This window comes from Mesorhizobium sp. ES1-1, from assembly GCF_020164785.1.
Taxonomy (GTDB): Bacteria; Pseudomonadota; Alphaproteobacteria; order Rhizobiales; family Rhizobiaceae; genus Mesorhizobium.
The window spans coordinates 1-53,181 of record NZ_JAIUGX010000019.1 but is presented as its reverse complement, the minus strand read 5'-3'; the positions used below and the strand labels follow the sequence as shown (position 1 = coordinate 53,181).

The following is a 53,181-nucleotide window of genomic DNA, read 5'->3' as shown; positions in this document are numbered from 1 at the left end:
GCAACAGGCCAACCGCCACGGCTGCCACGACTAGCACGCCAACCCGCGCCAATGGCGACAGGTCGAGGCGTGTCAGCACATCCGCCAGCAGGAGCGTGAAGGCGAAGATGAGAATCCAGAAGCCGGAGGCCGGCGAGATGCGTGCGAAGGTGTTGCCGGCCGGCGTCAGGAATGTGCCGGCGACGCCGATCATCAGGGCAAGGCTTGCCAGGGCCACGACGCCGGCGGCGAGGCGAAGCAGCAACGGTGTCTTGAAGAGCGCGATGATCGTTGCCCCGACGATGATCGCCAGCAGCAACGGGCCCAGAGCCGCGGGCAAAGCTTCGAGAATCGAGCGCGCCGATCCCGGAACGATGCGGTTGGCGCGGAAAGTCGCAAACGGAGCCAAGAGCACGGCATAGGCCGTGATGATGGCTATGACCACGCCGAGCTTGTCGAAGCGCAGGGTCATGAGGAGCGTTTGCGCGAGGCGCCCCCCTCTGTCCTGCCGGACATCTCCCCCACAAGGGGGAAGATCGGACATTGCGAGGGCCTTCGCCAATCTCCAGCGTTTATTAAAGGAGCGACGCGCATGAACTGCGAATCTCCCCCCTTGTGGGGGAGATGTCCGGCAGGACAGAGGGGGGCGCCTCGCACCGGCGTCACTTTTTGAAGGTGGTTACTTCAAGAACCCGTTCTTCTTCAGGAAGTCTTCAGCAACGCCCTTGACCGGCTCGCCGCCGACCTGAACGCGGCCGTTCAGTTCCTGCAGCGTGACAAGGTCGAGCTTGGCGAAGACCGGCTTCAGCAGCGTCTCGATCTCAGGATGTTGCTTGAGCACGGTTTCGCGGATGACCGGCGCCGGCTGATAGACCGGCTGCACGCCCTTGTCGTCATCGAGCACGACCAGGCCGGAAGGCGCGATCCCGCCGTCGGTGCCGTAGACCATGGCGGCGTTGGCGCCGCTGGTCTGATTGGCAGCCGCCGCAATGGTCGCCGCCGTGTCGCCGCCAGAGAGCGTGATCAGCTGTTCCGGCTTCAACTTGAATCCATAGGTGGTCTGGAAGGCCGGCAATGCCGCGGCCGAATTGACAAACTCGGCCGAAGCCGCCAGCACCACCTGGCCGCCGCCAGAGACGTACTTGCCGAAATCGCTCAGCGTGACGAGCTTGTTGGTGTCGGCAACTTCCTTGCGCAGTGCGATCGCCCAGGTGTTGTTGGCCGGCGACGGCGATAGCCAGACGATCTTGTTGGCGTCATAGTCCAGCTTCTTGGCTGCCTCATAGGCCTTGGTCGCATCCTTCCACACGGGATCGTCGGCCTTTTCGAAGAAGAAGGCGGCGTTGCCGGTGTATTCGGGATAGATGTCGATCTCACCAGCGGTGATCGCCTTGCGCACCACCGGCGTGCCGCCGAGCTGAATTCGATCGGTGGTCTTGATGTTGTTGGCGTTGAGAACCAGCTGGATGATGTTGCCCAGCACGCCGCCTTCGGTGTCGATCTTGGAGGAGACAACCACCTGTGCACTGGCGGAAACCGCCGTGATGCCGAGCGCCAATGCGGCGCCGGCCAGAACCTTGACTGAAAACATTTTGAAAACCCCTTGCTTTGAACCGAAATGCGGTGGCCGCATATGAGCACGGCTTCAACGGCCAGTCGGGGCACACGGTTTCATAAGAATGGGGACCAGCGCAATAATTTTGTTCTGAGGCGTCGATTTCGCCCCAAACTGTCCTGACACCGTGATGCCAGTTCGACCGGGTTTCAGACGTCGGCCTTGCGCGCGGACGTCAGTTTCAGCGCGCCAAGGGCCACGAAACACAAGGCGACGACCGGGAAGATGAGCCAATTGAGCATCTCCCAGCCCCAGGCATTGTAGACCATGCCCGACATGAGGGAGGCGAAGGCTACTGACCCGAACAGGACAAAGTCATGGAAGCCCTGCACCTTGCCTTTTTCCGATGGCCGGTAGCTGGCGGCGACCATGGCGGTCGCACCGATAAAGCCGAAATTCCAGCCAAGACCGAGCAGGATCAACGAGGTCCAGAATCGCCATAGCTCCAGGCCCGACAACGCGATGGCAGCACAGCCCATGAGCAGGACCATTCCGACCGCCACGATGCGTTCGGCGCCGAAGCGGTGGATAAGCGAACCGGTGAAAAAGCTGGGCGCGAACATGGCCATGACGTGCCAGGAGATGCCTAGCGTTGCGTCGTCCTCCGACAGCCCGCATCCAACCATGGCGAGAGGGGCTCCGGTCATGACGAAGCTCATCAGCGCGTAAGTGCCCACGGCGCAGAACAGCGCGGCCACGAAACGCGGCCTGGTAATGATTTCAGCCAATGGTCTGGCATGATTGTCGGCGACTTCCATCTTGCGGCCGGCGGCCTTCGCCGGCAGACGCAGGAATGACAGGATAATGGCGCCAGTCAGGGCCAGCGGCAGGATGGAAACAAACGAGCCGGCGAACATTACCGGTGCGAACAATTCACGTGTGAAGATTACGATCTGCGGTCCCAGGATTGCGGTGACGATGCCGCCGGCCAGAACGAAAGAAATGGCGCGGGCCTTGAACTCGGGCGGCGCGTTGTCGGCGGCGGCGAAGCGGAACTGCTGGACGAAGGCACCGCCAACGCCGATGAGGAGCAAGCCGAAGGCAAACAGCCAGAAACTGCCTTGGAAAAGCGCTAATGTCGCAACCAGCCCGCCGGATGCGGTGACGACGGTTCCAGTCATGAAACCGCCACGCTGGCCCATGCGGCGGATGATGGCCGCCGCAGGCAGCGCACCGAGCGCCACGCCGACATTGAAACCTGTGACCGGCGCCGTCGCCAGCGATTTATCCGCGCCAAGCAGATAGTGTCCGGCGAGAGCCCCCATCGAGATGGCGATCGGCGCGGCCGAGCCGATGATCGCCTGCGACGCGGCGAGGATCAGCGCGGTTCGCCGCGACTCCCTAGCCGCTTCGGCGGCTGTCATAATGCGTCTTTGCCGCGCCCCTCGCCACGCACGCGGCGCGCCACGCGATCGAGTACGGCATTGACCAGTTTGGGCTCGTCTTCCTCGTAAAATGCCTTGGCGATGTCGACATATTCCGACACGATGACCGCCACCGGCACGTCCTCACGCTTCATCAGTTCGTAGACGCCGGCGCGCAGAATGGCCCGGAGCGTCGAATCAAGCCGCGAAAGCGGCCAGTCCTCCGTCAGCGCCTGGCGGATGATCGGGTCGACGGTCGTCTGGTTCTCGACCACCCCGGCGAGAATGGCGCGAAACCATTGCGCGTCGGCCTCCCGATAGAGGGCGCCGTCGACCTCCTTGCCGAGGCGAAAGGCTTCGTATTCGGCGGTGATCTCGAAGACGCCGCTGCCGGCGACATCCATCTGATAGAGTGCCTGGACGGCGGCCAGTCGGGCAGCGCCGCGCTTGTTGGCCTGGCGGATCGCCGGCTGGCCGGGCGCGGTGGGTTCGCTCACGATCGCGCTCCGAGTTGTTCCTTGAGGGCAATCATGGTCAGCGCGGCGCGCGCGGCAAAGCCGCCCTTATCGCCTTCGGAGCGCCTGGCCCGGATCCATGCCTGCGCGTCGTTCTCGGTGGTCAGGATGCCGTTTCCGATGCAGGCCGCCTCCTGCACCGAAAGGTCCATCAACGCGCGGCTGGACTCATTGGCGACGATGTCGAAATGATAGGTGTCGCCCCGGATGACGGTGCCGAGAGCTACGAAACCGTCGTAATGGGTGCCGCCTTCGGCCGCGCCATCCAGCGCAAAGGTGATCACCGCTGGAATCTCAAGCGAACCCGGAACAGTGACAACGTCATATGTCGCGCCTGCTTCATCAAGCGCGTTGGTCGCGCCGTCAAGCAAAGCGTCGGCGAGGTCGTCGTGGAAGCGCGCCTCGACGATCAGCAGATGGGCCTTCGCCTTCGGACGAATGAAGGCTTTGCCATGTTGGGAAGTACCAGCCATAAAAGTCTCCGGGGGGTTGCCGGTGACTTAGGCCGAAGCTGCGGAGTCCGCAAGCGTTGTCGGCGGGTCGGGTCCGATTTCGCGACGGCGGCTTTGCCTTGCAACCTTGACGGCTCATCGCCGTGCCAAGCGTCAAAGACACGGAACATGCCTTCGAAAGAACGATGAAGGTGTCCGGCTTAGCGCCGGCAAGTCAGAAAGCTGCCTTCGGGGCGGCCCCAGCATGCTGACCATTTGAGGCCTACAGACCTTCTTTGGCGGCCTCGACCAGCCGCGCGGCGTAGCGGGCCATTGTGTCAACCTCGAGATTGACGCGATCGCCGACCTTGCGCTCGCCCCAGGTGGTCACCGTCAGCGAATGGTGGATCAAGAGCACGTCGAAGCGGGTGCCTTCCACCTTGTTGACGGTGAGCGAGGTGCCGTCGAGCGCGATCGAGCCCTTCGGCGCAATGAACTTCGCCAGATCGCGTGGCGCCTCCAGCGTGAAGCGCACAGCGTCGCCTTCATCCTTGCGCTCGACGATCTTGGCGGTGCCGTCGACATGGCCCGAAACGATGTGGCCACCGAGTTCGTCGCCGATCTTCAAGGCCCGCTCGAGATTGATACGCGTGCCAGCCGTCCAGCTGTTGGCCGTCGTCAGCCTGAGTGCTTCTTCCCAGGCCTCGACCTCGAACCACCGTGCATTCGAACCACCTTCGGGCAAGGCCGTCACGGTCAAGCAGACTCCGCCGCAGGAGATCGAAGCGCCGATGGCTATGGTCTGGGGGTCATAGGCCGTGTCAATGCGCAGCCCCACCCCTTCCCTGAGCGGCTTGATGGCCGCGACAGCGCCGATGTCGGTGACAATTCCGGTAAACATCGCGATGATCCCTAAATGTCTCTCAGCCATTCGGCGTAGCTGTCCTCGCCGAAACGCATATCGCGCAATTTGTGAAAGCCCGGCGGGATATGGTTGGCATCGACTGGCGATGCAATGCCGTCGTCGCCGATCGCTTCTGGCCCCTGAAACAGAACGATCCGGTCGACCAGCCCATCTGCCAGGAAAGCGCTTGCGACCTTTGCCCCACCCTCGACCAGCACGCTTGCCATTCCGAGGGCCGCCAGATCCTCAAGAAGCTCCGGCAGCGCCACGCCGCCCTCGTGTGTTTCGGTGCCGATGAAGCGCGCTCCGGCGCGTTCCAGCGCGTTGCGCCGCTGCGGGTCGGCCTCGAGGCAAGCGGCGATATAGAGTGGAACGCGGTCCACGCCCGAAACCAGCTTGGACGTGACCGGCAATCTGAGCTGCCGGTCCAGCACGATGCGGGCCGGTGAACGATTTTCCAGTCCTGGCAAGCGCACCGTCAGCGCAGGATCGTCCTCCAGCGCGGTACCGATGCCGACCAGAATGCCGTCCGCCTCGGCCCGCATGAGATACACCTCGCGGCGCGCGATCTCGCCGGTGATCGACACCTGCCCCTGACCTTCCCGGCCGATCTTTCCGTCACTGGAAAGCGCAAGTTTGAGAATCACTTCGGGCCGCTTCTTCAATGATCGAATCAGATAGCCGGCCATCTGTTCGGTCGCTTCCGCGGCCAGCACCCTTTCGAGAACCTCGATCCCCGCTGCGCGCAAGATCGCATAGCCCCTGCCGGACACACGAGGGTCGGGATCGCTCGCAGCGCCGACAACGCGCGCGATGCCGGCGGTGACCAGCGCATTGGCGCAAGGCGGGGTGCGGCCGTGATGGGCGCAGGGCTCCAGGGTGACGTAGGCCGTGGCGCCGCGCGCCAGCGCACCGGCCTCGGCCAGGGCCTCCGTCTCGGCGTGCGGCCGGCCACCGACAGCGGTGACGCCCGTGCCGACGATCATCGGGCCGTTGCCGTCATCGCGAACGATCAGGGTGCCGACCGACGGGTTGGTTGCGGTGCGCCCCGCATTCTTCCGCGACAGCCTGAGCGCTGCCGCCATGAAGCGGCGATCGATGGCTGCCTGGCCGGTCTTGTCAGCCGCACTCATGCTCAGCCGGCGTCCTCTTCGTCCTTGTGCCCATCGCCTTTAGGCTCGTCACCCTTCAGTTCGCCCAGCAATTCGTGGAAATCCTTGGCTTCGCGAAAATTGCGGTAGACCGAGGCGAAGCGCACATAGGCGACATCGTCGAGCGACTTCAGCGCTTCCATGACCAGTCGGCCGACTTCCCCTGAAACAACTTCCGTTTCGCCGGAGCTTTCGAGCTGGCGCACGATTCCGGTCACCGCGCGGTCGATCCGCTCTGGGTCGACATTGCGCTTGCGGACGGCGATTTCCACCGAGCGCAGCAACTTGTCGCGGTCGAACGGCACTTTCCGGCCGGATTTCTTGACCACGACGAGGTCGCGCAATTGCACACGCTCGAAAGTGGTGAAACGGCCACCGCAATCGGGGCAGACACGTCGTCTTCGGATCGCCGCGCCGTCCTCGGCAGGGCGGGAATCCTTCACCTGCGTATCTTCCGACTGGCAATAGGGACAGCGCATAGAGAAGCCTTTGGTTGGCGAATCTGATGAAGCGAAAGGCTTAGAGATTTTTGAGGCGATGGCAAACTGTCGGTGACAGCCGAGGGCCCCTCAGATGTAGCGAGGCGCGGAGCGGATTGCCAGTGTCGCACGCGCGTCGCCGCGTAGCCGTCAGGGCGCCACGTCGGCGGTGGGAAAGCCGCACGATGCGCCAAGGCTGCGATAGGCCTTGGTGAAACCGTCCATGGATATGCTTGCCACCGGCATGTCGCCGAAAGCGACATCCAGCGTCGACGCACGGCGCATTGCGCGCAACAGCGCCAGGCTGGTCTTGGCCTGGTTGTCCGCGGTCCAGCTTAGCCGGCCGTTGACCGGAGCGTCGGAATGGACCTTGACGGCGACACGGCCCTTGTCATCGCCGAATGTGGCGGCGACGGACTTGCCGATCGGCAGGCCCTTGTTGTCGACGGCGATGGTCAGGGATGGATAGGCGTCCGGTGGCAGGGCATCGCCGTCGGAAATGATGAGCGTCAGGGTGCCGCTCTCGCCGCCAGTGCCGACAAAAGCGGTCGAGGCTGCGCAGGTCTTACGAAGGTCCTGTCCTGTGTCGACCTCGTCGACCAATGTCGTCCAGCGGCCGAACGTTTCGAGCTTCGGTTCAGCCTGGGCAGGCGCCGCGGGGGCGACCACCGTGGATGCGGTCTGCGCCAGCGCCACAGCCGTGAACGGACACGCTATCGAAACAACCAGGGCGCCGACGACGCCAAGGCCGGCGAGACGAGATATCCGCATCATCAAGCCTCCCTGTCGACCCGCCTGGGCCCTGCCGCAAAGGCTTTGTCGCCGCGGCAAGGACTTCGGAGCGAGATCCTAGCCGAGATAGGGGTAGAGTGGAAAGCGATCCGTCAGTGCCACAACCTTGGCCTTCACCGCGGCTTCGACACTGGCATTGCCCTCATCCGAATTGGCGACCTTGAGCCCATCCAGAACCTCGGAAATCAGCTGGCCGATTTCCCGGAATTCCGCCTGGCCGAAGCCGCGCGTGGTGCCCGCCGGCGTGCCAAGACGCACGCCCGACGTGACGAACGGCTTCTCCGGGTCGAAGGGAATGCCGTTCTTGTTGCAGGTGATGTTGGCGCGGCCGAGCGCCGCTTCGGCGCGCTTGCCGGTAGCGTTCTTGGGCCGCAGGTCGACCAGCATCAGATGGTTGTCGGTGCCGCCCGAGACGATGTCGAGGCCGGTTTCTTGAAGGCTTGCGGCCAGCGCCTTGGCATTGGCGGCAACGCTTTCGGCGTAAAGCTTGAAGCTGGGCTTCAGCGCCTCGCCGAAGGCCACCGCCTTGGCGGCTATGACGTGCATCAACGGTCCGCCCTGCAGGCCAGGGAAGACGGCGGAGTTCATCTTCTTGGCGATGTCCTCGTCATTGCAAAGGATCATGCCGCCGCGCGGGCCGCGCAGCGACTTGTGCGTGGTCGTGGTCACGACATGGGCGTGCGGCAGAGGCGACGGGTGCACGCCGCCCGCCACGAGGCCCGCAATATGCGCCATGTCGACCATCAGATAAGCGCCGACCGCGTCCGCGATCTGGCGGAAACGCTTCCAGTCCCAGACCCGCGAATAGGCAGTGCCACCGGCCAGGATCAGCTTCGGCCTGGTCTCGTGGGCGCTCTTCTCGATCGCGTCCATGTCGAGCAGGTGGTCTTCCTTGCGGACTCCGTAGGAGACGACCTTGAACCATTTGCCGCTCATGTTGACCGGGGAACCATGGGTCAGGTGCCCGCCGGAATTGAGGTCGAGGCCCATGAATGTATCGCCGGGCTGCAACAGCGCCAGGAACACCGCCTGGTTCATCTGGCTGCCGGAATTCGGCTGGACATTGGCAAAGTTGCAGCCGAACAGTTTCTTGGCCCGCTCGATGGCCAGTTCCTCGGCCACGTCAACGAATTGGCAGCCGCCATAGTAGCGCTTGCCCGGATAGCCCTCGGCATATTTGTTGGTCATGATCGACCCCTGCGCTTCCAGAACGGCGCGCGAGACGATGTTCTCCGAGGCGATCAGCTCGATCTCATGGCGCTGGCGGCCGAGCTCGTTACGGATGGCGCCGAAGATTTCCGGATCGGCGTCTTCCAGCGTCGTTTCGAAGAAGGATTCGAATTTGTTCGACACTGCCGCTGCTGTTGCCATGGCTTAAATTCCCTAAGGGCCGGAGGTCGGTTTTTGTTCGAGCACGTCGTCGTCGCAGAACCACCAAACGTTCTGGCGGCATGCATCGCGTTCGCCGCGCCATTAACACAGTTGCTTTGTCCTCGCCACGTTTGCGGCGCGAAATTTGCTGGCCGGTTTGCGGCAGGAGTGCAAATCCACGCCGACCCGGAATGATGATCGCTATTTCCGCGTCTGCCTGCCCTTCAGAAGAGCTTCGCTGAGCGTGACCTCGGTAAACAGTTCTCGCGCCGTATGATCGTTGATCCGGCCATCCCGCAACATGGATCGCACCGCAGCGCGTTCGGCTTCGATGCCGGCGAGCCTCAGCTCCAGCTCCAGCCGGCCGGCCTCCCTGGCCTCGGCGCGCGCCTCGTCGGCTTCGTCGGAGGCGGCGATGCGACGCCGATACGCAGCGACAATACCGTCGGCCGCGGCAAGCCGGGCACCGGGCACCTCACCGTCAGCGTCGGTCGCGGCGATGCGCTCGATATGGGCAATGGCCGCCTTGGCGGCACCGACACGGGCAAACCGCTCCTCTGCGGCGCCCGCATCCTCGCCGGGTTCGACAAGTCCGCGCGCGATCGCTGGCAGAGCAAGACTGGCAAAGACAAGCGAGCAGATGATAACGCCTGCGGCAAGGAAAATGACCAGGTCACGCGCCGGGAATGGCGAGCCGTCCCGCATGACCAGCGGCAGCGACAATATGCCGGCCAAGGTTATTGCGCCGCGCACGCCCGCCACCGATCCGGCCAGCCGCACCCGCAGCCCGAACGGTTCGACCTGACGCTTGCCCAGCCGCGCCAAGACGGCAGCCGCGATGTCGCCGACCCAGATCCACAGGAAGCGCAGTGCGATCAGGCAAAGGGTCAGCGCCACCACGGTCAGCACCGGCTGGAGAACAGGATAATGCCCTGTAAGTTCGGGCGGCACCTTGCGGATGATGTCTGGAAGCTGCACGCCGAGCACGATGAAGAGCGCGCCATTGAAGACGAAGGAAAGCGTCGCCCAGAGCGACATCGTCTGGATGCGAGCCGAGACGCCGAGATGGCGAAAGATCCCGGTGCCGCCAGTCAGCAGGCCGGCGGTGACCGCCGCCAGGATGCCGGAGGCCCCGAAGTGCTCCGCGCCGAGATAGGCGACGAAAGGCAACAGGATCATGACCAGCACCTGCGCCTCGGCCGGCACGCCGCCGATACGGTTGAGCAATTGCAGCGCCTTGGCGGCGGCGAACAGCGCGGCGGCACCGCACAGCACGCCCACCGCCACGGCGTAGAGGAAACTCAGGGTGGCGGAGGTCAACGAAAAGCCGCCGGTCAGCGCCGCAGCCACCGCGAAGCGGAACATGACGAGGCCAGAGGCGTCGTTGAGCAGAGCCTCGCCTTCCAGGATGTGCATCAGCCGCGCCGGAACGACAGTCTTGTCGACGATCGACGAGACGGCCACCGCGTCGGTCGGCGACAGCACCGCGGCCAGCGCGAACGCCACAACCAGCGGAATGCTCGGCACCAGCCAATGCAGGGCATAGCCAAAACCAACAATGGTGAAGAAGACGAGCCCGATAGCAAGATCGAGGATCGGCCGGCGAAGGGCGATCAGCTCGCGCTTGGGCGCCGCAAAGGCATCGCCGAACAACAGTGGCGGAATGAATGCCAGGAGGAACAGTTCCGGGTCGATCTCGACATGCATGCCACGCACCGGCCAGGCGAGTGCTGCGCCGATCGCGATCTGAAGCACCGGCAGCGGCACCCGCACAAGTCGCGCCAGAGCGCCTGATACCGCCACGAAGACGAGCACGACGAGGATGAAGACGGCGACCTGCATGAGACCATCCCGGATGTTTTCCGGACGATGCGCAAACCGCTCCAATCCGTCCACAAAAGAAAAAGGCCGCCCGAAGGCGGCCTTTGCGAAACCATTGGACCTGTCAGAGAGAAGACGTGATCTGCAACTCGTTGGCGCCGTCGAGGGCATAGACGTCGTCGCGGAACTGCACGACGCCCGGGCCTGTCGACCAGGCCGAAAGATAGAGGAAGTGCACCGGCACCGGATTGGTGACCTGGACCGGCGTGTTTTCGCCGGTCTTGATCGCCGCCTCGAAGTGCTGGCGGTCCCAGCCGGGCGTATCGCGCAGGATCCATGTGACGAGGTCGCGCACGTTCTGGACCCGCACGCAGCCGGAGGAATCGAAACGCATCATCTTGCCGAAGAGGCTCTGCTGCGGCGTGTCGTGCATGTAGACGCCATCCGGGCTCGGGAAGTTGATCTTCACCGACGCCATGGCGTTTTCATTGCCTGGATCCTGGCGGAACCTGTACTTGGCGGCATCGTCGGTTGACCAGTCCACAGTCATCGGATCCACCTCGCTGCCATCGGGCGCGAAGAGGCGGATATGGCTGTTCTTCAGATAGTCAGGATTCTTCCGCATCAGCGGAATGATGTCTTTGCGCACGATCGAAACCGGCGCGTTCCAGTATGGATTGACGATGATCTCGTTGATCTTGGAGTTGACGATGGGCGTCTGGCGATCGATCTTGCCCACGATAGCCGTATGGCGAAGCACGACGCGGTCGTTCTCGACGGCTTCGACCTGAGCCGCGGGAATGTCGACCAGCACGTATCGGCTACCCAGCGTGCCCGCCTTCTCCCTCAGCCGCTGCAGATTGGTCTGCAACTGGCCAAGCCTAATCTGCGCCGAAACATTCATCGCCGCATAGGTGTATTTGCCCATCGAACCGTCGGCCGGCAGGCCATGGCGCAACTGGAAGCGCTTCACGGCGGAGTCGACATAGGAATCGAAGGACGTCGAAACGCCGGCACTCTGCGACAGGTCGCCGGAAACCATCAGGCGCTTGCGCAGCGGCACGACATCGGGGTCATTGTCGCCGAGTTCCAGTTTCTTGGTCGCGGGGACCTCGACCCAGCCGCCCTGCGCGACGATATTCTGATACTGCGCGACCGCCTGCTCGGTAAAGGCAACGGTCTGCAGGCTGAAGATCGGCAGCGTCGACGCCACCTTGCCGCCCTCGCTGGCGCGGGCATCGAACTGGTCGTCCCAATTGCCGCGCGCCGAGGATTTCAGGATATCCCCGATCACATCCTGCGCACTGGCTCTCCCGGCCACCGCAGCGGCGGCGAGCAGCGAGGCTCCGGAAAGGAAGAAACGGCGGCTGGTTTTCATGGACGTTCCAGACATTCTTGTAGCGTTCGATCAGGGCCGATCTCGCCCGCACTCTAAAGTTGGCAATCTTAACAATTAGCCAACCATATCCGCATCAGGACAGCCACGAACGCGCGAGGCACGATACGGGTTCCGGGAAGACGGCGTCACCAGCCTTCTCGTTTTCATTTGAATATGGCGGCAACGTGGCCTTGGCCCGCAATTTGCATCGGTGGACAGTTGATGGGAACGGGCCGGTGCTTTTCGGCAACCGGTCCTGACCAAATTTGCTGTCTGGCTGCGGTTCTACGGCACAACTCCGATCCGATGCGACAGGAGCGTCTTACATCCGATAGGCGATGGTGTCGTTCCAGAAGCGGTCGAGGCGCTGCAGGGCGCGGTTCATCTGCTTGAATTCGTCGGTGTTGATGCCGCCGACCTGCTCGATGGAGCCGACATGGCGCTCATAGAGGCCGGCGACGACCTCCGCCACCTCGTTGCCCTTCGGCGTGAGGCTGACGCGGACCGAACGGCGGTCGATGCGCGAGCGCTGGTGGTTGATGAAACCGAGATCGACCAGCTTCTTCAGGTTGTATGAGACGTTCGAGCCGAGATAGTAGCCCCGCGAACGCAGCTCGCCGGCTGTCAGCTCCGAATTGCCGATGTTGAACAGCAGCAGCGCCTGGATGGCATTGATGTCGGAACGGCCGTTGCGGTCGAATTCGTCCTTGATCACGTCAAGCAGACGGCGATGCAACCTTTCCACAAGCTGCAGTGATTCCATGTACAGCGAACGGATTGCCTCGCGGCGATCATCGGATACGTTGGCGGTGTTTGTCGCCGGACGCGAATTGATCATTGTCTTTGCCTCTCGTTTGTCGCCCTGGTGATTTTTTGTTTCTCACCTTGATCGCGACACTATCGAATACTCATAAAATTCGACTTAAACGCTAGGGCTAACAAGAGCTTACCGGTAAGAGGTTTCGCAAGAGACTTAACGAACGGTCACCCGAGCAAGGATAATTAACCTAAAGATTTAGACAACGGCTCAGGTCTCCAGACCGAGCGCAGGCCGGCCGACATCATGCCCGCGCCGGGCGCTTCTGCAGGTAGATGACGACGCGAAAGACGATATAAAGCAGCGCCACCCCCGCATGCGAGGCAACGATCAGCAGGCGGTGGCCGAACAGCTCGGGGAAGCCCGCATACATGACGATCTCGGTCACGGCGCAAATGAACCAGATCACCGGTCCCCAGGACGCCAGCATCCAGAGACCCGCGGCCGCGAACGGGAAGAACACGGCCAGCATCACCGCAGCCACTTGCCAGTGCACGGGCATCAGATCGAAACGCCAGAGCGAGCCGGGGTAAAAGCCGACCAGCTTGATCCAGTACAGGACGCCAAAAAACAGGCAATAGCCGGCGACCAGGCGCTGGAACCAGGCGAAGATCACTTCAACCCCGGAGGGCTGGAGCACCACGCGTCTGGAGCTGACTTCGCTCATAAGTCGAGTTCCCCTTCGCCTAGAGGGGCGAAATAGGCGGCGATATCCGCCTCATTGACTTCACCCAGGCTCGCCGGCTTCCATTGCGGCGTCGAGCCCTTGTCGATGATGGCGGCGCGGATGCCTTCATAGAAATCATGGCCGTCCAGCATCCGGTTCAGAATACGGAACTCCATCTTCATGCACGCGTCCATCGACAATGTCAGTCCGGCACTGATCGCGCGCCATGCAATGTGAAGACTGGTCGGCGAGCGCGTGCGGATCGTCTCAAGCGTCCGTGCCGCGAACGCGTCGGTCGCCGACTCGCGCTCCAGACTGTCGATGACGCGCTTCAGCGATGGTTGCGAAAAATGGCGAACGATCGATTCCAGCGTTGCCCTGTCGGTCTCCCGCCGTGCTTGGACGAAGAACGCGCGCAGCACGGATTCCGGGTCGCCCGTCATCGTCAGCCGGTCAAGGAAACCGGCCTGATCCTGCGCCTGGATGGTGTGTGTTGCGAGGCCCGACCACAGCGCGTCGCCGTAGCCGATGCGGTTACCGGTCAATGCCAGGTACATGCCGAAGGAGCCGCCAAGATCGGGCAACAAACGGCTGGCGCCGACATCCGGGAAAAAGCCGATCCCGACTTCCGGCATGGCGAACTGGGCATTCTCGGTCATCACCCGGTGCGAGCCATGGAAGGAAATGCCGACCCCTCCCCCCATGACGATGCCGTCGATCAGCGCGACATAGGGTTTCCCAAAACTGTTGATGCGCGCGTTGAGCCGATATTCATCGGCGAAGAACTCGACCGGCGGCTTCCCCGCCCGGCCTGCCTCATAGACATGAAGGATATCGCCACCAGCCGAAAACGCCCGGCCCTCGGCCTTGATGAGGACGACATCGATGGCGGGATCGTTCTCCCAAGCGGACAGCGCGGCGGCAAGCGCCCGCACCATCCGATGCGTCACGGCATTGAGCGCGCGCGGCCGCGTCAGCGTGACGACGCCGGCCCGGCCGAGATGTTCGAAGCGGATTTCGTCGCCTCCGCCAAAATCCATCGTGAAAGAATCCCTCCCCCGCGCCGCCGGGATTGAAGTGCTAGAGCGTGGCGCATGGGTGCGTCAATGCCGGCCAAGGCCCCCGCGCCCTTTGCCCGAACCGGCGACCGGTGTTAGAAATCGCGCCGCAATGCCGACAATGCCGTAAAACCGGATGGCTGCTTCGTATAGCGCCGCGCTGACAGTGATTCCGACGGAGCAGTTTCATGAGTCGATTTTGGCGCCTTGCGATGGTGCTTGTCGTGGTGACCGGCACCGCCCCCCGTCCCGCCGCTGCAGCCAGCCTCGACGACCTCTATCAATCGCAGACCATTGTCACCGGGCAGGGAGAGGTCAACCGCGAGACCGGCTTCAAGGCCTGTCTCGACGCTGTGCTTCTCAGGGTGTCCGGCGATCAGCGCCTGCTGGCCAAGCCGGAGATGGCGGCGCTGCGCGCCAAGGCCGGAGAGTTCGTTGCCGGCTTCCGGTACCACGACCGCATGGAGGGCATTCCCGTTCATGACGAGCAAGGAACACATGACCGCCCGCACGACCTGTATTGCCGTTATGCGCCGCCGATAATCGACAGGCTGTTAATTTCGCTCGGCGGCAAGTCCTGGCTGGCGGAGCGCCCCCGGCTTGCGGTGTTCCTGTCGACTCGACAGGGCGTCCGGCATTTTACGCTTGATGCCGATGACGAGCGCGGTGAACTGATGCGCCAATCCTTTGGCAATGCGGCCACGCCGCTGGCCATGCAGGTGGTGTTCCCAAGGGCGGCCTTACTCTCACGGTCAGGGCTGGATGAGAGGACGGTGGCCGACGCTGCGCTGGCGGTGCTGGATGCCGCAGCGAAGGAGGCCGGTGCGGACAAAGCGCTCGCCGGCAGCATCGTGTGGAACGACAAGGAATTGGGCTGGATTGCCGACTGGCGGCTGGCGATGGCAGGCAAGACCTATAGCTGGCAGGTGCGCGGCGTCAGTTTCGACGAAGCCTTTCGCGTCGCCATGCGCGGCACGGCGCAAATCCTGTCGGGCAACCTGTAATGCGCAAGATCGGATGGCACTAGAAGGGTTCTGCCGGGATTAGGCGGGATTAGCCGGGAAAGAGCGACAGAAGCCCGGAAAACCAAGGCGTTGGCAGGAAATCGCGAGGCCGGAAAGGCCGAAAGCCAGAATCCGGCCGCGCAACTTCATTTGGCATCAACCGTGGCGGCGGGAACCGGGCGCGCAAGATCGTTTGGCACCGCCGTGTTGGCCATTACGGTGATCGAGCCGCCCACGTGACCGCATTCAAGGCACACGAACTTGCGACCGATTTCAGGATCGTTGATGTAGACGTGGTCTTCGCCAAATAGGCGGATGAGCTTGTCCAGATCGAGCAGCCGGCCGTGCCCAGCATAAAGCGCGCCGCAATGCCCAAAGAGAGCCATGCCATGGCTGCGCAGGTCGCCAAGAGTCTCGATCGTGCTCCGATAGGCCATTCTTCAATTGACCGGCAAACCGGCGGGTCGAAAGAGCTTAAGCGCGGCATCTATGGCCTGCAGGAGCCCGTCCGAGGCGGCGTTGAGCATCCTGATCGAATCGGGCTCGTCGCCGGCCACGCCGACGATCGGCACAAGCTTGTAGTCGCCATCGAAGGCCGGAATGTCGCCGTGGGCATAGAAACCGATGCCAGGAAATCGATCGGCCATGAAGTCTTCCACGGCCCGCAGCGCCCCGTCCGCGCGATAAGGCCCGGAGGGCGGCAGTATAACGAAACTGTCGACGTCAGTGGCGTCGGGCCGACTTGCGATGTCGATGGCTGAATGCACGAGAACCTCCTAATTTGATGTGGATGTTCTCATTTTGTTCAGGGCGGTCGCCTAAGAGTCAATGCCCCCGCCTATTCCGCGTTGTGCGCAAGTCATGATCACGGCTTGGGCGGAATATCTTGGACCAGCTATCCCATTGACTACAAACACTTTATTTCCAGCGCCGCTGGTGGCGAGAACCCCCAAATAGGGCTGTAGCCCGGTGTAGGCGCCGTAGCTGTTTTTCGCATTGACGGTTCCGCAAACCTGCACAACGCCTTTGTCAGAAATCGAGGCGGCCATATTGCCGAAAATGGGTGACCCTGGATCCTTCAGGCTCGTGGCGACCCCAAACTTCACGATCTTCTGCTCGACCTCCGAAAGTGCGTATGGTCGATTGAAATCAGTCGGCTGCTTCGTCACGCAAGCAGCTAGGCACAAGGCAGCGCCTACCAAACCCGAAACGCTAGTCAAACGCATAAACACCCCCTTGTGCTCCTAAATCGCGCCGCCAGCCCAGCGCACCCGGCCGCCAATGATAAGCTCCGGCTGCTCCGCCAGCGGCACTTCCTCGGTCTGGTACATTGGGTTGTCACTCTTCAGCAAAAGAAGCCCAGTACGCAGCATTTGCAAGCGTTTGAGCCTGACTAGCCCGCCATAAACCAGCACATAGATTGCTTCGTCGATGAACTCTCGTATCGAGACATCAACGATCATCAAATCCCCGTCGTTGATCGTCTCCCGCATGGAGTCACCCTTTGCCACCATGAGGCGGGCGAACTTGGGGCTGACACCAATCCGCCGCAGCCATTCTTCCCGAAAAGCGAAAATATCCGGTTCACTTTCTTGGTAGAGATCGAGACTGCCCGCCCCGGCACTGGGCCGGATCTCAATCTTCGGAACCGAAATGAAGCCTACGGGCATCCCCGCGTCGTCAACCGGCAAATAGTGCGGCTGCATCTCGCCGGGTCGCATCGATCCTTGTTCAGCGGCAAGCCAGTCCAGGTTGACGTTTAAAGCCCGTGCTAGTTCAGCTGCTTTGTCGACGAGCGGGATCGTCCCCTGCAGGTATTTCCTGATGGTCGAATCGCCAATGCCGACCCGGCTGGCGAACGTGCCCGGCTTTTCGCCGTCCAGCGCGATTTTTAGGCGTTCGGCGAAAGTAGTTTCGGGCATCTGTGAACTCTGACCCCGCGTCAGAGTTTGAGCTCGCGGTCAGTTATCCCAAATAACTGCGCAAAAACAAACCCTTACACTAAAACCACACTACTTTACGGTCAGCCGAACTCTGACGCGCTTAAAATTGCGCTTCTAGCTTGCCAAAATCGCCGAGTAGTGCGACATTAGTCGCGACTAGTGTTGTTTAAACATTTAACCATCCGGACCTCTGCAAAGGGCCGGACGATCGGTGGAGCCGCCATGAACACGCCTCAGGTGTGGGACCGTCACGCCATTAACGCCGAACTTCGGCGCCGTGGCATGACCCTGACCGGGATCGCCCGTAGCGCTGGCCTTTATCCCAGCTGCTGCAGACAGGGGATCATCGGAATGAGCCGCCCAGGCGCAGAGGCAATCGCCGCCGCCTTGGACATTCCATTCCGCACCCTGTTCCCGACTCTCTACACGAGAGGCCGACATGACGAGGTCGAGACTACCAGCACCCCCATCCGGAGCGGAAGTGCAAAAGTTGCACTCATTTTAGACGCCGCATCCGGTGCGCCCTGAGCCCGCTGTCTAGCGCGAAGCCATTCGCGGACAGCCAAACGCCACTCAGGGGACTGCCGACGTGACCACAACGACCAAGATCAAGATTGCCGACCTCAGGGTGCCCCGTAACCGGCGCCGCACCGATCCCGCATGGGTCGCGACCCTCATGGCTGACATGCAGGCCGGCAATGGCCACATGGTACCGATCGAGGTCGTGCCCGAGACCACCGAAGGCTATCAATACCGGTTGATCCTCGGCGCCCATCGCCTGGAAGCGGTCGCCGGCCTTGGCCATGTCGACATAGACGCCTTCATCCGCGACCCGAAAGAGGTCGCGAACGAAGCGCAGATGCGCAAGCGCGAGATCGCCGAAAACCTGATCCGGCGGCAGCTGTCGGTCCTTGACCGGTCGAGGGACATCGCCGACTGGCGCGACATCTACGATGCCGAAAATGGGACTGGCAAAGCGGGTCGCAGGAAAGCCCGCGAGGTCGTCGAGGATGACGAATTGAGTGCAAAGTTTGCACTCAATTTTTCGGAAGCCGCACAGTCAGTCCTCGGCATCTCACGCCGCAGCGTGTTCCACGCCCTCAAGATCGCAACAATTCCATCCGCAATCAGGGAGAGCATTTCCCTTCACCCGGTCGCCGACAGCCAAGCCGATCTTCTGGTGCTTGCGGCAGAGCCGGCGGAGCGCCAGGCGGCAATTGCAAAGCTGTTGCTGGCGGACCCGGCCGAAGCATTCACGGTCGCCGACGCGATCGCGCTGCTCGACAAGGTTCCGGCGCCCATCAAAGAGCCGACCTGGCAGAAGGTCGCCACCGCCTTCTCAAAAATGAAGGAAGGCGACCAGGACCGCTTTTTCGCCCTTCATGAAGCCGCCATCCAGCGGTGGCTGAAAGGCCGGCAACCCTGATGGTCAAGCGCCGCGACACCGCTACTTCGGATCTGTTCCGCGACTATCAGCCGGCCCCCGTGGTCGAGCGGTTTGACGCAGGCGCGGTCCAAGCGTGGTCGCTCGCCGGCCGGCTGTCCAAGGCCGTCAGTCTCACCCTCAACGAAGCCGACATGAGCCGGGCCGAGATCGCTAAGGCGATGTCCGAGCACCTGAAAGACGAAGTGTCCAAGGCGACACTCGACGCCTACGCGAGCCAGGCGAAGGAGCACTCGATCTCTGCCCTGCGGCTCGCAGCCCTCGCGGCAGTCACCAGGGACGTCCGCGCGCTCAACACCCTTCTGGAAGATGCCGGGATGATCGTCGTCCCCAAAAAATACGAGGCGCTGATCATGCGCGAAATGGCGGACGAAGCCATCGAGCGGGCGACCCGAGACAGGCAGGCGTTCGACGCACAGTGGAAAGCAAAACGATGAAAGGCTTTCACATGAAACGCGCATTTTTAGACCTCGCACAAGACGTTGCGAGCCTCCTCGCCATGGCCGCTTTTTTGGCCTTCTCAGTCTATGGCTCTGCCGGCCTGTCAGCAGCGCTGATCATGGTGAGGGCCGGCCAATGAACCCGGTCCTGGTCCTCGGCATCAGTGCGGTCGTGGTCTACGCCGGCGTCTTGTACGGCGTCCACCGCCTCTACACGGCGCACTTCCAGCGCCGATCGGCCGCCGGCGCCGCCTTCGGCCGCCGCGTCGACAAACACGTCATGCGTCGAGGCCTGTGATGACCGTGCACCGTTGCGCCATGCCTGAGTGCCCGAGGGAAGCGACCGGCATCTTCTGCCCTGACCACTACGTTCAGTTGGAGCCCTCACAGGCCAAATGGCTGGTGCGGTGGGAGATCAAGCTGGCGCGGTGCGAGGACGAAGGCACCAAGCAGCACATGCGCGAGCAGCTGCACGGCTACACCCAGGAAGCCGTCCGCGCGATCAAATCGGCAGAAGCGACGGCACTAATGGAGGGGATGCGGCGATGATTGCTCGCGCTACCCGTTCACAGAAATCCACATTGCTAAGTGTTCTGAGTTTGATTGAGTTCAGCAAACTTTTTGTAGTTGTAGCCATCGTAGGAAAAAAAGCTTGCGGTCAGTCGCTGATACAGCGGGATGTAAAGGTGCTGCCCGTGGTTATAACTGTCCAGGGCATCGAGTGCGTCGTTGTAGGCTTTCGCATCGACAGCCCTGAGGACCGGAGGCTCGTCGCCGGCAATCCGCGTCATCTTGCCTGCCCAATTCGCGCATTCGACGTCGCCGGGCTCAAGGCACTCCTCGATCTCCGCCAAGAGGTTGTAATAATCCCTTTGAAGAGACTGATGATCTCTTGCCTGGCGACCAAAATCAAAAACAAGCTGTGCGGCCGCGACTGTGGAAACAGCCGCCCCCAACCATATGCCGTCAAAACCGAAACGGCGCATCACATCGCCCATCGCGGCCGCACCAAGCAAAATAACCAGGAAGTTGCAGAAACGACTCCAGCGCTCGGCAGCTCGTCGCCTGCTGGTGTGATACAGCGCGTTCCGCAAAACATTGAAACGGAGATTTTCCACGTCAGTCACAGTTACTTCTCCTTTTTCCCGCCCTTAGTCTCACGGTCTTGGCGGGGCTGCCTAACGCCCGAATGTGGGCGCGACGCAGGTGAAGATTTTGCTTTTGAAGCGTTGCTCGCAGTTTTTTTTGAAGGCGCATTCTTCTTATCTTTAGCCACAACAGAAACCTATTTCTTTGATGGTTTGCTGGGAGCAGGAGAAGGCTTGGGAGGCGCAGGAGTCGGTTGTCTGGGGCCAGCTCCGTTGGTCCGGGTCGGCTGTCTGACACCACTCGATTCGTTTAAATCACTGCTCATTTTATTTGGTTCCCTCGTTCTCGTTTGTGACAGTCAGGGCTTTCTATCATCCTTTGAATCGAGCTGCGGCACGGCCGGTGCCGGACCTTGCAACTCCTTTACTGTTTCGACCAACTCCTTATTTGGCTGCCGTACTCCGCGCTCCATATCCTTCGCTATTGCCCCGAGCTGTCGGCGCTCATCGGCTGACATTTCTTTCCACGCAGATTTCACCTCATCCGCCTTCATCCGTTTGAGGTCTGCATCAGTAAAAAAGCGTTCCATCTTCGGCGGGTCATCTAAAGGGTTGGGATCTTCAGCCAGCGCAATTTGCGGCCCTAAGAATAAAGCTAGCGACATAAACCAAGCAGTTTTTAGTCGTTCCATCTTAGTATTGCTCTTCTATTCTCAGCCGGACGAATTTCTGGCGGCGGGCAGAATTGCACGGGCGTCTACGGAAAGACAGGCAGTCAACCAAGTTTTTTCGGAAGCAAAGTCGTGAAGGCCTGGCTCACCGCCCGCGAGATTGCAGCCGAGCAGTTGCCCGACGTGCCGGCGACGGAGAGCGCAGTCATTCGCATGGCCAAGCGCGAGGGCTGGAACGAGCGCACAACGCTTGCGCGCCCGCGCGATGGTCGTGGCGGAGCTACCGAGTATCACATCTCCCTACTGCCTACGCTCGCCCAGGTCGCCTACCAGCAGAAGCATATCGTCATCCAACTGCCGGTGAAGCCCGCCAAGACCGCCCCCGACACCAGCTTGACCGAGCGCGCACAGAAGGAACGCGACGCGCGCCTGGCGATCGTCGCCGCCTTCGAGAAATTCTCGCGCGGCCTGCAGCTCGGCTATGCCACCCGCGTCCAGGTCTTCACCGACAAGTTCAATGCCGGCTCGCTTAACATCGACGCCTGGGTCCTTGAAATCATACCGAGCGTGTCGAAGCGGTCACTGGCGCGCTGGCAGTCGCAGAAGCGGGACGGAAACGTCAACGCGCTGGCGCATGATCCCGCCCAGGCGCGCAAGGGAACCGGCGTTCTCGAAACCGCCAATGGCGGGGCTGTCAGCGCCTTCATGCTGGCGCTCATCGCACACCAGCCGCACCTGTCGGGCCACCATGTTCGGACCATGTGCCGTTCCGAGTTCGGCGACACCTTGAAGGTGCATTCAAAGGGCGTTGAAACGTTCATCCCGATGCCGCCGGTACGCACCTTCCAGCACGCTCTGAAGGGCCTGAAGGAAAGCCATAAGGTCGAGCTGTTGAAGCTGACCAATCCCGATCGATATCGCTCGCATATGGCGCCGGCAGGTGTCGGCATGTTGCGCCATGTCACCGACCCTAACCAGCTCTGGCAGATTGACGCCTCGCCCGTCGATGCGCTGTGCACCGATGGCCGCCACGCAGTCTACGCCTGCATCGATATCGCCACGCGCCGCACGGTCTGGTTGTTGTCGCGCACGCCGCGTGCCTCGGCCGTGGCGCTGCTGATCCGCAAGGCGATCCTGGAATGGGGTGTGCCCGACGTCGTCAAGACCGACAACGGCTCCGACTTCGTCGCCAGGGACACACAGCGGCTGTTCGCCTCCCTCGGCATCGAGGCCGAGACGTCGGACGCCTATTCGCCCGAGCAGAAGGGGCACGTCGAGCGCGTCATCAAGACCTTCCAGCACGATATGGCAACGCTGTTGCCGGGTTTCGTCGGGCACTCCGTGACCGACAGGAAAGCGATCGAAAGCCGCAAGAGTTTTGCCCAGCGCCTGGGCGAGGATGAAGCCTCGGTGTTCGGGGTTTCGCTGACCGGCCCGCAGCTGCAGAAGCACGTCGATGAATGGGCGAGCCTGGTCTACCAGCACAAGCCGCATGCAGGGCTGAAGAACGCCACGCCATTCGCCGCCGCGCTGGCCTCGACAAAGCCGATCCGCAAGGTCGACGAACGCGCCTTGGACCTGCTGCTGATGCCGGTCGCGGGCGGCAAGGACGGTCAGCGGATCGTAACCAAGCTCGGCATTCGCATCGACGGCTATCACTACATGACGCCGACGATCCTGCCTGGCACCGCCGTGTTCGTGCGGCAAGACCCGAACGACGCCGGCCACGCCTATGCTTTCGCCCAGGACGGCGCCGAGTTCCTCGGTGATGCGATCTGCCCCGAGCTGTCAGGTCTCCATCCCGAAACGATCGTGCGTGCCGCCAAGGAAATGCGCGGCGAACTGATCGACGAAATGACGCGCGACCTGAAGGCCGAGGTCAAGAGGATTGCCAAGGGCGCCCCTCTGATCGAACGGGCCTTGGAAGTGGCGCGCCGCGATGCACCAAACGTCATCGCGCTCCCGAAGCGACAGGAAACGCACTCCACGGCCCAGATCGAGGCGGCCATCGCCGCGATGTCCGAGAAACTGCACCCGACCAGGGAACTGACACCGCGCGAAGCCGCCGAGCATCGCCGGATGATTGAGGAAATGCGCCTCGAAGACGAACGGGAGCTAAACGACCGCTTCGAGACGATGCGTCAAAACCGACTCGACGAGGTCGAGGCCGAGCGCACGGCCCACCTGCCGAAAGCCAACAACATCGTCGCTTTGCCGGAGACGCCCAAGGAGCGGTACCGACGCGCAGTCGCGCTCCGGAAGCTTGTCGACGCCGGCAAGCTGCCCAACACGACAGCGGCCACGCTCGATGCGGTCTGGCTCGGGGGCTACGAGCCATCGGCCGAGTTCAGAACCCACCAGGCCATCCATGAGGAATATGGGGACGCGTACCTGTCCTGAGTAACGGAAAAGCCCGGTCTGCAAACCGGGCTCTCCGAAGGAAAAGCCGCCGAAGCGGCACAGCACAACGAGGAAAATGATGACAGAACCACTGAAAGTCAATCGGCCGGCGCCGTTGAAGAACGTCGTGGCCTTTTCGACCCTGCTGGCGAAGATGGTCGACCGTGACCCGGAGCTGCCGGGGCTTGCCGTCTTCTCCGGCCCGTCCGGCTGGGGCAAGACCAAGTCGGGCATCTACGGCGCCAATCGCTACAAGGCCGCCTACGTCGAATGCGGCCTGTTCACGACTGCACGCTCTCTCCTGGTGCAGATCCTGATCGAGCTGGGCGATAGCCGCCCGCGCGGTGCGATCGAGGATCTGAAAACCAGCGCCATCATGCTCATGGCGGCGGACCCGCGCCGGCCGCTCATAATCGACGAGGCGCATTTCATCGCCAAGAAGCGGTTCGTCGACCTGTTGCGGGAGCTTTCCGACAAGTCTGGCGCGCCCGTCGTCATGATCGGCGAGGAAATGCTGCCAGCGCACCTCGAAGCATTCGAGCGCGTGCACAACCGAGTGCTGGAATGGCTCCAGGCGGTGCCCTGCGATGCCGAGGACTTCGGCTTCCTCGCGGTCGCCCGTTGCCCCGGCATCGAGATCACCCGCGACCTGGCTGCAGCCATTCTGGAAAAGACCAAGGGCAACACCCGCCGGATCGTCGTCAACCTCACAAAAGTGATCGAAGCGAGCCAGATCCTCGGCACCAAGCAGGTCGACCTCGCCGGGTTCGCCAAGGCGGTCGGGACGATCTCCAGCGAGCCCAAGTTCACGCCGAGGAAATTCGGATGACCGGGCGGCCGTTGCTCGACATGGTGCAGATCAGTATCGCCGTCCCGCGCGGTGACGCCGGCTATTGGTCGATCATTCGCGATCTAGACCGGACTGGCCCCTGGACAGTGCGCCAGATCTGCGCCCGCACGAACGTCAAGACGCCGGCGGTTGGCAGATATGTTCGGCAGCTTCGGCTGGCCGGCATTGCTCAAATCGTCGAGACGAAAAAGGCCTGCGGCGACAATCTCCCGGGCGCGTTGGTGTACCGGCTGACGAAGCGCCCGCTGATCGCACCCCGGCTCACGCTGGACGGCCAGGTGAAGCCGGAGAGCGCTTTGGATCAGCTCTGGCGCGCCATGAAGATGGCAAAGGTGTTCAGCCTCGCTGACATGGCCTACCACTGCCCCGACATCCGCCGGGGAACTGCCAAGCGCTATCTGTCACAGCTCGCCGCTGCCGGCGTCGTGGTCGGCACGCCGTCGCGCTACCGGCTCGCGCTTAATCTCGGCAACCAGGCGCCGAAGATCCTCCACACGAAAGTGGTCTTCGACCCTAACAGCAAGTCGGTCATCGGTCCGTCCGTCACGACGGAGGCGAAGCCATGATCCGAGTCCCCGTCAAACATAGCCGGCCGGATGGCAAGACCTTCGTCGACAAGGCGATCGAAGCCCACGGCACACCGCTACCGGACTGGCTCGACGAGCTGGCTCGCTTCGCCGATGCCAGCGACCTCGGCGTCGCCGGCGAGCGCATCGGCTACTCCAGGTCGGCCGTGTCTACCGTCATCAGTGGCAAGTATCTGGGCGACCTCGCCAGGGTCGAGCAGATGGTGCGCGGCGCGCTGATGGCCCTCACCGTTGAGTGCCCGATCCTGGGCGATATCGGCCGCGACCAATGCCTGACCGAACAAAAGGAGCCGTTCCGCGCCACGTCGCGGCATCGCGCCCAGCTCTTCCACGCCTGCAAAACCTGCCCCCAAAGGAGAAAATAGCCATGGGCGAAAGAATGTCTCTCGCACTGTCTGACGGCCTCACCGAGCTCGACGGTCTGCTTGCCGATTACAAGCACGAACCCCGCATCCTCGACCCCCAGGACGCTCGCATCCTGGGCGAATGCATCAGGGAGTTGCGCAGCAAGGCGCGCGATCTGGAAAACCGGCTCAGCCGTGATCTTTGGAACGGCGCCGCGCGCGCCGAACGCGATGCCGACGCCGAACGCATCGCCGAGGCGGCATGCCAGCCCGGTTCGAACGTGCGCCTCTTCCCGGTGATACCGCGCCCGTTTTCGGATGGTCGGCCGGGAGGCGCGGCATGAGCTTCGACATAGATGAACATCGCGCCAGCGCCGCGCGCCTGGCGAGGACCGTGGCCTCGGTAGTTGAAGCCGAGATGCTCGCCGCGCCGCCCGTCGTCCGCGTCGTGGACCGCAAGGTCATGACGCGGGTCGACAAGGCCACGCTGGAAGCCGCCTGGGCGGTCGCCAATGCCATGGCCGCATACGACCAGGCCAAATTCGCCGGTGGTCGCGAGGTCGCCGCCCGCAAGGCCGTGGAGCGGGCCTGCCGCAGCCTGCATACCCAGCTTCGAAACCGGGAGGCCAAGCATGCCCGCAAGTGAAGCGATCCGAGCCGCGGTTAGCCAGATCGACATGATCGAACTCTGCAGCCGCATCGTCACCAATCCCGAGCGGAACGCGCCGAAGGCGACCGTCGCCGAAATCTACGCGCTCGCCCGAGCCACGGAAGGGCTTTGGGCGATCGCGCTCGATGCCAAGCTGCTGATCAGCGCGCTCGGCACCGGGAACCACCACGAGGTGGTTCTGCTGTCCAACGCACTGCGCGAGCAGCTCAACCCACTCAGCCCAATCCCGACCCGCAAGGAGATCCCCGATGCAAACAGCAATTGAAACTACCGGCGCCGTCATCGTCGGCGGCAAAACCTACATGCCCGATGCCAAGGGCAATCTTGTACCGGTCGAGGCGATAAAGGCTGCCGACAAGCTTGAGGATGAAACCGTCCGCAAGATCATGGGCTACGCCACCGAGCTCTCAGCGCAGATCGGCCGGTTCAAGGAACACACCTTCGACGATCTCTCGGCCTTCGAGGCGCTGCTCGCCCAGGAGTACGGCGCCACAAAAGGCGGGGCGAAGGGTAACAAGACGTTCATGACGTTCGATGGGCTGAAGAAGGTGACGGTCCAGGTCGCCGACCTGATCGACTTCGGCTCGCAGCTCCAGATCGCCAAGAGCCTGATCGACGAGTGCCTGACCGAATGGTCGGCCGAGAGCCGCACGGAAATCCGGTCGATCATCTCCCGGGCCTTCAACGTCGAAAAGCAAGGCCAGATCAACCGCACCGATATCTTCCTGCTTTTGCGGCTCGACATCGATGACGAGCGCTGGCAGCGGGCCATGGATGCGATTCGAGCGGCCATGCGCGTCATCGGCTCCAAGACCTATGTCCGCTGCTACGAGCGCGACAGCCAGAACGCCGAGTGGCGGGCTGTCACGATCGACCTGGCGAAGGCGTGACGCCATGACCATTCAATCAGCTTGCTTATCGGAATTCGTCGGGAAGCACCCGAAGACATTCAATGAAATTACCAAGGGTTTCCGACACTTCCCCAAGAACCGCTTCGGCTCGGGTTCTAGCGGCCAAAGCAGCGTCGACTGGTCCAAGCAAAGACGTAGTTCGAAGTTCCGCCTCGATCGCATCAAGGTCCTCCAAATTGTCTTTGACGGCATCGTAGATTATCGCCGTATCCGGATCAAAAAGCGGTTCGCAATCCTCGACGAAGCGGTGGCCGACAGCTTCTTCCCTAAGCCACTCAACCCAGTCTCGCACATGCGATTCAAGCTCTGCGTTCGCTTTGCGAACCACGTCAATATCCGAGTTAATCGGAGGCAGTACCTGCGGCAGATCATCCCATATCATTTCCATCACATCGACGAGGGAAGCTGCTCTGCGAGCCTGAAGATAATCTGCACGCAAAGTGATGCGGACCAGATGGCTGTGGCGCCTCTCTTGGAGAGCGTCCGAACGTTGCATCTGGCCGACGGTGAACATTGCAGCTGCGACGGCCAAGATGCCCGCAAAAAGCGTTTGCCAATCTTTGGCGACTTCATACGCACCGGGCGCGTCGTTGATCCCCAGCCCTATGCAGAGGCCAACGCCGATGGAGACAATGATCGCAGCCACAAAAAGAAAGTCATCGAACTTCATCACCGCCTCTCCTTTACGGCTATGAATACACGCGTACCACCTGGAGTGCTCGGACTTTCGGGTGTCAGAGCATGAACCCGCTCGCGGCGATACACGTCGCCAACAAGCAACTCGGCCTGGACGAAGACACCGCCCGCGATCTCTACCAGCGGGTCACCGGCAAGCGCAGCCTCCGTGAGATGAACGACCGCGAACTGCGGCTGATCATCACGGAGCATCGCCAGCAGGGTTTCAAGCCCGCTGAAAAGGGGCTTCAAGGGCCGTTCGCAAAGAAGCTCCAGGCGCTGTGGATCGCCGCTTGGAACCTCGGCATCGTCCGCGACCGGACCGATGCCGCGATGCTGTCCTTCGTCAAGCGCCAGACCGGCATCGACCACACACGGTTCCTGCTCGATGCCGAGGACTCCGCCAAGGCCATCGACGCCCTCAAGGCGTGGATGACGCGAGAGGCCGGCGTCGACTGGAGCCTCTCGGTCAGCACGGCCGGCTGGCTGCGCCAATCGGGTGCAAAAATTGCACTCGCGCAATGGCAGGTTCTCTCGGTTCACAAGGCCGTCGATCCGAGAGGGTTTCGCGAGTTCGTTCGGGAAAAAGCAAAGCTCGTCGACCAGATGGCCGATCGCGACTGGCCGGCGGTCATGAACGCGCTTGGTGAGATGATCAGGAAGGCGAAGGCATGAGCCCGCGTCGTCGTAATACCGGCCGGGTCAAGATCGACTTTGCCAAAATCGAGGCCTTTGCGGCGTCGGAACTGGCCACCGACGCGCTGGCCGCAGCGATGGGCTGCGAGTGGAAATTGACCAAACACTCCGCGCTCTATCGGTGCCGCAACGGGCTTTTCACGCTGTGCCTGATTTGGCACGGCCCCAATCGCGAGACCCTGACGTCAACCATGCGCAACCTTAGGATGGAGGTGGCGTGAGCGACCAAGATCCCGATCGCGCCTGGTTCTCGCCTCTGCTGAACAAAATAGCAGAGGTCGCCGGCGATCGGGCCGCGCTCATCCTTGGGCGCGAGAAGGCTTGCGAAACGATCTATATCCCGCGTCATGTCGGACCGACGCATTGGCTCAGCAGACTGATAGGCCACGATGCTGCGTCCGCCTTGGCCGGTGAGTTCGGACCGACCAAGATGGAAATTCCGCCCGCCCTTAGCGGGCAACAGCGCAAGCGCCGGGCGGCGATTGCCCAAATGACCGACAAGGGCTATTCCATCAACAAGATAACGCGCGCTCTCGGCGTCTCCCGTTCCACCGTCCTAGTCCATCGCAGGCGCATGCGCCGGGACGACGATGATCAAGGATCCTTGTTTTGACGACAAGGCGGGGAGTTATCCAACCCGGTTAAGCAAGCTGTGGCCGGATTGTAGTTTCGCACTGTAGACGGCCGGAGATTTGCTCCGGCCGCTTTTCACAGGGCGGAAGGTCTCTCTATCATGCAACTCGTCGACAACTGGCGCCGGGTGGTGCTGCTGTCCATCAGCTTCTGGATGCAGGTCGCCGGTCTTGCCGTCCTCGTGCTGCCAGAGCTCTACTATCGCTGGACCGGCCACGACTACGACCCCTATGTCGCGTGGTGGCTGGGCGTGCTGCTCTTGCTCGCCGGAATCGGCGGCCGCGTCTGGCAGCAAGGCCTGTCGCCCTGGAAGGAATGGCTGCGCATTATCGCCATAGCGGTGATCGCGATCGCCCTGGCGATCATGCTCGCAACACCGTCACATGCTGGCCAGGCGACCGAGGCCGAGACGCTGCAGATCGCTTTGCCCTTCATCGCCAGGGAAGAGGGAAAGCGGAACGTCGCCTATCTCGACGCTGTCGGCATTCCGACGATCTGTTTCGGTTCAACGCGCGGCGTTCGCCTGGGCATGGTGCTGAGCGACCAGCAATGTCTTGATCTGCTGAAGCTTGAAGTCGCCGAGCATCGCACTGGCCTTCATCGCTACTTCACGCCAATCACTTTGGCGGCTCGCCTCCCGGCGGCGCGTGACGCTGCCTACACGTCGACGGCCTTCAATTGCGGCGTCTCGGCTATCGGCAAGAGCACGGCAACGCGCCGCCTTAACGCAGGCGACGTCGCCGGCGGGTGCCAGGCGCTGACCTGGTTCGACAAAGCTGGGAACCGTGTGCTGCGCGGCCTGTTCGAGCGGCGCAAGCGCGAGAAGGCCCTTTGCATGCTGGGCGCCCTTTGATGAAGGCGCCGATGAAACCCCTCCTGGCCTTTCTGCTTGGCTCCGCTGCCGGCGCGATCGGGCTCGCTGCGATCGAAGCCGTCATCGCCTTCTGGTGGCTCGGTTGATGAGTGCCGCCTTTACCGTCGTCGCTGCGCTGTTCCGCAAGTGGGTGCTGCCCATCCTGGTGTTCGGCATCACATTGCCTGTGTGGGTCTTCATTGCCGCCGGCATTTGGCTCTGGGTCGACAAGGGATCGGCGGTGCGCCTGGCCGTCGACAAGGCGGTGACCCAGCTGGTGGCCGGCGCCCAAATGGAAGCTCTGCAGGCGGAGCTGACCGAGCAGCGCCGGCTGCGCGCCTGGAGCGACGGAAAGGCCGAAGAGGCCAGCAAGATCGCGGCCGACGAACGCGCAGCGCGGGTCACGCTGGAAACCGCACTCACGCAGACTGAAGCCGAAAAAAAGGAAGCCGAGGATGATCTCGCAGCGCTGCAAGCTCGCGATGACGGTCTGGTTGATCAGCAGCTGCTTGACAGCCTGCACAACCGATAAGGCCGCGCTCAATAAAGCCTATGCCGATAAGGCCAGGGCTGGCGTCGTGGGCGAAGCCTTGACCGAGGCCGACCGCGCCGTGTCTGACGCGCGCCGCATGCCAGATTATCCCGGCGACTGCCGGCGCCACCATTTCAGCGGCATCAAGTTCGGCGACAAGCTCGGCGTGGCGAACAAGAAAGCCGATATCGCCCTGGGCGCCGCCAACAAGCAGACCGACGCCTGTGCTGCTTGGTACGACGTAACGAAGGCTGCGAGGGAACCGAAATGAGCGTTTCGAACCTCGCATTCGAGCTCGCCGATCGCCGTGCCGAGGAAGAGCGTGCGGAGGGAATCCGCCGCGTCCAGCAGGCCCTCCGTGTCAAGCGACTGACCCTGTCGCCGTTCTGCGACTGCGGCGAGCTTATCCCCGACGAGAGACGCAAGGCTATGCCGAACTGCAAAAGGTGCATCGACTGCGAAACCTTCATTGAACGGCAGAGCCGGAGAGCCTCATGACCGAATTTCGCTCAACCCTGCAGTCGGTCATTTCGGAGCTCTTCTTCCGCGATCACGCGCGCCCGGTGGAATGGATCAACCTGCTGACGCTGAGCGCCTGGCTGCAGTTCCTGATCACTCGGGCGGCTGACTTCGCCGGGCCACGCTATCCGGCGTTTGCCGCTCTGTCGCCGACAGTCTGGGCGCTTGTCATCGCCGCAATCGTAGCAGCTCAGCTCGTGGCCATGTGGCCTACCGCCAAGTCGTCCTTCATCCGCTTCGGAGCAATGACCATGGCGGCCGGGATGTGGACGGTGATCGCCATATCGTTCTGGGTGCAGGCGGACACCGCCCCGATATCGGCCAGGACCAACACAGTGCTGGCGATCGCCGCTGCGGTTTCCTCGATCTACCTCGGCGTTGGCGCAGGAAGGAGGCGTTAGATGGATCCGACCTGGGTGAAACTCATCAGCGATTTCTCGCCCGCGCTCGCCGCCGGCGTCGCGCTGACGCTGTTGGTGATCGTCGCCATTCTTAAGCTCTTTGGCTTCACCGGCATCGCCGACAAGTCGAAGCTGGTAAACGAAGGCAAGCTGAACGCCAGCCTATCGGCGATCGAGAAGCGCCTGGCCACCGTCGAGAACGACATCACCAACCGGCCCACCCGCGAGGAGATGCACCGGCTTGAACTGTCGTTCACCAGGTTGGAGGGCGAAGTGCGCTCGCAGGGAATGACCATCCAGAGCACGGCCGCCGCGATCGGCAGGATCGAGGATTACATGTATACAGCGGCCGCTCAGCGCCGAGGGTCAGGGGCGTAGCCAATGTTCGATGGTTTCGACGACGTCTACGACCAGAATGCGCGCCTGGCGATCCTTCGTTTTCTCGCAGAGCAGAACGACTATCGCCTTTCCGATTCGATGATCGACGACCTGCTGGTGACCCGCTTGGCGATCAACCGGGGGCGCGGCTACGTCCGGACCCAGCTCGCCTGGCTGGAGAACTCGGCAGGCGCCGTGAAGAACACCAACAATGGCAAGGTCGGCATCATTTGCGAACTCACTACTGCGGGGGCGGATCATGTCCTGCGCCGGCATGTGCTGCCGGGCATCAAGAGGCCGGGCGCCGGCCGAAACTGAAAGGGAAGCCATGAGCCAGAACGAATTCCAGGAAAGCGCTCGTTTCATCATCCTCGGAGAGCTCGCGCGCCAGACCGACGGTCGCCTCAATGAACGCATCATAGCGGGCGTGCTCGATGCCAACGGCTACTCCAAAAGCCGGGAGTGGCTTCGTACCCAGCTGCTCAAGATGGAAGAGCTGGGCGCGGTTCGGTTGACCGAGATCGGCGACACCTTCGTCGCGGCGATCACACGCGCTGGCGAGGAACACTACGAGCGCAAATCCACGATCGACGGCATATCGCGCCGGCCGCGCGAGGGCTGAGCATGGCCCAGGGTCGCGGCCGCCTCAGCGGGATCGAGCAACTGCCGGACGCATGCGATGAAATCATCGCCACGGCGGCGGCCGCCCTGCGCGATCGCGACCGCACCCAGCTCGACATCTACCAGGAGTTCTACGCCGCGCTCGAGCAGCTGCGCCGCGACCACCACGGCGAGCTAGAATTCACCATCCCCAGCTTCTCGGCCTTCAACCGCTATTCGCTTCGCCTGGCGACGCTATCCCGGCGCATCGACCAGACGCGCGAGATCAGCAGCGTGCTGGCCGACAAGTTCGACGCCAAGGCATCCGACGATCTGACGGTGATCGCGGCCGAGGCGATCAAGACGCTGATCTTCGAACTGCTGACCGCCGCCGGCGAGAGCGGCATCGATCCCAAAGGCGCGCTCAATCTGGCCGGTGCGCTGCGCGCTGCCATGCAGGCGCAAAGCGTATCCATGGCCAGGCGCCAGAAGGTCGACAAGGAGTTCAAGATCGACGTCGAAAAGGCGGTCGACACCGTGGCAAAGTCCAGGGGCATGTCCGCCGACACGGCCGACGCGATCAAGGCTCAGATCCTCGGCGTGAGGGCATCGTGAAATGAGCGGCCCGATCCCACAAGAGGACTGGGTAAGGGTCCGCCGTGAAAGCGGCGCGAACCTCGACCATGTCATCGATAGCGTTGGTCTGCCCAATGTCCTCCTTGGCTATCAGGGCCGGACCGTCGCTCTGCTCGAAACCACAGCGGTGCGCGTGCTCTTCATCGAGAAGAGCCGGCGCATCGGTGAGACGTGGGCGCTTGCCTCCTATGCCGTGCTGCGCGCCGGCCGCGCCAAGGAAGCCGGCGGCATGGATGCGATGTACATCTCCTATTCGCAGGAGATGACGCGCGAGTTCATCGACGCCTGCGCCATGTGGGCCCGCGCCTTCGCCCAGGCGGCCATCGCCCAGGAAGAATTCCTCTTCGAAGACACCGACCCGGCGGACCCGGAAGAGACCAGGCAGATCAAGGCATTCCGCATCCAGTTCGCTTCGGGCTTCGAGATCCTTGCGCTGTCCTCGGCACCGCGCACCCTGCGCGGCAAACAGGGCTTGGTGATCATCGACGAGGCGGCTTTCGTCGACAGCCTGAAGGAGCTGCTGAAGGCGGCGCTAGCCAACCTGATGTGGGGCGGCCAGGTCGTGGTCTGCTCGACGCACAATGGCGCCGACAACGAATTCAACGTCCAGATCCAAGACATCCTCGGTGGCCGGTCGAAATACAGCCATCTGCAGATCGATTTCGACCAGGCGCTACTCGAAGGGCTCTACGAGCGCATCTGCCTTGTGACCGGCCAGGAATGGTCGCCCGAGGGCGAGGCACAGTGGCGCCAGGACATCATCGACTTTTATGGCGACGCCGCCGATGAGGAGCTTTTCTGCATCCCGTCCATGGGCTCCGGCGCCTGGCTGACGACGCCGCTGATCGAAGCGCGCATGACACTGGAGCCCGCAGAGGCGCCGGTCATCCGCATCGATCTGCCGCTCGACTTCCTGCACAGGCCAGATCTGGAGCGCCGGCACCTCATGGCGCCGCACCTGGATGCCATCAAGGCCGCGCTCGACGAGCTCGACGAAAACCGCCAGCACGCGTTCGGCTACGACCCGGCGCGCAAGGCCGACCCGGCCGTCATGACGCTGCTCGCGATCGACAAGGTACTGCGCCGCCGATCGGCGCTGACGGTCGAGCTGCGGAACGTGCCATTCCAGGAGCAGAAGGAGATCGCCACGCTGATGCTGAAGAAGTCGCCCCGCCTGTGCGGAGCGGCGATCGACGCGACGGGCGTCGGCATGAACCTGGCCGAGGACCTCGGCCGCATCTTCGGCTTGCGCACCGACGACACGCCCGGCGGCCTGGTGTGGTCGGTCACGCTCAGCCAGAAATGGTACAACGAGAATTTCCCGCCCCTTAAAACCGCGTTTGAAGACGACAACATTGCGCTGACCAGGGATGCCGAACATGCCGTGGATCTTCGCCTGGTGAAGATCATTCGCGGCATACCCTCGATCCCGCCCGAGCGCGTCGACGTCGCCGGCGCGAAACGACATGGTGACTTCGCGGTTGCCCTGGTGCTCGCCTATTTCGCCAGCCGCATGCAGTGGCACGAGTATGACTACCTGCCGGCGCCCAAGCCCCATAACCGGTTCGACGAAGCCGGCGAGAGTGTGTTTCGGCGTCGGGCGGAAGACGACGACAGGCTTTCCTCGCGAAAGCGCGACCGGAGGATCTTCTAATGGCCGTGACGCTGCTCGATGCATACGGCCGGCCGATCGATACGCGCGCGCTGCGCGCTGAACAGGCCGCGCCGACCTCGGCAGGCGTTAAGGCGGCATGACGCCATGCATCCGGCCGCCGGACTGACGCCTGGACGGCTGGCCCGCATCTTGAGAGACTCGATCGATGGCGATCCCGAGCAGTATCTCGCGCTTGCCGAGGACATCGAGGAGCGCGACCCACACTATGCCAGCGTGTTGGCGACCAGGAAGCTTCAGGTCGCCGGCCTGGAGATCAAGGTCGAGGCCGCCGGCGAGGATGCCGCGGCCGTTCAGCACGCCGACCTGGTCCGCGAGGTGACCGCCCGCGACGCTTTCCAGATCGAGCTGCGCGACATGCTCGACGCGATCGGCAAGGGTTTCTCCGCGACCGAGATCCTGTGGGACACGTCGGAAAGCCAATGGCGCCCAAAACAGCTCAAATGGCGCGATCCGCGCTGGTTTACATTCGACACCGTCGACGCCGATACGCTTCTGTTGGGGGAGCCCGGTGGCGCCGTGCCGCTGAAGCCGTTCGGCTGGATCGCTCACTACGCTAAAGCCAAGAGTGGTCTGCCAATCCGGGGCGGCCTCGCGCGGGGCGCGGCCTGGGGCTTCCTGTTTAAATCCTTTACCGTGAAGGATTGGGCGATCTTTTGCGAGGCCTACGGCCAGCCACTTCGCCTGGGAAAGTATGACGCCGGCGCAACGGAGCGCGACAAGGCGGTGCTGCTTGAGGCCGTGACCAACATCGGCACCGATTATGCGGCGATCGTGCCGACATCGATGACGGTGGATTTCGTCGGAGCGACGATTTCGGGGAACCACGAGCTTTATGAAAGGCGGGCCGACTGGCTCGACCGTCAGACCTCGAAGCTGGTGCTTGGCCAGACAGCGACCACCGATGCGATCGCCGGCGGCCACGCGGTCGGCAAGACCCATGATCGCGTGCGGGTCGATATCGAGGAGGCCGACGCAATCCAGCTCGCCGCCACGCTCAACCGCGACCTCTCCAAGCCGCTCGTCGACCTCAACTTTGGCCCCCAAAAGAAATATCCGACGATCACCATCGGTCGGCCCGAAGAGATCGACCTCGACAAATTCATGGAGCGTTTGAAGACGTTCGTCGAGCTCGGCGGCAAAGTGGCGTCCTCAGTCGTACGCGACAAGCTCGGCCTGCCGGATCCTGGCGCCGAGGAGGAACTGCTCGCAGCACCCGCGCGGCCGGCCCAGGGCAACAAGGCGCCGGGCAACGAGAACGATGACGAGGAGAGTGCAAGAGCTGCACCCTTCAGCACCGGCGCCAGGAAAGACGATGCCGTCGACCAGGCGGCCGAGGAGATCGCGCGCGATTGGCGGCCGCTGATCGAACCGATCGTCGCCGGCCTTAGCGATGCGATCGCGGCGGCAGCCTCGATCGAGGACGTCAAGCAGCTGCTCGCTGACCGCTTTGCGGGACTAGACGTTTCGGCATTGACTGAGGAACTGGCGCGCGCCGCTTTCGCCGCGCGGATCTCCGGCGAAGCGGGCGAGACGATCTGAGGTGGCCGCAGAGCTCAAGCCTGTTCCGCCACGTGAGGCGATCGCCGCGCTGTTCGAGCGCGGCGGCCGGCTTGACCCGAGCTTTGCCTGGCAGGACGTCTGGCAGGACACGCATGCATCCATGTTCACCGTCGCCAAGTCAGCCGGCTTCGACATCCTCTCCGATATCTATGCCGCTCTGGTCGACGCGCTGGCGAACGGAACAACCCTTCGGCAGTTCGGGGCCGAGCTGACGCCGGCTCTTCAGGCCAAAGGCTGGTGGGGAAAGCAGCCCGCGTTTGATCCGGTCAGCGGCGACACCACCTGGTCGCAACTCGGATCCACGCGTCGGCTCGGGATCATGTTCGACGTCAACATGCGGGTCAGCTACGCAGCGGGCCATTGGGCGAGTTTCGAGCGGAGCAAGGCGGCGCGGCCGTTCCTCCGCTACGTTCACCTTGAGGGTCAGGAGTTCCCCCGGCTCCAGCATCACCTCTGGCACAACACCGTGCTGCCGGTCGACCATCCCTGGTGGAACACGCATGCCTGCCCGAATGGCTGGAACTGCCACTGCACCCTGCAGAGCCTCTCCCAGCGCGATATCGACCGGCTGCAGCGGGAGGGCGAACTCCTCAAATTCGAGCCTGTGCCCGGGACCATGCGCAAGTATGTCAACAACCGGACCGGAGAGGTGACGATGGTTCCTGACGGCATCGATCCCGGCTGGGCCTACAATCCGGGTAAGGCTGGATTTTCGATGATTGAGAATGGGATGAAGGCCAAAATGGCGCAACCAATCGAACGGTAAAATGACGACCCGCCAACTTGCACATTCGATCATGTCATGATTTGTCCCCATCAGGAGGAGGCAAAATGACCGAAGAAAATGGCGCAGCGCTGGACGTTGAGGTTGGCCCGTCAAGCTTTAGAGCAAAGCTGAATTCGCGTTGGTGGTCCACCATTGACAAGTTTCGCGGCTATAAAGTCGAAATCAAGGGCAGAGCCGATGCGCTGCTAGTTCAGAGACATCGGAATGACCTTGAACGCGAGCAATTTGTGCACGACGCGGGGCTCTCGGTAGAACGCGCCAAGTTGAACCAACAGCTCAAGGTGCTGGATTCAGTTGGCGACGCTGCGGCCGAGGCCTTGAAATCAGATCCTGCCCAGCTAGAGGATTTTGTCCGGCGTTATCTTCCTGAAATAGCGCAAAGGCGAGAGAACGTTAATGCAGCGCTAGACAGCGCAGCTGATCAGCTGCGCGCCTTACCCTTACCAACCGATCTCGACGTCAGAGGCTCTCCGGACCAGCTCGATGATGACTGGCTCAATTTCTGGAGCAGCTACGCCGAAAAAGCTTCAACTGAAAATATGCGCAGACTTTGGGGGCGCATTCTGGCCGGCGAAATACAGAGAGAGGGCAGCTTTTCGCGCACCACTCTACGGATTGCTGCCGAACTAGACACCGAGACAGCGCGGATGTTCCAAGAGCATGCCCGTTATGAGATTTTTGAATCGTTTCTAGGTCCCGTGAATGGGTCTGATGATGAAGATATCTCACCCTTGACCGAACTTGAGGCTTCAGGGTTAGTCAGCGGGTCAAGCGGGTCAATCTGGAAAACTCCGTATTCTGATGTGCCTGGAAAGTTCGAGTTTGAGCGTGGTGACTGGCTCATCGAGTGCGAGTTTAACAATCCCACTCAAACGGCAATCCAAGTCCCATGTTACCCTCTCACGAGGTCAGGAAAGCAGATGGCGAGCTTGGTGCCGATAGACGGCGAAGCCACTTTAAGAAGCTTCGCGGCCCGGTTCGGGCAAGAGTTTGCCAGGATGGAACTGTTCAGCAAGAAGGATGGCGTGATTCAACGCCCGGGTATTGTTCTGAAAGAAAGGCCGGTGCCAGAGCCTCAACCTGAAATCCGGCTAGATGGTTCGACGGACGATCAAAACGCGCTGTAGACCCGTTCAAAACCGATTTCAGGCTATGTCTAAGCCGAATGGAGGGGCGCACTTGATCGCCTTCGGCTGACCATCTAGCATCGACTTCGAAGCAGCCGTCCATGATGGCTCTTCAACTCCCACCATAAATTCCCTTCGGGAGGGCGAATTCGCCCTGCCGACGACGCATGGCCGATGCGCCTACATGGGCCGGTCATGTCGAAACCGATCCTCTCTGCCTTCGCGGCTCCTGTCTACCAGTTGACGCCCGCCGATGCCGGCGCCGGCCACTGGGTACAATTGTGCCCGGCCGGAACGTTCAAGGCACGTGACGGACGCGGGCCTTTCGAGGCCGGATCGGGCTCCGCGCTGCAGGCGATCATCGATCGCACCAAGGAAATTGCCGGCGCAACCGAGCTGGTCATCGACTACGACCACCAGTCGGTCTTCGGCGCCATCGAGGGCGTCGGCGGCACCGCGAAAGCGGCAGGCTGGGTCAAGGAGCTTGAAGTCCGGGCGGACGGCATCTGGGGCCGGGTCGAATGGACGCCAGCCGCCTCCGAGGCGATCAAGGCCGGCGAGTATCGCTACCTCTCACCCGTCCTGCTGCAGAGCAAGGCCACCGGCAAGGTGCTCGCCATTCGCATGGCCGCACTGACCAACACACCGGCCCTCGACCTCGCCCAGGTCGCGGCCAGCGCGAACTTTTCCGAAACGTCCGCAGAGGGAGACCCCATGGACAAGATACTTTCTGCCCTCGGTTTAGCCGCAGGGTCCAACGAGGACGCCGTTCTCTCGGCAATCACCTCGCTCAAGGCTAGCGCATCGGCTGTCGCGCTTGCTGCTGGCGTCGCCGAGACCGCGACCTCCGACCAGGTCATCGCGGCGTTCAAGGAAAAGGCCAAGCCTGATCCTGCGCAGTTTGTGCCCCTGTCGGCACTCCAGGAACTGCAGAACACCGTGAAGGTGCTGCAGAACTCGCTCTCGGCCGACAAGGCTGAGGCCGCAGTCGAGCTCGCGATCAAGAAGGGCCAGCTGTCCCCCGGCATGAAAGAATGGGGGCTCGACCTGGCGAAGACTGACCTCGCTAAGTTCGAGGCCTTCGCGGCCGGCGCTCCGGTTCTGACCGCGCCGCAGCTAACGGGTGCGACCAAGCGCAAGGATGGCGACGCTCCGATCCTTGACGAGGCGCAAGCCCAGGTCGCCGCCGCCCTAGGCGTCGATCCCAAGACTTACGCCGCAACGCTTGCCGCTGAGCAGGCCAAACTGGAGACCCTCTAATGGCTGCTCTTACCCAGGCTCGCAATACGCCCAAGCGGGACGGCCGAACCCGTGAGTTCGGGGTGAAGGGTGCGACGAAGATCTGGCAGGGATCGATGGTCGCCCTCGATTCCAGCGGCCGCGCCGTACCGTTTTCCGTCTCCACGACTTTGAAAGGGGTCGGTCGCGCGGAACTCACGGCCGATAACTCGGCCGGCGCTGACAATGCCATCCGGGCCAAGGTGTTGAGCGACACCTTTCGCTTCAACAACTCGGCCGCTGGTGACCTGATCACCACAGCCGATATCGGCTCCGACTGCTACGGCGTCGACGACCAGACCGTCGCCAAGACCAACGGAACCAACACCCGGTCCGTGGCCGGCAAGATCTACGACGTCGACGCCCTCGGCGTCTGGGTCAAGTTCACCGCCTAGTCGCGCGGGCTAGGGCCCGAGCACACCGAACACAGCCAACAGGAACCCTCTGATGAAGATCAATTCCGCTTCGCTCGATGCGCTCCGCGTCGGCTTCAAGACCAACTTCCAAGGCGGCCTCGGCCAGGCGGCGCCTATGTACAGCCGCGTGGCCACCAAGGTGACCTCGTCCACGCGCTCGGAAAAATATGGCTGGCTCGGCAAGATGCCGAACATCCGCGAATGGATCGGCGATCGCCAGGTTCAGAACATTTCCGAGTACGACTACGAGATCAAGAACAAGCCGTTTGAGTTGACGATTGGCGTCGATCGCGACGACATCGAGGACGATACGCTCGGCTCCTACGGTCCGTTGTTCCAGGAAATGGGCATGTCCACCGCCGCTTTCCCCGAGCAGCTGGTGTGGCCGCTGCTCAAAGCCGGGTTCACGACCAATTGCTATGACGGCCAATACTTCTTCGACGTCGACCATCCCGTACTCGACGCTGACGGCACGACCGTCAATTCGGTCGCCAACACCGATGGCGGTGCTGGTACGCCCTGGTTCCTGATCTGCTCCAAGCGCGCCTTGAAGCCGATCATCTTCCAGGAGCGCAAGCCGTTCGAGTTCGTCGCCATGGACGATTCCAAAGACGAGAACGTCTTTCGTCGAAAGGAATTCCAATACGGCGTCGATGGGCGCGCCAATGTGGGCTACGGTTTCTGGCAATTCGCCTGGGGCTCCAAGCAGACGCTCGACGCTGCTCACTACGAGACGGCCCGCACCGCGATCTCCAGCTTCAAGGGCGATTTCGGCCGCCCGCTCGGCCTGGTCCCGGATCTCCTGGTCGTCCCGCCTTCGCTCGAAGGCGCCGGCAAGGCGATCTTGTCCTCGCAGCTGATCAACGGCGGCGAGAGCAACAAGTGGGCCGGCACCGCCGAGCTGCTCGTCGTTCCCTGGCTGGCCTGACCTAGCCGTCTTCGTTCTGCCTGCCGGCGTCGACCAACGGGCGCCGGCAGGTGTTTCGAAACAGTTGGACCTATCAACCCTCAGAGGAAATTCGATGAAGTACCTTCGACCTCTCTTGTTAGCCTGCATGGCAGTCGCCGTCGCTTTTGTCCCGCTGGTGGGCCTCGCGCCGATCGGCGACTTGTTCCACCCGCCCGCCAGTTTCGCCGAGGCCGGTCCTGTCTTCGCGCTTAGAGCGGCCGTCACGACCGATGTCATGACGCTCTGGGCGATTGCCCTGATCGCGATCGCGCTGATCGTTGTCGCCTACGCCCTCGGGCTGTCCGGCCGCACAGCGAGCCGCAAGGTAGCCCGTTCCGATTTCTGGCGCCTCTCCGAACCTTATCGACGAACGCCTGGCTGACCGCCGACCAAACGAAAAACCGCCGGCTTTGGTCGGCGGGTCTTCGATGAGCAGCCGCCCAGGCTCCTTTTCAAAGACCCGAAAACGAGGATTGAACGATGGCGAAGGCCCTCCGTGATGCGAAAGCGAAAGCTCCCAAGGTCGACGACAAAAGCGAGGACCAGGCCCAAGCCCTCGCTGGCAACGAAGGCGACGCGCCTGTGGCTCAAGACGCTAACGGCGGCGAAGCTCAGTCGCTGACGACATCTGCCAATAACCCCCCGGTGAGCGAGGACCAGGGCGGAGCCGGCAATCCGGCCGGCTCCGCCGAGTCGTTCACGCTGGAGGGTCTTTCGGATCTGGAGAAGCGCCTCGGAAAGGCGGAAGCCGAGTTCCGCAGCAAGTACCCGCTTATGGCGGCTGCAATCGACGCCTGGCAGGCGAAGAACTCCGGTGAGGTGCCGAACGGCCTTCGTATCGTTTCGAAGGTCGACGGCTTCCGTCGCGGCGGTATCGCGCACTCGAAAATGCCGGTCGAGCATCTCATGGAGGCGTTCCAGGGGCCGGAGCAGATCGAGGCGCTCTTCGCTGAGCCCAACCTGGTCGTGGGGTTCATCTGAAGCCGTGCCGTACGCCGTCAAACAGGATCTGGTCGACCGGTTCGGAGTGAGGGAGCTAACCCAGCTTACCGACCGCACCAACGTGCCGCCGAGCGTCGTTGACGACGCCGTTGTCGGCCGCGCGGTCGCCGACGCGACGGCCCTGATCGACGGCTATATCGGCAAGATGTATTCGTTGCCGCTGGCGACGGTTCCCGACATCCTGGTCAAGATCGCGGCCGATATCGCCCGCTACTTCCTGCACGGCAAAGCGGCCGACAAGGATAGCCCGGTCACGGCGGCCTACAATCAGGGCGTGGCCTGGCTGAAGGATGTCTCGAAGGGCCTGGTCGCCCTCGATGACGGAACGGGCGCGACGCCCGAGCCCGCCGGCGGTGGTTCCGTCCAGGCCAACCCGTCAACGCGCGTCTTCCGCCGCGACAGCCTGCGAGACCTCTGATGGCTGACGGGATCCGCCTTAGCGTCGCCAATGACACCGTCAGCTCTACACTCGATCGCATCGATCGGGTCGCCGACAACCCGGCGGCGATCATGGCCGATATCGCCACGTTCCTCGTGCAGCGGAGCCAGCGCCATATCGAGACCGAAACCGGTCCAGACGGCAAATGGCAACCGCTGGCGCCGAGGACAGCCGCCAAGCGCAGCGGCCGAGGCCGTCGCGGCACGGCGCACATGCTTCGCGTCTCCAACCGGCTCTACAGCTCGATCACTGGCGAAAGCAGCGCGACCGAAGCAGCGGTGGGCACGAACGTGCTCTACGCCGCAATCCAGCAACTCGGCGGCACCGTGCAGATCCCGGAGCGGGAGCAGGAAATCCACCTGGTCAAGACGAACAGGGGCCAGCGCTTTGCCAGGGCATCGGCAAAGCGCGCGAAGAGCCGCGTCGTGACGATCGGCGCCCACACCATCACCATCCCGGCCCGGCCGTACCTCTACCTCACGGACGAGGACGCGGCCGAGATCGAACTGGTCGCCCAGGAAGGCTTCAGGCGGGAGGCAGACCTCAAATGAGCCTGGTCTCCGACATTATCGAACGACTGGACACCATCAGCCCGCCAGCGTTCTCGTTTGTCGGCGGCGCTGCCGACTTTGCCTCGATCGGCAGCGTGCCGACCGCAACGCCGGCGGCTTATGTGCTGATCGAGGCGGAAGCGAGCGCGCCGACCGAGCGCGCCACCGGGCCAGTGCTGCAGCGCCTGGAGAGTGACGTTGCCGTGGTCATCGTCGCCGGCAACGTTTCCGACTTCGTTGGCGCAGCCGCCTCGCAGGACATCGAAGATCTGAAGGCGATCGTGCGCAAGGCGCTGATCGGCTTCACACCCGCCTGTGCCGACGATGTTGTCCAGCACATTTCCGGAGAGCTCCTCAAGGCCAAGAACGGCTTCGTTTGGCACAAGGAGCTGTTCGGCACGTCCACGCTACTCCAGGAGGATTTGCAGTGACCCAGGCCGACAAGCCCTACAGCGAGCCGCTCGGCGGCAGCTACACCGTCGACAAGCCCGGCGCAAAACCGGTGCGCGTTGCATTCACCGAACATCACCGAAACGGCGCGCCCTTGGCGGCCGACACGATCGTGTCCGCTGAGCCGGAACCGGCCGTGACGCCTGTCGCTGACAAGAAGGGAAAATAGTCCATGGCCAGCGCAACTGGCGAAAGCTCGCCCTGCTCGTAAAGAACGAAACCACCTATGGCACCGATGCCGTACCGACCGGCGCCGCCAACGCCATCCTCGCGATCGACGCCCGGTTGTCCTACGACGCGCAGCAGGTCTCGCGCGAGCTGCTGTTCCCCTATCTCGGTCACCAGGGCGTGATCCTGACTGGCGTTGTCGGCAAGCTGGAATTTTCCGTCGAGATCGCTGGCGCTGGCGCCGCCGGCAGCGCGCCGAAATGGGGACCGCTGATGCGGGCCTGCGGCATGGCGGAGACGCTCAGCGCCGGCGTCTCGGCCGTGTATGCCTTCGTTTCGGCCGCACAGGAGGCGGCGAGCATCTATTTCAACCGCGATGGCGTTCGGCAGGTGCTGCTCGGTGCAAGGGGTAGCTGTTCACTTGAGTTGTCGCCGCAGGGCATCCCGCGCTTTCGCTTCACGTTTACCGGCCTGCTCGGCACCGTATCGGACACCGCATTGCCGGCCACAACGCTCACCGGCTTCGTCAAGCCGGCCATCGTCAACAAAGCGAACACGACCTGGTCGCTGCACGGCGTCTCCCTGATCGGCATCGCCATGTCGTTCGACTTCGCCAACCAGGTGGAGCCACGCTTGCTGGTTGGCTACGAAGCCATCGTCATCGTCGATCGCATGATGACCGGCTCGGTCACATTCGAGGCCGACACAGTCGCGGTTAAGGACTGGCTGGCCGTCGCCAGATCCGCGACCACAGGCGCCCTGGCCATCACGCACGGCCTGACCGCCGGCAACATCGTTTCGTTCGCAGCGCCGGCCGTCCAGCTCGGCCTGCCGAACGAAGGCGAGAGCCAGAAGATCGTCAATACCGTGATGCCGATGATGTTCCAGCCCGTGACCGGCAACGACGAGTTCACGATCACCGTCACCTGAGGGTGGCCGGTTTCAGGCCGCTTTAACGACCCTTTGAAAGGCGATTTTCGATGAAGTTCATCCCTACGGCGCAACGCACTTTCTGGCGCCCGGTCACCATCAAGAGCCCTGATCCGGAGAAGTCCGGCCAGTTGCAGACCGAGACCCTAGAAGTCCTTTTCGAGGCGTTGTCGCTCGATGAAGGCGTGGCGCTGGACGAGGAGCTGGCCGGGCTGCGAACCGACAAGGAACGCTCCGCGCACGAATTGAAGCGCATCAGGCGGGTCGTGCTCGATTGGCGCGACGTGGTCGACGAAAAGGGCAAGGCGATCCCGTTCTCGGCCGAAATGCTCGACGCCTTCATTCAGATGCCATGGCATCGCATGGGCATCTATCGCGCCTATCACGACGCCATGGCCGGCCAAGAGGCCCGAACGGGAAACTGAAAGCGGTCGCGCGGGCTTGGGCGTTGGCTCGCGAAGGCAAGACCGACACGACAGCGGCCGTGGAGATCGACGCCGAGCTGGCAGCGGAATTCGCGCAGCTCGGCGTCCAGGTGGAAGTAACCAGCAGGCAGGAAGAGGCGTTTCGAGTGTGGGACGTGAACTGGCAATCGGTGCTGTTGTTCCTCGACTGCGAAACGCAGTGGCGAGCGGTTGCGACTATGGCCGGCCTGATCTTCCTCGGGATTGATTACACCGCTGTCCATGCTCTGCTCGACCTCAAGCGCGGCCGGCGCCGATATCTCGCCGGCGCCGAACGGCTCCTGCAGGATCTCCGCGTCATGGAGCGCGAGGCCTTGAAAGTCTTCGTCGAGGTGCGCGGCTGATGGTTGCGCAGATGAAGCTTTCCCTGGTGATCGACGCGAACGCCAAGGGCGTGTCGCCGGCGACGGCCGAGACGCGCAAGGAAATCGCGTCGATCGGGCAAGAGGCAACCTCGACCGCCGCCGAGCTGAAGGTTTTCTCGGCGGCGCAAGAGCAGTCCTGGCAACAGTGCATCAAGATGACCGAGGCGGCGCGCGGCCAGGCGGCGGCCGAGCGCGATCTCCGCGCCGCCATCGCCAGCTTCTCGAATGTCCGCTCGCCGCTGAACGACAATGACTACAAGGCGCGCCAGGCCGATATGGACGCCTACGGCGCCAGCCTCGACGCTCTGCGGGCAAAGTACAATCCGGTGTTCGCTGCTGAACAACAGCACCTAACCAGGCTGAAGGAAATCGACCAGGCGCTGAAGGTCGGCGCAATCAGCGAGGTCGAACACGCGAATGCGGTTTCGGCATCGGGCGCCGCCTATCAGCGGCAGATCGTCGGCATGGTTGGCGTTTCAAATGCGAGCCGCCTGACTTCGTCCCAGCTGCTGAACCTGTCCCGGCAAGGCAATGACGTCGCGACCATGTGGGCTCTCGGCGTTCCGAAGATGCAGATCTTCGCATCTCAGGCGGGCCAGATCTACGACGCCCTAGAGAGCGGCCCCAAGGGTCTGCGCGGCTCCCTGACCGCCATCCGGACTTCGATCCTGTCGGCGTCGACAGCGTTCATCGGTTTTCTTGGTCCAATCGGATTGGTCACGGCGGGCATAGGCCTGGCCGGTGGCGCCCTGCTTGCCTACTCAGTCCTCAGCCGAGAAAAGTTCAGGTCGGTCGACGATATCCTCAAAGACCACGAGCAGAACATCAGGGCATTAAAGGACGCCTATGGCGAAGCGGCCGACAGTGCCATCGCCTATGGCAAGGCTGCGGCCAACGAAGGCCGGGCCGGTGTAGCCATCCCAACCTTCGCCACGAAAAGGGAACTTGAGCTTTCCCTTCTCCAGGAGTCGCGCAACGTCTCGGCCGCGATGACCGCAAACGCTGGCTGGCTTGGTGGTGGCTCTCAGTTCGGGCCGTCCGTCACTTCGGAGTTCAAAGACTTTGCCGACGAAATCTCGGCGTTTCAAAACACTGTCGCTCGCGGCAAGCCGGACGTCTTGGCCTTCAGGAAGGCCATCACCGACAAATGGGACCTGAACCAGGATAGCGAAGAGATCGGCCGGGAGGCGACGGCGCTCTTCAGGCTTACCGACGCGGCAACTAGAGCGGCGCTGGCGCTGCCGGCAGCAAAAGCCGCACTCGACGCCTTGAACAACGGGCGGTTCCCGAGCTTCGCCGATATCCTGCCGCGCCAGAACTATGAGGATCAAAACAACGCCAACCTCGTCTGGATGGAGCGTCAGCGCGCGGCGACATTGGCGGGCCTGGGCGCCAGGTCACCAAGTCAGCAGCGGAGCGCGGCGATGGCATCCGAGGCCGCGCGGCCGAGCGCAGCCGACGAGAGCAACGATGTTCGCCAATATCGCATCGCCACCGCCGGCGCGGTTGCGTACGAACAGGCAATTCACTCGCTGACCGAAGCCCAGCGCCAGCGGCTTCGTTCTCTCGATGAGACGATTGCCTCGGCGCAGCTGGATCTCGACCTGGTTGGCAAGAGCGAGGCCGAGGTTGCCGGCCTGCGCATGCAGCATCAGCTGCTCGCCCAGGTGCGGGCGGCCGCCGACGACGCCGGCGTCAAGGCCGACCAGGGAGAGATCGACCGTATCCGGCAAAAGGCGGCCGAGTTCCAACGCCTGCAGGCGCTGCAGTCAGCCCGCGAAATGCTTGTCAGCCAGCGCGACGATCTGGAGACGTCGCGCCTTGAAGTGACGTTGATCGGTCAAAACAGCACCGCGCGCGATCGACTGATCGCGCAGCTGCAGACGGAACAGGAGATCCGTCGGCGAGGCATCGACCAGTTCGGACAAGAGGCCGCACAGATCCGCGCCAACACCCTGGAGCTTGCAGCCAACGAGGCTGAAGTCCGCAAGCAGGGCGCGGCCTGGGAGGTAATCGCGTCGGCCAGCAACGATGCTATCGACGACATGGTTGCCAGTGCCGCGAACGGCTTCAATGACATCGGCGACGCCGGCAAGAAACTCGGCGCCGACCTGACCAAGATGGCGCTCGACATGTCGCTCGCCAATCCGCTCAAGAACTGGCTGACCGGCAGCGAACTGCCGACCTTCTCCGATGTCGGCCAGATGGGTGGCGCCCTGGGCAAGCTGTTCGGAAAGTCCGGTGCCGCCGACACGATCTCAAGCGCGATCGGCCAGACGGTTGGCGCGATGAACGTTTCCGCCGCTGTCGTCAATCTCAGCGGCGCCGGCATCGGTGGAGGTGCCGATGGGATCTTCGGAAAGCTGCTCGGCAGCGCTACGGCCGGCGACGGCAGCATGGCGAGTTTCGCCAGGGCGATCCGAGCAATTGAGAGCGACGGCACCGGCGGTTACGGCGCGATCGGCGCCCTGACTAAAAGCGGCGACCGTGCCTATGGCGCGTACCAGGTCATGGGCTCGAACATACCGGGTTGGACCCAGGAGGCGCTCGGCAAATCGCTCACGCCAACCCAATTCCTGGCGAATAGCAGCGCCCAGGACGCGGTGTTCGAGCAGCAGTTTGGCAAGTTGCTGGCGAAGTACGGCAATGCGAATGACGCAGCCTCGGCATGGTTCACTGGCGGCCCGCTCGCCGGCAATGCGGGCAAGACTGACATCCTCGGCACCACCGGGTCGGCATATGTCGACAAGTTCAACGCCGAGCTGGGCAAGCTTGGCAACACAACTGACCAGGCCAACAAGAGCCTCACGGGTTTCAGTAGCGACCTCGGGCAGGTCAGCAATGTGCTGAAGCAGTTCCCAGCCGCCCCCGGTGGCGGCGCGGGCGGCCTGCTCGGCTCGATCTCCTCCGCCTTCACCGGCAGCAAGGCTTATGACTGGTTGAGCGCAAACCCAGGCGGCTACATCGGTCTCTACGACACCGGCGGCTTCACAGGTCCAGGCGGCAAATACGAGCCCGCCGGCATCGTGCACAAGGAAGAATACGTCTTCTCGGCCGAGGCGACCCGCGCGATCGGGCCGCGCAATCTCGACGCGCTGCATAAGGCCGCCAGGCGCGGCTTTGCCGAGGGCGGTTACGCGACGCCAAGCGGCGGCTATGGCGGCGGCGGCGGCGCCTGGCACGGCGGCAGCTCCGGCGCCGACAGCGTGCAGATCTTCCCGCCGGCGGGCGTCGAAACCACGAAGAAGCGCAAGAAGAACAAGGCCGGCGGCTTCGACACTCAAATCATCCAGCGCCTGGTCAAGCAGGACATGGCCGATGGCAGCTATGACGACATTCTGAGGAGTCGCTGGGGCGCGTCGACAACCAAGGCGCAGCGAGGCTCGCTCTGATGCTTGTCTGGCCCGCAACCCTGCCGCAGTTCGTGCGTCGCGACGATTTCAGCTTCGAGCCGTTCCGGCCGAAAATCTCTTTTGAACCGGACGAAGGCCTGCCGATAGAGCGTCGCAACGGCAGCGTCGATATCGACGACATGACCTGCTCGGTCTTCCTCACGCTCGCCCAGCTGCCGATCTTCCGGTCGTTCGTCGACGTCGATCTCGACGGCGGCGTCTATGAATTCCAGTTCCGCCATCCTCTCACCGGCGATACTTGCGTCGGCAAGATGGAAGGCGACCGGCCTTACCGGCTGACCCCGGTGAGCGGTGTCGAATTCCTCGCCACCTTCCTGCTGCGGGTCAACACGCTATGACTGAGCCGCGCTTTGTCCCGACCGACCTGCAACGCATGCTGGAAATGTCGTCCAGCGGCGTCGATATCGTCACTTTCATCACCATCGCGCATCCGAACATGGCGCAGACCGCGTTTCTCGCTGTCGACGACGTCGACTACCTGATCGATGGCCAGACCTATCAGCGCGCCAAGGGCGTCAAGCTCAAGCCGCTGACCGATACAGAGCAGGCGCCGCGCACCACGTTCAGCTTTCCCAATGTCGATTATTCGAGGCTGATCGGCCTAGCTGAGATCGTGGATCCGGCCAAGGTGACGTTCTTCTATGCGCCCGACACGAGCTTTGACCGCCGCACCAAGCCGCGCGTTCTGAAGGCCGGCAAGGTGCTGGAGCCTTTCTGGCGCCACATCGGCCTTAACCTGACCGACGTCTCGGTCAGTGAAACCGTCGTCTCGGGCACGTTGCGCGGACCAGACTACAGCCAGGAGCAGCATCCGTCCCTGATCGTCACCCAGGAGCTCTTTCCGGGGGCGTACCTGCAATGAAGCCCCTCGGAACCCACAAAATCAATGCTTCGGCCCGGCTCCTGCTTGAGGGCCGGATTCAGCGTCTACAAGTGCCGATGCCAGATGAAATAGATGTTTTCGGTCCACCCGAAACGCGATCGGAACGGCGTCTGGGCGAAGATAGACCCGGAGAACCCGACTTTGATCTTGAGGGACGCTGATGGTCAATTTCGCTGCGTCAACAATCATCTGCGTTTTCTTCTTGCCTGCAATCGATGCTGCCGCGCTGGCGCTCATTAGCGTGGCAACAAGCGCTGGGATGGTTTCGGACCCCATGCTTACTCCAACGACATTTCCGGACGCATCCTTCATCTGCAGGATCACGTGGTTGCCGTCCTCCGAAGCAATCGCGGCATGGATATCCTCGAAATGGTACTGCACTTCGTCCGTCATCTCTTCCCCCATGTTTATAAGGGAGGAATAGGACCGTGCCGGCTTTCGAGAGTCAAATCATCAAAGGCTATGTCGGCATCCCGTTCGTCGACCACGGCCGTGATCGCAAGGGCTGCGATTGCTGGGGCCTCGTGCGCCTCGTTCATCTCCTCGAGGCGGGCATCGAACTGCCGCTCCATTCGGAAATCAGCGCGCGCGAGCTGCTCGCCGTCGCCAGGCGGATCCGCGCCGGTTCGGTCAGCAAGATCTGGGTCGACGTGGCGCACCTGCCGCGCCGGCCCATGGACGTCGTGCTGATGAAGAAAGCCGAGGACCACGGCAAGCGGGCCTGGCACCTCGGCATCATGCGCGACGGCAAGACCATCCTTCATACCGAGGACGGCGTGGACAGCCATCTGGCGCCGCTCGATGACGACAACGTCTGGCTGCGCCATCGCATCGTCGGCTTCCGCCGGCACCGGGATCTCGCATGAACGCCGTGGTCCGCAACGCCGGCATCCAGGCGCCGGGCTTGATCATGGCCGTCTACCGGCCTGACTTCGGCCAGGGCCGCTTGAGCCGCAAGGTGTTCGACCCTGGGATGACGGTCTCGCAGATCGTCGCCGAATGGGACGTACTGCCGCGCGACTTCTTCCAGCGTGGCGTCGTCATGATCCAGGGCGAGCACGAGCTCGACCGACGCTACTGGTCGCGAACGAAGCTGAAGGCCGGCAACGCGATCGTGCTGCAGGCGCCGCTTGCCGGCAGCAAGGGCGGCAGCGGTGGCAATGGCGCCAAGAACGGCGTCCTGGCGATCATCCTCGCGGTCGCCACGGTGCTCACCGCCGGCGCGGCGGCCGCCGGCTTCTTCGGTGCCGGCGCCGGCGCGTGGTTTGGCGTCGGTACGCTTTCCGCCAAGCTCCTGGGCGCCGCGATATCGCTGGGCGGCGCTCTCCTGCAGTCGGCGCTGAACAAGCCGCCAGGCGCGGAGAAGCAGAAGTCCCTTGCGGACGCCAAAGGGTCGGCGTCGGCGTCGGGCAACCTCCTGCAGAAGGGCGCGCCGGTGCCGAGGGTCGGTGGCACCCGCTACAATTACCCGTCCGCAGCCATCCAGCCGCTTGTGCTGCGCGAGGGCGGCGACGAGGTGGCCGAGGCCCTGTTCGCACTCAGCGGACCCCACAAGATCGAAGACATATGCCTTGGCGACACGCCGATCGCCGACGCCGACAACGTCTTCTATGAAGTCCGTGAGGGCTGGCCGGACGATCAACCGATCAGTCTCATCACGCGATATTCGACGACGCGCGGTTCGCCCTTCGAACTCACCGGGCATGTGGTCGACGGCGACGATCAGACCCTTCTGAAGAACCAGGACTTCCCGGCAAAGAGCCTGCCGAAATTCAACATGACCTCCAATGCGGCCGAGGCCGACGAGGTCCATCTCGACCTGACCTTCCCGCAAGGGCTGGTCAAGAGCTCCGACAGCAGCCGGCTGCGCATCGCCTTTCGCGTTCGGATGCGCAAGACCAGCGCCGATTCCTGGATCAATCTGCCCGAGCTGCACTTCGCCTCGGACGACACCCGCGAGATCCGCGCCAGCATCGTCCTCAAATGGGGCGACGCGCCGGAAGCCACGCCGGGCTTTCCAGCCAGCGAAGGCTGGATTGCGGGCTACAAGAACGTCGCCGGTCAGACGACGCCTCCTACGGATGGCTGGGCCGCAGATGCGAGCTTCAGCGCCGGCGCCGGCAACGACGCGATTTACAAGGGCGTGGAAGGGGCGAGCAACGTCGAACGTGTCAATGCCGACCGATACCAGGCGACACTGTTCCTGGACGCTACGGCCATTCCGCGCGGCTCCTATGAGATCGCAATCATGCGCTCGGCTGCGGTGCTGGCCGGAAACTTCGGCAACAGCAGCTACCAGTACAACGGCACCGTCAGAGACCTGTTTTTCTACCAGCTTAGCGGCGGCCAGGCGAAGGTGGTCGAGTCGCGCCAGAACCTGTCGGACAAGGTTTACCTGATGCGCACGTCGAGCATCGTGAACCAGCACCCGGTCAAGGGCGGCGCGATCGGTCCGGGCGTCGCGCTAATCGCCATTCGAGCGCTCAACCGCTCGATCGACAGCCTGCGCGTCAAGGCGTCTGGCTATGTCCGCGATTGGGACGGCACCGGCTGGAACACATGGAAGACGACGTCCAACCCGGCGCCGCATTTCAAGGATGTGCTCGACGGTCTGCTCGCGGCCGAGCCGATCGACCCCGCGATCATCGACAATGATAGCCTGGTCGAATGGCGCCAGCGCTGCATCGACCGGGGCTACACCTTCGACAAGATCATGGAAGGCGACGGCGTCGTGGACGTGCTGAGCACGATCGGCAGCTGCGGCTACGCAAAGCCGCGCATGTCGGAGACCTGGGGCGTCATTTCCGACTATGACCGCTCGGCCGACGAGCCGGTGCAGATCTTCACCTCGCGCAATTCGCGTGGGATCACGCTCGACAAGGGCCTGCCCAAGCTGCCCGACGTCATCCGCGCCACCTTCCAGGAGGCGTCGAACAAGGACATCGAGCGCGAAATTCTCGTCTGGCGGCCGGACATTCCGCACCGAGCCCGGCCGAGGATGGAAAGCCTGCGGCTTGAAGGCATCTCGACCGAGGCCGCGGCTCGCACCCAGATCCTGTTTGCCTTCCGGCAGATGATCTACCGATCGGCCTTCTGGAATTTCGAGGCGCCGGCCGAGGCCGCCAAGGCGCGGCGTGGCACGCTTATCGCCGTAAACCATTCGGTGCTGGACAAGTTTCAGCGCTCGGCCCGCATTCGCGGCACCACGATTGTCGCCGGCGAGATCACCGAGGTGAAGCTGGACGCCCCGGTGCAGATCTACAACGAGCTGATGATGGAAGACGTGGTCGACATGACGGCGATCACCGACATAACGCTGGTCGGCGCCCAGACCGGCATCTCTATCCGGGACGCCGATGGTGATCCGATCGCGATCGGCCGCATAACTGGCGCCACCGGCCGGCGGTCGACGCTGCAGCTAGACACGCCTATCGCCGTCGAGGTCGACGCCAAAGACGGCGACCCGCTGCTGCGCGAGGGCAATCTCGCCTGGATCTACTCTATGAGCAGCCAGGCGCGGCGCCTGGTCGTCTCCAACGTCACCTATGACGAAGAGCTGGTGGCGCAGATCTCGGCCGTCGACGAGGCCTCAACCGAACTTTTTCAATCCGAAGGGGCGCCATGACCGCCAACAGACAGTTTCCGCTGAGCGGCTCCGGGGCCGACGTAATGGCGAAAATCGCCGAGGAAGGCACGGCGCTCTACAACGCAGCTGCTCTGCCGCTGACCAACGTCGCCGGCGGCACGGCCAACAACCCCAAGACGGCGTGCGCTCCGGTACTGTCGGCCGGCCTGCTCAATGGCATGTCGTTCTGGTGGACGGCGGTCGCCGACAACAGCGGCCCCATGACGATGGTGGTCGATGGCAACGCCGCAGTGGCGATGAAGAACGATGCCGGCCAGCCCCTGGGCGCCTTGGTCATCAAGGCCGGCCAGACATACAAGCTCTTGGTCTGGGGCGGCATCATCATCGTGATGAACACGGCCGCCATCCTGAAGGTCAACGACTACCAGGTCTTCACGGCCAGCGGCACGTGGCTGAAGCCGGCGGGCTGCCCAGCGAATGCGCTCGTTACGATCGAGGTCTGGGCGGGCGGGGGCGGTGGC

At 62.8% G+C, this 53,181-nt stretch carries 71 protein-coding genes (1 of these 71 only partly in view); 48 read left to right on the top strand and 23 right to left on the bottom strand.

Annotated features, from left to right (window positions below):
• The 15 genes from LB513_RS24695 to LB513_RS24625 form a co-directional block, all read right to left on the bottom strand.
• Window positions 1-451: the 5' portion of an ABC transporter permease gene (locus tag LB513_RS24695; protein ID WP_224666105.1), read on the bottom strand. Its footprint begins 713 nt before the window's first position; only the first 451 of its 1,164 coding nucleotides appear in the window; it begins with the start codon at window positions 449-451; the stop codon falls past the left edge of the window.
• Between the two features lie 207 nt (window positions 452-658).
• Window positions 659-1,570: an ABC transporter substrate-binding protein gene (locus tag LB513_RS24690; RefSeq protein ID WP_224666104.1), complete on the bottom strand. Its 912-nt coding sequence runs from the start codon at window positions 1,568-1,570 to the stop codon at window positions 659-661.
• Between the two features lie 173 nt (window positions 1,571-1,743).
• Window positions 1,744-2,958, bottom strand: a complete 1,215-nt coding sequence (locus LB513_RS24685; RefSeq protein WP_224666103.1) for an MFS transporter — start codon at window positions 2,956-2,958, stop codon at window positions 1,744-1,746.
• Window positions 2,955-3,455, bottom strand: coding sequence for a transcription antitermination factor NusB (gene nusB / locus LB513_RS24680; RefSeq protein ID WP_224666102.1), 501 nt, complete (start codon window positions 3,453-3,455; stop codon window positions 2,955-2,957). The genes LB513_RS24685 and nusB overlap by 4 nt, the downstream gene beginning before the upstream one ends.
• Window positions 3,452-3,946, bottom strand: coding sequence for a 6,7-dimethyl-8-ribityllumazine synthase (ribH, locus tag LB513_RS24675; RefSeq protein ID WP_224666101.1), 495 nt, complete (start codon window positions 3,944-3,946; stop codon window positions 3,452-3,454). Before ribH ends, nusB begins: the two co-directional genes overlap by 4 nt.
• A gap of 241 nt (window positions 3,947-4,187) precedes the next feature.
• The gene (locus tag LB513_RS24670; RefSeq protein ID WP_224666100.1) at window positions 4,188-4,805 is read right to left on the bottom strand and encodes a riboflavin synthase; all 618 of its coding nucleotides are present in this window, start codon (window positions 4,803-4,805) and stop codon (window positions 4,188-4,190) included.
• Window positions 4,806-4,816: 11 nt separating this feature from the next.
• On the bottom strand, window positions 4,817-5,941 hold the full coding sequence (gene ribD / locus LB513_RS24665; protein WP_224666099.1) for a bifunctional diaminohydroxyphosphoribosylaminopyrimidine deaminase/5-amino-6-(5-phosphoribosylamino)uracil reductase RibD: 1,125 nt from the start codon (window positions 5,939-5,941) through the stop codon (window positions 4,817-4,819).
• A 2-nt stretch (window positions 5,942-5,943) separates the two neighbouring features.
• Window positions 5,944-6,438 (bottom strand): transcriptional regulator NrdR, encoded by a 495-nt coding sequence (gene nrdR, locus LB513_RS24660; protein ID WP_224666098.1) that lies wholly within the window; start codon window positions 6,436-6,438, stop codon window positions 5,944-5,946.
• Window positions 6,439-6,588: 150 nt separating this feature from the next.
• On the bottom strand, window positions 6,589-7,209 hold the full coding sequence (locus LB513_RS24655) for a hypothetical protein (protein ID WP_411962747.1): 621 nt from the start codon (window positions 7,207-7,209) through the stop codon (window positions 6,589-6,591).
• Window positions 7,210-7,287: 78 nt separating this feature from the next.
• A complete protein-coding gene (glyA, locus tag LB513_RS24650) occupies window positions 7,288-8,601 on the bottom strand; it encodes a serine hydroxymethyltransferase (RefSeq protein WP_224666096.1) in 1,314 nt (437 codons plus the stop codon).
• 201 nt (window positions 8,602-8,802) lie between these two features.
• On the bottom strand, window positions 8,803-10,443 hold the full coding sequence (locus LB513_RS24645) for a Na+/H+ antiporter (RefSeq protein WP_224666095.1): 1,641 nt from the start codon (window positions 10,441-10,443) through the stop codon (window positions 8,803-8,805).
• Window positions 10,444-10,546: 103 nt separating this feature from the next.
• Window positions 10,547-11,800: a murein L,D-transpeptidase gene (locus LB513_RS24640; RefSeq protein WP_224666094.1), complete on the bottom strand. Its 1,254-nt coding sequence runs from the start codon at window positions 11,798-11,800 to the stop codon at window positions 10,547-10,549.
• A 322-nt stretch (window positions 11,801-12,122) separates the two neighbouring features.
• The gene (gene ldtR / locus LB513_RS24635) at window positions 12,123-12,638 is read right to left on the bottom strand and encodes a transcriptional regulator LdtR (protein ID WP_224666093.1); all 516 of its coding nucleotides are present in this window, start codon (window positions 12,636-12,638) and stop codon (window positions 12,123-12,125) included.
• 223 nt (window positions 12,639-12,861) lie between these two features.
• On the bottom strand, window positions 12,862-13,284 hold the full coding sequence (locus LB513_RS24630; protein WP_224666092.1) for a DUF6163 family protein: 423 nt from the start codon (window positions 13,282-13,284) through the stop codon (window positions 12,862-12,864).
• Window positions 13,281-14,324, bottom strand: a complete 1,044-nt coding sequence (locus tag LB513_RS24625) for an enoyl-CoA hydratase/isomerase family protein (protein WP_224666091.1) — start codon at window positions 14,322-14,324, stop codon at window positions 13,281-13,283. Before LB513_RS24625 ends, LB513_RS24630 begins: the two co-directional genes overlap by 4 nt.
• A 206-nt stretch (window positions 14,325-14,530) precedes the next feature.
• Here LB513_RS24625 and LB513_RS24620 point away from each other — a divergent pair, with 206 nt between their 5' ends.
• A complete protein-coding gene (locus tag LB513_RS24620; protein ID WP_224666090.1) occupies window positions 14,531-15,346 on the top strand; it encodes a DUF2066 domain-containing protein in 816 nt (271 codons plus the stop codon).
• A 146-nt stretch (window positions 15,347-15,492) separates the two neighbouring features.
• Here LB513_RS24620 and LB513_RS24615 read toward each other — a convergent pair whose 3' ends face one another.
• Genes LB513_RS24615 through LB513_RS24600 form a run of 4 tightly spaced genes read right to left on the bottom strand, consistent with a single transcriptional unit; the run spans window position 15,493 to window position 17,268 of the window.
• A complete protein-coding gene (locus tag LB513_RS24615) occupies window positions 15,493-15,783 on the bottom strand; it encodes a hypothetical protein (protein WP_224666089.1) in 291 nt (96 codons plus the stop codon).
• A 3-nt stretch (window positions 15,784-15,786) separates the two neighbouring features.
• Window positions 15,787-16,113, bottom strand: a complete 327-nt coding sequence (locus LB513_RS24610) for a hypothetical protein (RefSeq protein ID WP_224666088.1) — start codon at window positions 16,111-16,113, stop codon at window positions 15,787-15,789.
• A 51-nt stretch (window positions 16,114-16,164) separates the two neighbouring features.
• Window positions 16,165-16,572: a hypothetical protein gene (locus LB513_RS24605; protein WP_224666087.1), complete on the bottom strand. Its 408-nt coding sequence runs from the start codon at window positions 16,570-16,572 to the stop codon at window positions 16,165-16,167.
• 18 nt (window positions 16,573-16,590) lie between these two features.
• Window positions 16,591-17,268: a helix-turn-helix transcriptional regulator gene (locus LB513_RS24600; RefSeq protein WP_224666086.1), complete on the bottom strand. Its 678-nt coding sequence runs from the start codon at window positions 17,266-17,268 to the stop codon at window positions 16,591-16,593.
• Between the two features lie 243 nt (window positions 17,269-17,511).
• On the opposite strand from LB513_RS24600, the gene LB513_RS24595 reads away from it, so the two are divergent.
• The 5 genes from LB513_RS24595 (at window position 17,512) to LB513_RS24575 (ending at window position 19,722) form a co-directional block, all read left to right on the top strand.
• Window positions 17,512-17,817, top strand: a complete 306-nt coding sequence (locus tag LB513_RS24595; RefSeq protein ID WP_224666085.1) for a helix-turn-helix domain-containing protein — start codon at window positions 17,512-17,514, stop codon at window positions 17,815-17,817.
• Window positions 17,818-17,878: 61 nt separating this feature from the next.
• Complete coding sequence (locus LB513_RS24590) at window positions 17,879-18,715, top strand: ParB/RepB/Spo0J family partition protein (protein WP_224666084.1); 837 nt, start codon at window positions 17,879-17,881, stop codon at window positions 18,713-18,715.
• Window positions 18,715-19,170 carry a hypothetical protein gene (locus LB513_RS24585; protein ID WP_224666083.1) on the top strand — a complete coding sequence of 152 codons (456 nt, stop codon included), beginning with the start codon at window positions 18,715-18,717 and terminating at the stop codon, window positions 19,168-19,170. Before LB513_RS24590 ends, LB513_RS24585 begins: the two co-directional genes overlap by 1 nt.
• 139 nt (window positions 19,171-19,309) lie before the next feature.
• On the top strand, window positions 19,310-19,471 hold the full coding sequence (locus LB513_RS24580) for a hypothetical protein (RefSeq protein ID WP_224666082.1): 162 nt from the start codon (window positions 19,310-19,312) through the stop codon (window positions 19,469-19,471).
• On the top strand, window positions 19,471-19,722 hold the full coding sequence (locus tag LB513_RS24575) for a hypothetical protein (RefSeq protein WP_224666081.1): 252 nt from the start codon (window positions 19,471-19,473) through the stop codon (window positions 19,720-19,722). The genes LB513_RS24580 and LB513_RS24575 overlap by 1 nt, the downstream gene beginning before the upstream one ends.
• 35 nt (window positions 19,723-19,757) lie before the next feature.
• Here the strand turns inward: LB513_RS24575 and LB513_RS24570 are convergent, their stop codons facing one another.
• A complete protein-coding gene (locus tag LB513_RS24570) occupies window positions 19,758-20,300 on the bottom strand; it encodes a hypothetical protein (protein WP_224666080.1) in 543 nt (180 codons plus the stop codon).
• Window positions 20,301-20,620: 320 nt separating this feature from the next.
• The gene (locus tag LB513_RS24565) at window positions 20,621-20,953 is read right to left on the bottom strand and encodes a hypothetical protein (protein WP_224666079.1); all 333 of its coding nucleotides are present in this window, start codon (window positions 20,951-20,953) and stop codon (window positions 20,621-20,623) included.
• 111 nt (window positions 20,954-21,064) lie between these two features.
• Between LB513_RS24565 and LB513_RS24560 the strand changes: the two genes are divergently transcribed.
• The 8 genes from LB513_RS24560 (at window position 21,065) to LB513_RS24525 (ending at window position 26,673) form a co-directional block, all read left to right on the top strand.
• Window positions 21,065-23,332, top strand: a complete 2,268-nt coding sequence (locus LB513_RS24560) for a DDE-type integrase/transposase/recombinase (RefSeq protein WP_224666078.1) — start codon at window positions 21,065-21,067, stop codon at window positions 23,330-23,332.
• A gap of 76 nt (window positions 23,333-23,408) precedes the next feature.
• Entirely contained in the window at window positions 23,409-24,161 is a 753-nt protein-coding gene (locus LB513_RS24555; protein ID WP_224666077.1) for an AAA family ATPase, read from the top strand.
• Complete coding sequence (locus tag LB513_RS24550) at window positions 24,158-24,748, top strand: hypothetical protein (RefSeq protein WP_224666076.1); 591 nt, start codon at window positions 24,158-24,160, stop codon at window positions 24,746-24,748. Before LB513_RS24555 ends, LB513_RS24550 begins: the two co-directional genes overlap by 4 nt.
• Complete coding sequence (locus LB513_RS24545) at window positions 24,745-25,134, top strand: transcriptional regulator (RefSeq protein ID WP_224666075.1); 390 nt, start codon at window positions 24,745-24,747, stop codon at window positions 25,132-25,134. The genes LB513_RS24550 and LB513_RS24545 overlap by 4 nt, the downstream gene beginning before the upstream one ends.
• Before the next feature lie 2 nt (window positions 25,135-25,136).
• On the top strand, window positions 25,137-25,457 hold the full coding sequence (locus tag LB513_RS24540) for a hypothetical protein (protein ID WP_224666074.1): 321 nt from the start codon (window positions 25,137-25,139) through the stop codon (window positions 25,455-25,457).
• Entirely contained in the window at window positions 25,454-25,759 is a 306-nt protein-coding gene (locus LB513_RS24535; RefSeq protein ID WP_224666073.1) for a hypothetical protein, read from the top strand. Before LB513_RS24540 ends, LB513_RS24535 begins: the two co-directional genes overlap by 4 nt.
• The gene (locus LB513_RS24530; protein WP_224666072.1) at window positions 25,746-26,048 is read left to right on the top strand and encodes a hypothetical protein; all 303 of its coding nucleotides are present in this window, start codon (window positions 25,746-25,748) and stop codon (window positions 26,046-26,048) included. Before LB513_RS24535 ends, LB513_RS24530 begins: the two co-directional genes overlap by 14 nt.
• Window positions 26,032-26,673: a DUF3164 family protein gene (locus LB513_RS24525; RefSeq protein ID WP_224666071.1), complete on the top strand. Its 642-nt coding sequence runs from the start codon at window positions 26,032-26,034 to the stop codon at window positions 26,671-26,673. The genes LB513_RS24530 and LB513_RS24525 overlap by 17 nt, the downstream gene beginning before the upstream one ends.
• Window positions 26,674-26,698: 25 nt before the next feature.
• Here the strand turns inward: LB513_RS24525 and LB513_RS24520 are convergent, their stop codons facing one another.
• The gene (locus LB513_RS24520; RefSeq protein WP_224666070.1) at window positions 26,699-27,364 is read right to left on the bottom strand and encodes a hypothetical protein; all 666 of its coding nucleotides are present in this window, start codon (window positions 27,362-27,364) and stop codon (window positions 26,699-26,701) included.
• 71 nt (window positions 27,365-27,435) lie between these two features.
• Between LB513_RS24520 and LB513_RS24515 the strand changes: the two genes are divergently transcribed.
• The 31 genes from LB513_RS24515 (at window position 27,436) to LB513_RS24365 (ending at window position 49,053) form a co-directional block, all read left to right on the top strand.
• The gene (locus LB513_RS24515; RefSeq protein WP_224666069.1) at window positions 27,436-28,044 is read left to right on the top strand and encodes a regulatory protein GemA; all 609 of its coding nucleotides are present in this window, start codon (window positions 27,436-27,438) and stop codon (window positions 28,042-28,044) included.
• Window positions 28,041-28,286: a hypothetical protein gene (locus LB513_RS24510; protein ID WP_224666068.1), complete on the top strand. Its 246-nt coding sequence runs from the start codon at window positions 28,041-28,043 to the stop codon at window positions 28,284-28,286. Before LB513_RS24515 ends, LB513_RS24510 begins: the two co-directional genes overlap by 4 nt.
• The gene (locus LB513_RS25275) at window positions 28,283-28,678 is read left to right on the top strand and encodes a helix-turn-helix domain-containing protein (RefSeq protein WP_224666067.1); all 396 of its coding nucleotides are present in this window, start codon (window positions 28,283-28,285) and stop codon (window positions 28,676-28,678) included. Before LB513_RS24510 ends, LB513_RS25275 begins: the two co-directional genes overlap by 4 nt.
• 120 nt (window positions 28,679-28,798) lie before the next feature.
• Window positions 28,799-29,551: a lysozyme gene (locus tag LB513_RS24500; protein WP_224666066.1), complete on the top strand. Its 753-nt coding sequence runs from the start codon at window positions 28,799-28,801 to the stop codon at window positions 29,549-29,551.
• Between the two features lie 103 nt (window positions 29,552-29,654).
• Window positions 29,655-30,083 (top strand): hypothetical protein, encoded by a 429-nt coding sequence (locus LB513_RS24495; protein WP_224666065.1) that lies wholly within the window; start codon window positions 29,655-29,657, stop codon window positions 30,081-30,083.
• A complete protein-coding gene (locus LB513_RS24490; RefSeq protein WP_224666064.1) occupies window positions 30,061-30,354 on the top strand; it encodes a hypothetical protein in 294 nt (97 codons plus the stop codon). The genes LB513_RS24495 and LB513_RS24490 overlap by 23 nt, the downstream gene beginning before the upstream one ends.
• The gene (locus LB513_RS24485; RefSeq protein ID WP_224666063.1) at window positions 30,351-30,581 is read left to right on the top strand and encodes a TraR/DksA C4-type zinc finger protein; all 231 of its coding nucleotides are present in this window, start codon (window positions 30,351-30,353) and stop codon (window positions 30,579-30,581) included. The genes LB513_RS24490 and LB513_RS24485 overlap by 4 nt, the downstream gene beginning before the upstream one ends.
• On the top strand, window positions 30,578-31,003 hold the full coding sequence (locus LB513_RS24480; RefSeq protein WP_224666062.1) for a hypothetical protein: 426 nt from the start codon (window positions 30,578-30,580) through the stop codon (window positions 31,001-31,003). Before LB513_RS24485 ends, LB513_RS24480 begins: the two co-directional genes overlap by 4 nt.
• Window positions 31,004-31,381 carry a DUF2730 family protein gene (locus LB513_RS24475; RefSeq protein ID WP_224666061.1) on the top strand — a complete coding sequence of 126 codons (378 nt, stop codon included), beginning with the start codon at window positions 31,004-31,006 and terminating at the stop codon, window positions 31,379-31,381.
• A gap of 3 nt (window positions 31,382-31,384) precedes the next feature.
• Window positions 31,385-31,699, top strand: a complete 315-nt coding sequence (locus LB513_RS24470; RefSeq protein ID WP_224666060.1) for a hypothetical protein — start codon at window positions 31,385-31,387, stop codon at window positions 31,697-31,699.
• Between the two features lie 10 nt (window positions 31,700-31,709).
• Entirely contained in the window at window positions 31,710-32,003 is a 294-nt protein-coding gene (locus LB513_RS24465) for a hypothetical protein (protein ID WP_224666059.1), read from the top strand.
• Window positions 32,004-32,005: 2 nt separating this feature from the next.
• On the top strand, window positions 32,006-32,596 hold the full coding sequence (locus LB513_RS24460) for a DUF3486 family protein (RefSeq protein ID WP_224666058.1): 591 nt from the start codon (window positions 32,006-32,008) through the stop codon (window positions 32,594-32,596).
• Window position 32,597: 1 nt separating this feature from the next.
• Window positions 32,598-34,271, top strand: a complete 1,674-nt coding sequence (locus LB513_RS24455; RefSeq protein ID WP_224666057.1) for a terminase large subunit domain-containing protein — start codon at window positions 32,598-32,600, stop codon at window positions 34,269-34,271.
• A 105-nt stretch (window positions 34,272-34,376) separates the two neighbouring features.
• Window positions 34,377-35,831 (top strand): DUF935 domain-containing protein, encoded by a 1,455-nt coding sequence (locus LB513_RS24450; RefSeq protein WP_263482256.1) that lies wholly within the window; start codon window positions 34,377-34,379, stop codon window positions 35,829-35,831.
• Window position 35,832: 1 nt separating this feature from the next.
• Window positions 35,833-36,618, top strand: a complete 786-nt coding sequence (locus LB513_RS24445; RefSeq protein WP_224666056.1) for a phage minor head protein — start codon at window positions 35,833-35,835, stop codon at window positions 36,616-36,618.
• A 65-nt stretch (window positions 36,619-36,683) separates the two neighbouring features.
• Window positions 36,684-37,766 carry a DUF2806 domain-containing protein gene (locus tag LB513_RS24440; RefSeq protein WP_224666055.1) on the top strand — a complete coding sequence of 361 codons (1,083 nt, stop codon included), beginning with the start codon at window positions 36,684-36,686 and terminating at the stop codon, window positions 37,764-37,766.
• A gap of 195 nt (window positions 37,767-37,961) precedes the next feature.
• Window positions 37,962-39,026 (top strand): phage protease, encoded by a 1,065-nt coding sequence (locus tag LB513_RS24435; protein ID WP_224666054.1) that lies wholly within the window; start codon window positions 37,962-37,964, stop codon window positions 39,024-39,026.
• Window positions 39,026-39,439 carry a hypothetical protein gene (locus LB513_RS24430; protein ID WP_224666053.1) on the top strand — a complete coding sequence of 138 codons (414 nt, stop codon included), beginning with the start codon at window positions 39,026-39,028 and terminating at the stop codon, window positions 39,437-39,439. The genes LB513_RS24435 and LB513_RS24430 overlap by 1 nt, the downstream gene beginning before the upstream one ends.
• A 52-nt stretch (window positions 39,440-39,491) precedes the next feature.
• Window positions 39,492-40,388, top strand: a complete 897-nt coding sequence (locus LB513_RS24425; RefSeq protein WP_224666052.1) for a Mu-like prophage major head subunit gpT family protein — start codon at window positions 39,492-39,494, stop codon at window positions 40,386-40,388.
• A 94-nt stretch (window positions 40,389-40,482) separates the two neighbouring features.
• Window positions 40,483-40,791: a hypothetical protein gene (locus tag LB513_RS24420; RefSeq protein WP_224666051.1), complete on the top strand. Its 309-nt coding sequence runs from the start codon at window positions 40,483-40,485 to the stop codon at window positions 40,789-40,791.
• A 98-nt stretch (window positions 40,792-40,889) separates the two neighbouring features.
• On the top strand, window positions 40,890-41,390 hold the full coding sequence (locus LB513_RS24415; protein WP_224666050.1) for an HI1506-related protein: 501 nt from the start codon (window positions 40,890-40,892) through the stop codon (window positions 41,388-41,390).
• 4 nt (window positions 41,391-41,394) lie between these two features.
• Window positions 41,395-41,829: a gp436 family protein gene (locus LB513_RS24410; protein WP_224666049.1), complete on the top strand. Its 435-nt coding sequence runs from the start codon at window positions 41,395-41,397 to the stop codon at window positions 41,827-41,829.
• Window positions 41,829-42,401 (top strand): phage virion morphogenesis protein, encoded by a 573-nt coding sequence (locus tag LB513_RS24405; RefSeq protein ID WP_224666048.1) that lies wholly within the window; start codon window positions 41,829-41,831, stop codon window positions 42,399-42,401. Before LB513_RS24410 ends, LB513_RS24405 begins: the two co-directional genes overlap by 1 nt.
• Window positions 42,398-42,832: a hypothetical protein gene (locus LB513_RS24400; RefSeq protein WP_224666047.1), complete on the top strand. Its 435-nt coding sequence runs from the start codon at window positions 42,398-42,400 to the stop codon at window positions 42,830-42,832. Before LB513_RS24405 ends, LB513_RS24400 begins: the two co-directional genes overlap by 4 nt.
• Complete coding sequence (locus LB513_RS24395; RefSeq protein ID WP_224666046.1) at window positions 42,829-43,020, top strand: hypothetical protein; 192 nt, start codon at window positions 42,829-42,831, stop codon at window positions 43,018-43,020. Before LB513_RS24400 ends, LB513_RS24395 begins: the two co-directional genes overlap by 4 nt.
• On the top strand, window positions 43,017-43,949 hold the full coding sequence (locus LB513_RS24390; protein ID WP_411962746.1) for a phage tail tube protein: 933 nt from the start codon (window positions 43,017-43,019) through the stop codon (window positions 43,947-43,949). The genes LB513_RS24395 and LB513_RS24390 overlap by 4 nt, the downstream gene beginning before the upstream one ends.
• A gap of 50 nt (window positions 43,950-43,999) precedes the next feature.
• Window positions 44,000-44,374: a hypothetical protein gene (locus LB513_RS24385; RefSeq protein ID WP_224666044.1), complete on the top strand. Its 375-nt coding sequence runs from the start codon at window positions 44,000-44,002 to the stop codon at window positions 44,372-44,374.
• Window positions 44,375-44,433: 59 nt separating this feature from the next.
• Window positions 44,434-44,757, top strand: coding sequence for a DUF1799 domain-containing protein (locus LB513_RS24380; RefSeq protein WP_224666043.1), 324 nt, complete (start codon window positions 44,434-44,436; stop codon window positions 44,755-44,757).
• Window positions 44,757-48,170 (top strand): phage tail length tape measure family protein, encoded by a 3,414-nt coding sequence (locus LB513_RS24375; protein WP_224666042.1) that lies wholly within the window; start codon window positions 44,757-44,759, stop codon window positions 48,168-48,170. Before LB513_RS24380 ends, LB513_RS24375 begins: the two co-directional genes overlap by 1 nt.
• Complete coding sequence (locus LB513_RS24370; RefSeq protein ID WP_224666041.1) at window positions 48,170-48,529, top strand: hypothetical protein; 360 nt, start codon at window positions 48,170-48,172, stop codon at window positions 48,527-48,529. Before LB513_RS24375 ends, LB513_RS24370 begins: the two co-directional genes overlap by 1 nt.
• Complete coding sequence (locus LB513_RS24365; RefSeq protein WP_224666040.1) at window positions 48,526-49,053, top strand: hypothetical protein; 528 nt, start codon at window positions 48,526-48,528, stop codon at window positions 49,051-49,053. The genes LB513_RS24370 and LB513_RS24365 overlap by 4 nt, the downstream gene beginning before the upstream one ends.
• A 21-nt stretch (window positions 49,054-49,074) precedes the next feature.
• Here LB513_RS24365 and LB513_RS24360 read toward each other — a convergent pair whose 3' ends face one another.
• Window positions 49,075-49,467 carry a hypothetical protein gene (locus LB513_RS24360; protein WP_224666039.1) on the bottom strand — a complete coding sequence of 131 codons (393 nt, stop codon included), beginning with the start codon at window positions 49,465-49,467 and terminating at the stop codon, window positions 49,075-49,077.
• A 35-nt stretch (window positions 49,468-49,502) separates the two neighbouring features.
• Here LB513_RS24360 and LB513_RS24355 point away from each other — a divergent pair, with 35 nt between their 5' ends.
• The 3 genes from LB513_RS24355 to LB513_RS24345 all read left to right on the top strand — a co-directional run.
• Complete coding sequence (locus tag LB513_RS24355) at window positions 49,503-49,940, top strand: C40 family peptidase (protein WP_224666038.1); 438 nt, start codon at window positions 49,503-49,505, stop codon at window positions 49,938-49,940.
• Entirely contained in the window at window positions 49,937-52,699 is a 2,763-nt protein-coding gene (locus tag LB513_RS24350) for a hypothetical protein (RefSeq protein WP_224666037.1), read from the top strand. Before LB513_RS24355 ends, LB513_RS24350 begins: the two co-directional genes overlap by 4 nt.
• Window positions 52,696-53,181, top strand: a 486-nt coding sequence (locus LB513_RS24345) for a hypothetical protein (RefSeq protein ID WP_411962745.1), incomplete at its 3' end; no start/stop codon positions are given. The genes LB513_RS24350 and LB513_RS24345, both read left to right, overlap by 4 nt.

What these genes read in the sequence shown, in the direction of transcription:
- LB513_RS24375 (WP_224666042.1), top strand. Translation starts at nt 44,757, where the DNA reads ATGGTTGCGCAGATGAAGCTTTCCCTGGTGATCGACGCGAACGCCAAG.
- LB513_RS24645 (WP_224666095.1), bottom strand. Translation starts at nt 10,443, where the DNA reads ATGCAGGTCGCCGTCTTCATCCTCGTCGTGCTCGTCTTCGTGGCGGTA.
- LB513_RS24630 (WP_224666092.1), bottom strand. Translation starts at nt 13,284, where the DNA reads ATGAGCGAAGTCAGCTCCAGACGCGTGGTGCTCCAGCCCTCCGGGGTT.
- LB513_RS24600 (WP_224666086.1), bottom strand. Translation starts at nt 17,268, where the DNA reads ATGCCCGAAACTACTTTCGCCGAACGCCTAAAAATCGCGCTGGACGGC.
- LB513_RS24440 (WP_224666055.1), top strand. Translation starts at nt 36,684, where the DNA reads ATGACCGAAGAAAATGGCGCAGCGCTGGACGTTGAGGTTGGCCCGTCA.
- LB513_RS24415 (WP_224666050.1), top strand. Translation starts at nt 40,890, where the DNA reads ATGGCGAAGGCCCTCCGTGATGCGAAAGCGAAAGCTCCCAAGGTCGAC.
- LB513_RS24460 (WP_224666058.1), top strand. Translation starts at nt 32,006, where the DNA reads ATGGCCCAGGGTCGCGGCCGCCTCAGCGGGATCGAGCAACTGCCGGAC.
- LB513_RS24565 (WP_224666079.1), bottom strand. Translation starts at nt 20,953, where the DNA reads ATGGAACGACTAAAAACTGCTTGGTTTATGTCGCTAGCTTTATTCTTA.
- LB513_RS24685 (WP_224666103.1), bottom strand. Translation starts at nt 2,958, where the DNA reads ATGACAGCCGCCGAAGCGGCTAGGGAGTCGCGGCGAACCGCGCTGATC.
- LB513_RS24470 (WP_224666060.1), top strand. Translation starts at nt 31,385, where the DNA reads ATGTTCGATGGTTTCGACGACGTCTACGACCAGAATGCGCGCCTGGCG.
- LB513_RS24500 (WP_224666066.1), top strand. Translation starts at nt 28,799, where the DNA reads ATGCAACTCGTCGACAACTGGCGCCGGGTGGTGCTGCTGTCCATCAGC.
- nrdR (WP_224666098.1), bottom strand. Translation starts at nt 6,438, where the DNA reads ATGCGCTGTCCCTATTGCCAGTCGGAAGATACGCAGGTGAAGGATTCC.
- LB513_RS24580 (WP_224666082.1), top strand. Translation starts at nt 19,310, where the DNA reads ATGAACCCGGTCCTGGTCCTCGGCATCAGTGCGGTCGTGGTCTACGCC.
- LB513_RS24525 (WP_224666071.1), top strand. Translation starts at nt 26,032, where the DNA reads ATGCAAACAGCAATTGAAACTACCGGCGCCGTCATCGTCGGCGGCAAA.
- LB513_RS24520 (WP_224666070.1), bottom strand. Translation starts at nt 27,364, where the DNA reads ATGAAGTTCGATGACTTTCTTTTTGTGGCTGCGATCATTGTCTCCATC.
- LB513_RS24640 (WP_224666094.1), bottom strand. Translation starts at nt 11,800, where the DNA reads ATGAAAACCAGCCGCCGTTTCTTCCTTTCCGGAGCCTCGCTGCTCGCC.
- LB513_RS24430 (WP_224666053.1), top strand. Translation starts at nt 39,026, where the DNA reads ATGGCTGCTCTTACCCAGGCTCGCAATACGCCCAAGCGGGACGGCCGA.
- LB513_RS24365 (WP_224666040.1), top strand. Translation starts at nt 48,526, where the DNA reads ATGACTGAGCCGCGCTTTGTCCCGACCGACCTGCAACGCATGCTGGAA.
- LB513_RS24515 (WP_224666069.1), top strand. Translation starts at nt 27,436, where the DNA reads ATGAACCCGCTCGCGGCGATACACGTCGCCAACAAGCAACTCGGCCTG.
- LB513_RS24545 (WP_224666075.1), top strand. Translation starts at nt 24,745, where the DNA reads ATGATCCGAGTCCCCGTCAAACATAGCCGGCCGGATGGCAAGACCTTC.
- LB513_RS24530 (WP_224666072.1), top strand. Translation starts at nt 25,746, where the DNA reads ATGCCCGCAAGTGAAGCGATCCGAGCCGCGGTTAGCCAGATCGACATG.
- LB513_RS24585 (WP_224666083.1), top strand. Translation starts at nt 18,715, where the DNA reads ATGGTCAAGCGCCGCGACACCGCTACTTCGGATCTGTTCCGCGACTAT.
- LB513_RS24535 (WP_224666073.1), top strand. Translation starts at nt 25,454, where the DNA reads ATGAGCTTCGACATAGATGAACATCGCGCCAGCGCCGCGCGCCTGGCG.
- LB513_RS24475 (WP_224666061.1), top strand. Translation starts at nt 31,004, where the DNA reads ATGGATCCGACCTGGGTGAAACTCATCAGCGATTTCTCGCCCGCGCTC.
- LB513_RS24615 (WP_224666089.1), bottom strand. Translation starts at nt 15,783, where the DNA reads ATGGCCTATCGGAGCACGATCGAGACTCTTGGCGACCTGCGCAGCCAT.
- LB513_RS24350 (WP_224666037.1), top strand. Translation starts at nt 49,937, where the DNA reads ATGAACGCCGTGGTCCGCAACGCCGGCATCCAGGCGCCGGGCTTGATC.
- LB513_RS24435 (WP_224666054.1), top strand. Translation starts at nt 37,962, where the DNA reads ATGTCGAAACCGATCCTCTCTGCCTTCGCGGCTCCTGTCTACCAGTTG.
- LB513_RS24385 (WP_224666044.1), top strand. Translation starts at nt 44,000, where the DNA reads ATGAAGTTCATCCCTACGGCGCAACGCACTTTCTGGCGCCCGGTCACC.
- ribD (WP_224666099.1), bottom strand. Translation starts at nt 5,941, where the DNA reads ATGAGTGCGGCTGACAAGACCGGCCAGGCAGCCATCGATCGCCGCTTC.
- LB513_RS24400 (WP_224666047.1), top strand. Translation starts at nt 42,398, where the DNA reads ATGAGCCTGGTCTCCGACATTATCGAACGACTGGACACCATCAGCCCG.
- LB513_RS24450 (WP_263482256.1), top strand. Translation starts at nt 34,377, where the DNA reads ATGCATCCGGCCGCCGGACTGACGCCTGGACGGCTGGCCCGCATCTTG.
- LB513_RS24425 (WP_224666052.1), top strand. Translation starts at nt 39,492, where the DNA reads ATGAAGATCAATTCCGCTTCGCTCGATGCGCTCCGCGTCGGCTTCAAG.
- ribH (WP_224666101.1), bottom strand. Translation starts at nt 3,946, where the DNA reads ATGGCTGGTACTTCCCAACATGGCAAAGCCTTCATTCGTCCGAAGGCG.
- LB513_RS24510 (WP_224666068.1), top strand. Translation starts at nt 28,041, where the DNA reads ATGAGCCCGCGTCGTCGTAATACCGGCCGGGTCAAGATCGACTTTGCC.
- LB513_RS24575 (WP_224666081.1), top strand. Translation starts at nt 19,471, where the DNA reads ATGACCGTGCACCGTTGCGCCATGCCTGAGTGCCCGAGGGAAGCGACC.
- LB513_RS24420 (WP_224666051.1), top strand. Translation starts at nt 40,483, where the DNA reads ATGAAGTACCTTCGACCTCTCTTGTTAGCCTGCATGGCAGTCGCCGTC.
- LB513_RS24360 (WP_224666039.1), bottom strand. Translation starts at nt 49,467, where the DNA reads ATGACGGACGAAGTGCAGTACCATTTCGAGGATATCCATGCCGCGATT.
- LB513_RS24655 (WP_411962747.1), bottom strand. Translation starts at nt 7,209, where the DNA reads ATGCGGATATCTCGTCTCGCCGGCCTTGGCGTCGTCGGCGCCCTGGTT.
- LB513_RS24595 (WP_224666085.1), top strand. Translation starts at nt 17,512, where the DNA reads ATGAACACGCCTCAGGTGTGGGACCGTCACGCCATTAACGCCGAACTT.
- LB513_RS24620 (WP_224666090.1), top strand. Translation starts at nt 14,531, where the DNA reads ATGAGTCGATTTTGGCGCCTTGCGATGGTGCTTGTCGTGGTGACCGGC.
- LB513_RS24605 (WP_224666087.1), bottom strand. Translation starts at nt 16,572, where the DNA reads ATGCGTTTGACTAGCGTTTCGGGTTTGGTAGGCGCTGCCTTGTGCCTA.
- LB513_RS24405 (WP_224666048.1), top strand. Translation starts at nt 41,829, where the DNA reads ATGGCTGACGGGATCCGCCTTAGCGTCGCCAATGACACCGTCAGCTCT.
- LB513_RS24625 (WP_224666091.1), bottom strand. Translation starts at nt 14,324, where the DNA reads ATGGATTTTGGCGGAGGCGACGAAATCCGCTTCGAACATCTCGGCCGG.
- LB513_RS24485 (WP_224666063.1), top strand. Translation starts at nt 30,351, where the DNA reads ATGAGCGTTTCGAACCTCGCATTCGAGCTCGCCGATCGCCGTGCCGAG.
- LB513_RS24550 (WP_224666076.1), top strand. Translation starts at nt 24,158, where the DNA reads ATGACCGGGCGGCCGTTGCTCGACATGGTGCAGATCAGTATCGCCGTC.
- ldtR (WP_224666093.1), bottom strand. Translation starts at nt 12,638, where the DNA reads ATGATCAATTCGCGTCCGGCGACAAACACCGCCAACGTATCCGATGAT.
- glyA (WP_224666096.1), bottom strand. Translation starts at nt 8,601, where the DNA reads ATGGCAACAGCAGCGGCAGTGTCGAACAAATTCGAATCCTTCTTCGAA.
- LB513_RS24480 (WP_224666062.1), top strand. Translation starts at nt 30,578, where the DNA reads ATGACCGAATTTCGCTCAACCCTGCAGTCGGTCATTTCGGAGCTCTTC.
- LB513_RS24690 (WP_224666104.1), bottom strand. Translation starts at nt 1,570, where the DNA reads ATGTTTTCAGTCAAGGTTCTGGCCGGCGCCGCATTGGCGCTCGGCATC.
- LB513_RS24465 (WP_224666059.1), top strand. Translation starts at nt 31,710, where the DNA reads ATGAGCCAGAACGAATTCCAGGAAAGCGCTCGTTTCATCATCCTCGGA.
- LB513_RS24370 (WP_224666041.1), top strand. Translation starts at nt 48,170, where the DNA reads ATGCTTGTCTGGCCCGCAACCCTGCCGCAGTTCGTGCGTCGCGACGAT.
- LB513_RS24455 (WP_224666057.1), top strand. Translation starts at nt 32,598, where the DNA reads ATGAGCGGCCCGATCCCACAAGAGGACTGGGTAAGGGTCCGCCGTGAA.
- LB513_RS24555 (WP_224666077.1), top strand. Translation starts at nt 23,409, where the DNA reads ATGATGACAGAACCACTGAAAGTCAATCGGCCGGCGCCGTTGAAGAAC.
- LB513_RS24540 (WP_224666074.1), top strand. Translation starts at nt 25,137, where the DNA reads ATGGGCGAAAGAATGTCTCTCGCACTGTCTGACGGCCTCACCGAGCTC.
- LB513_RS24670 (WP_224666100.1), bottom strand. Translation starts at nt 4,805, where the DNA reads ATGTTTACCGGAATTGTCACCGACATCGGCGCTGTCGCGGCCATCAAG.